This is a genomic window from Shewanella sp. NKUCC01_JLK (genome assembly GCF_019345615.1).
Classification (GTDB): domain Bacteria; phylum Pseudomonadota; class Gammaproteobacteria; order Enterobacterales; family Shewanellaceae; genus Shewanella; species Shewanella oncorhynchi.
This window is the reverse complement of record NZ_JAHKRD010000004.1, coordinates 230687-279804: the sequence shown is the minus strand read 5'-3', so window position 1 is coordinate 279804 and position 49118 is coordinate 230687. Positions and strand designations below refer to the sequence as shown.

The 49118-nt window shown below is 46.2% G+C and carries 32 protein-coding genes and 1 pseudogene (1 of these 33 cut by a window edge); 8 read left to right on the top strand and 25 right to left on the bottom strand.

All coding sequences use genetic code 11. From position 1 onward, the window contains the following. Positions 1-480: pseudogene (locus KO537_RS06680) on the bottom strand (IS4 family transposase); the annotation flags it as partial. A gap of 392 nt (positions 481-872) precedes the next feature. On the opposite strand from KO537_RS06680, the gene KO537_RS06675 reads away from it, so the two are divergent. Further along, entirely contained in the window at positions 873-2051 is a 1179-nt protein-coding gene (locus tag KO537_RS06675) for an AAA family ATPase (protein WP_219234090.1), read from the top strand. 11 nt (positions 2052-2062) lie between these two features. On the opposite strand, the gene KO537_RS06670 is transcribed toward KO537_RS06675, so the two are convergent. The 4 genes from KO537_RS06670 to KO537_RS06655 form a co-directional block, all read right to left on the bottom strand. Then, positions 2063-2416 (bottom strand): hypothetical protein, encoded by a 354-nt coding sequence (locus KO537_RS06670; protein WP_251071032.1) that lies wholly within the window; start codon positions 2414-2416, stop codon positions 2063-2065. A gap of 109 nt (positions 2417-2525) precedes the next feature. Next, positions 2526-2993 carry a DUF6386 family protein gene (locus tag KO537_RS06665; RefSeq protein WP_251071031.1) on the bottom strand — a complete coding sequence of 156 codons (468 nt, stop codon included), beginning with the start codon at positions 2991-2993 and terminating at the stop codon, positions 2526-2528. A gap of 121 nt (positions 2994-3114) precedes the next feature. Beyond that, positions 3115-4626, bottom strand: coding sequence for a hypothetical protein (locus KO537_RS06660; protein ID WP_113941018.1), 1512 nt, complete (start codon positions 4624-4626; stop codon positions 3115-3117). Positions 4627-5014: 388 nt separating this feature from the next. Beyond that, complete coding sequence (locus tag KO537_RS06655) at positions 5015-6370, bottom strand: MATE family efflux transporter (protein WP_028760699.1); 1356 nt, start codon at positions 6368-6370, stop codon at positions 5015-5017. Positions 6371-6770: 400 nt separating this feature from the next. Here KO537_RS06655 and KO537_RS06650 point away from each other — a divergent pair, with 400 nt between their 5' ends. Continuing rightward, a complete protein-coding gene (locus KO537_RS06650; RefSeq protein WP_028760700.1) occupies positions 6771-8312 on the top strand; it encodes an MFS transporter in 1542 nt (513 codons plus the stop codon). A 99-nt stretch (positions 8313-8411) separates the two neighbouring features. Here KO537_RS06650 and KO537_RS06645 read toward each other — a convergent pair whose 3' ends face one another. Beyond that, positions 8412-8936 carry a DUF3087 domain-containing protein gene (locus tag KO537_RS06645; protein WP_113941071.1) on the bottom strand — a complete coding sequence of 175 codons (525 nt, stop codon included), beginning with the start codon at positions 8934-8936 and terminating at the stop codon, positions 8412-8414. A 385-nt stretch (positions 8937-9321) separates the two neighbouring features. Between KO537_RS06645 and KO537_RS06640 the strand changes: the two genes are divergently transcribed. Then, the gene (locus tag KO537_RS06640; protein ID WP_168823321.1) at positions 9322-10083 is read left to right on the top strand and encodes a transporter substrate-binding domain-containing protein; all 762 of its coding nucleotides are present in this window, start codon (positions 9322-9324) and stop codon (positions 10081-10083) included. A 78-nt stretch (positions 10084-10161) separates the two neighbouring features. Here the strand turns inward: KO537_RS06640 and KO537_RS06635 are convergent, their stop codons facing one another. The 9 genes from KO537_RS06635 to malQ form a co-directional block, all read right to left on the bottom strand. Beyond that, positions 10162-11268, bottom strand: coding sequence for a GTP-binding protein (locus KO537_RS06635; RefSeq protein ID WP_173246005.1), 1107 nt, complete (start codon positions 11266-11268; stop codon positions 10162-10164). 255 nt (positions 11269-11523) lie between these two features. Next, positions 11524-12942, bottom strand: a complete 1419-nt coding sequence (locus tag KO537_RS06630) for a DEAD/DEAH box helicase (RefSeq protein WP_219234089.1) — start codon at positions 12940-12942, stop codon at positions 11524-11526. Positions 12943-13072: 130 nt separating this feature from the next. Then, the gene (locus tag KO537_RS06625; protein ID WP_219234088.1) at positions 13073-16120 is read right to left on the bottom strand and encodes an EAL domain-containing protein; all 3048 of its coding nucleotides are present in this window, start codon (positions 16118-16120) and stop codon (positions 13073-13075) included. A gap of 128 nt (positions 16121-16248) precedes the next feature. Continuing rightward, complete coding sequence (locus KO537_RS06620; protein ID WP_219234087.1) at positions 16249-17868, bottom strand: glycogen/starch synthase; 1620 nt, start codon at positions 17866-17868, stop codon at positions 16249-16251. Positions 17869-17971: 103 nt separating this feature from the next. Continuing rightward, positions 17972-19234 (bottom strand): glucose-1-phosphate adenylyltransferase, encoded by a 1263-nt coding sequence (gene glgC, locus KO537_RS06615; RefSeq protein ID WP_006085131.1) that lies wholly within the window; start codon positions 19232-19234, stop codon positions 17972-17974. Positions 19235-19417: 183 nt separating this feature from the next. Continuing rightward, positions 19418-21952, bottom strand: coding sequence for a glycogen/starch/alpha-glucan phosphorylase (locus tag KO537_RS06610; RefSeq protein ID WP_219234086.1), 2535 nt, complete (start codon positions 21950-21952; stop codon positions 19418-19420). Between the two features lie 17 nt (positions 21953-21969). Continuing rightward, positions 21970-24165: a glycogen debranching protein GlgX gene (glgX, locus tag KO537_RS06605; RefSeq protein ID WP_219234085.1), complete on the bottom strand. Its 2196-nt coding sequence runs from the start codon at positions 24163-24165 to the stop codon at positions 21970-21972. 1 nt (position 24166) lies between these two features. Beyond that, complete coding sequence (glgB, locus tag KO537_RS06600) at positions 24167-26401, bottom strand: 1,4-alpha-glucan branching protein GlgB (protein ID WP_219234084.1); 2235 nt, start codon at positions 26399-26401, stop codon at positions 24167-24169. Between the two features lie 128 nt (positions 26402-26529). Beyond that, on the bottom strand, positions 26530-28956 hold the full coding sequence (malQ, locus tag KO537_RS06595) for a 4-alpha-glucanotransferase (RefSeq protein WP_028760711.1): 2427 nt from the start codon (positions 28954-28956) through the stop codon (positions 26530-26532). A 566-nt stretch (positions 28957-29522) separates the two neighbouring features. On the opposite strand from malQ, the gene KO537_RS06590 reads away from it, so the two are divergent. Then, on the top strand, positions 29523-30152 hold the full coding sequence (locus KO537_RS06590; protein WP_219234083.1) for a peptidylprolyl isomerase: 630 nt from the start codon (positions 29523-29525) through the stop codon (positions 30150-30152). A gap of 87 nt (positions 30153-30239) precedes the next feature. On the opposite strand, the gene KO537_RS06585 is transcribed toward KO537_RS06590, so the two are convergent. The 6 genes from KO537_RS06585 to betI form a co-directional block, all read right to left on the bottom strand. After that, positions 30240-30716 carry a MarR family transcriptional regulator gene (locus KO537_RS06585; RefSeq protein WP_006080852.1) on the bottom strand — a complete coding sequence of 159 codons (477 nt, stop codon included), beginning with the start codon at positions 30714-30716 and terminating at the stop codon, positions 30240-30242. Positions 30717-30818: 102 nt separating this feature from the next. Continuing rightward, positions 30819-31523 carry a TorF family putative porin gene (locus KO537_RS06580; protein WP_219234082.1) on the bottom strand — a complete coding sequence of 235 codons (705 nt, stop codon included), beginning with the start codon at positions 31521-31523 and terminating at the stop codon, positions 30819-30821. A 14-nt stretch (positions 31524-31537) separates the two neighbouring features. After that, complete coding sequence (locus KO537_RS06575; RefSeq protein ID WP_113940625.1) at positions 31538-32755, bottom strand: BCCT family transporter; 1218 nt, start codon at positions 32753-32755, stop codon at positions 31538-31540. Positions 32756-33105: 350 nt separating this feature from the next. After that, positions 33106-34791, bottom strand: a complete 1686-nt coding sequence (gene betA / locus KO537_RS06570) for a choline dehydrogenase (RefSeq protein WP_219234081.1) — start codon at positions 34789-34791, stop codon at positions 33106-33108. A gap of 9 nt (positions 34792-34800) precedes the next feature. Next, the gene (gene betB / locus KO537_RS06565) at positions 34801-36264 is read right to left on the bottom strand and encodes a betaine-aldehyde dehydrogenase (protein ID WP_173497049.1); all 1464 of its coding nucleotides are present in this window, start codon (positions 36262-36264) and stop codon (positions 34801-34803) included. Next, complete coding sequence (gene betI, locus KO537_RS06560; RefSeq protein ID WP_173246034.1) at positions 36255-36860, bottom strand: transcriptional regulator BetI; 606 nt, start codon at positions 36858-36860, stop codon at positions 36255-36257. Before betI ends, betB begins: the two co-directional genes overlap by 10 nt. Positions 36861-37459: 599 nt before the next feature. On the opposite strand from betI, the gene yiaY reads away from it, so the two are divergent. From yiaY to KO537_RS06545, 3 genes are all read left to right on the top strand, one after another. Then, positions 37460-38608, top strand: a complete 1149-nt coding sequence (gene yiaY / locus KO537_RS06555; protein ID WP_028760717.1) for an L-threonine dehydrogenase — start codon at positions 37460-37462, stop codon at positions 38606-38608. 850 nt (positions 38609-39458) lie between these two features. Next, positions 39459-39824 carry a hypothetical protein gene (locus tag KO537_RS06550; RefSeq protein WP_028760718.1) on the top strand — a complete coding sequence of 122 codons (366 nt, stop codon included), beginning with the start codon at positions 39459-39461 and terminating at the stop codon, positions 39822-39824. Between the two features lie 288 nt (positions 39825-40112). Further along, positions 40113-40319, top strand: a complete 207-nt coding sequence (locus tag KO537_RS06545) for a hypothetical protein (RefSeq protein WP_028760719.1) — start codon at positions 40113-40115, stop codon at positions 40317-40319. 80 nt (positions 40320-40399) lie between these two features. Here KO537_RS06545 and KO537_RS06540 read toward each other — a convergent pair whose 3' ends face one another. From KO537_RS06540 to aceB, 3 genes are all read right to left on the bottom strand, one after another. After that, positions 40400-40768 (bottom strand): hotdog domain-containing protein, encoded by a 369-nt coding sequence (locus KO537_RS06540; RefSeq protein ID WP_006080843.1) that lies wholly within the window; start codon positions 40766-40768, stop codon positions 40400-40402. 536 nt (positions 40769-41304) lie between these two features. Continuing rightward, positions 41305-42630, bottom strand: a complete 1326-nt coding sequence (gene aceA, locus KO537_RS06535) for an isocitrate lyase (protein WP_028760720.1) — start codon at positions 42628-42630, stop codon at positions 41305-41307. Between the two features lie 140 nt (positions 42631-42770). Next, positions 42771-44420, bottom strand: a complete 1650-nt coding sequence (aceB, locus tag KO537_RS06530; RefSeq protein ID WP_219234080.1) for a malate synthase A — start codon at positions 44418-44420, stop codon at positions 42771-42773. Positions 44421-45280: 860 nt separating this feature from the next. Here aceB and KO537_RS06525 point away from each other — a divergent pair. Then, positions 45281-47725, top strand: coding sequence for a TonB-dependent receptor (locus KO537_RS06525; protein WP_219234079.1), 2445 nt, complete (start codon positions 45281-45283; stop codon positions 47723-47725). A gap of 92 nt (positions 47726-47817) precedes the next feature. Here KO537_RS06525 and KO537_RS06520 read toward each other — a convergent pair whose 3' ends face one another. After that, positions 47818-49118, bottom strand: partial view of a monovalent cation:proton antiporter-2 (CPA2) family protein gene (locus tag KO537_RS06520; protein ID WP_173497046.1) — the 3' portion only. 469 nt of this gene lie beyond the right edge of the window; the window shows 1301 of its 1770 coding nt (coding positions 470-1770); the start codon falls outside the window, past its right edge; it ends in the stop codon at positions 47818-47820.

The window sequence follows — 49118 nt, the reverse complement described above, 5'->3', positions numbered from 1 at the left end:
GACTATCAGCGGGGTGATGTTGTCAGGTAATACTTTTCTGAGTTCATTAAGAAACTGATTATGGGCGGTTTGAGTGCCTTGCAGCACTAACGGAAATGTTCGTTCGTAGAGTGTGATAGAGCGACCTTTGATAGCGATAGAGGCGCGTAGCGCAATAAGCTCACGACCTTCACGCATATCTGACCAATCCACCAATATTGTCGGCATCGTATGTGCTGTTAGCAACCACTTTGCATGCCACTGATAAACAGCGATTCTTTCATGGTGAAGATGCGGGTTGCCCAACAATCTATCCATGCGTTTTATTGAGTGCTTAGTATGAGTGCTGGTGCCATCAATGTGCCGCCCTAAATGCGTTAGGGTGAGGCAATCCGCGTTGATAAGTGCTCGGCAAGCAACCATGAGGGTATTGAGTCGCTTTTGATGGATTTCTGGACAATGTTGATAGAGAGATTGATGTAAGATAGTTAACACTTGCACCTTGAAGCCCTGTGATTGATGTTTGTTCGCACTTCCATCAGATCACACTTCAAGGTGTAAGTTCACTCCAATCTAATGATTTATATGTAAATCATCAGGGGATTCTTCAGTGCAGGGCCGCTCCATCCTGCTCTTTGATGAACGGCGCCATCTCTGATATTTATCTGTGTACGTTAGTGACGTTTAAATATAAACCCAACATTAAGATATTGATTTAAAATGTGATATTACTACATTCTAAGGCAATCGTTAGTGATAAGCAGGGGATCTTTATCAAGTCGCTTTAACCACGTGCGATAGCGCACATACTGAGGATACCTTGGTAGTATCCTCGACTCGGTTGATAGTATTCTCGACTATGTCCATGAGGCATTTATAGTAAAGGTGAGTAAATGAACGAGGTATTACTACAAATAAAGGCGCTCACCAATGGTGATCCTTTGTTGACGGCTGTCATTGTTGGAGTATTAACATTTACGTTAATTGGACTCGTAGGCTACATGCTAAAAGATGTCCCCGCAAAGCTGTTAAGTTGGCTCAGTAGTCTGCTGTTTGTGCGGCTCACTATAGACGATAGCCATCAGGCGCGCACAGAGGTATTCAATAAACTGTCCTTTTTGATCAGTAATACTACCATTCCGTTTTTTTCACGCTCTATCTCTGAGGCTGTGTACTATGACTATAGTGTGAGTTACGACGGGCGTGTCAGTGTTAAGTCTATCGGCTACGGTATGCACCTGTTTAAATACGCTGGTTGTTTCATGTTGGCTACCCGCTCTAAGGTCGATAGTACGATGGCATACGATACTATTACTGTAAGTGCACCATGGTGGGCAAAAGATAAACTATATAGTTTTTTAGAAGATACTCGTGGAGATATATCTACAGAGCCAAAAGTTAATATTTTCGAAGAAACCGAATGGTGTCGCTATGGCACATTGAAATCATCGGGCTTTAGTGAATTAGTGCTAGATGAAGGGTTTAAGCAGAAGTTGATGGGGGAAGTTGATAACTTCGCAAGTAGAGGGAAATCGGTTGTAAGTAAGCTAACCATACTGTTACATGGAAAAACGGGTACTGGTAAGACGGGTATAGCGAGAGCCTTAGCTGTTGAGTATCATCGCGATCTATACATATTGAATCTATCTACTGTAAATGATGCCACTATTCATAAGGCGATTAGAAAGGTACCGCCCGGAGCTATGTTGTTAATAGAGGACTGTGACTGTGTAAAGGCGACGGTATCACGTACTGCTGAAAGTAATGCAGATAACCCACCACTCACTTTAGGTGGCGTTCTAAACGCGTTAGACGGAATCATTCCTCTTGATGACTGCCTTGTAATAATGACCACAAATCATCCTGATAATCTTGACCCAGCGTTGATACGTAAAGGTCGTGTAGATGTCAGTATTGAAGTACCACTTATCAGTGCAAAACAAGTTAATGAAGACTACTTTGAGCGTTTTGGCGCAGTTCTTAATAGAACTGAGCCATTGTTAGGTTGTGAAGTCTATGAACTCCATCGCAGAGCGAACTTAAGATATGGTGTGTGTTGTAAGCCAGTGTAGATGCTCTGGATTCAACAAACCATGAGGTCATGATAGCCATGAATAACAATAAACTGATCGTCTTCAATTAGTGGTAACTGGCCGAGTTGCTGTAATCTGATTTTTAATTCAGCAAGCAGAAATACATTGTCATCCGCCAAACCGGCGGGAAAAACGGTTTTCGCAATTCTAATCGCGTTAATGGATTTATAGCGAATACGCCTTTGCACAAAAAGGCAATCAGTAGCCATGATCTCGGATAACACTTGATTTGAGGCTTCATAATCGAGAGGAAAGTCCTCTTCACCGACCAACTGTAGTTGCAAATACACAGGACGAGAAGCTAACAGCGTCATACATTCGCGCCATTTAGTATTATTCATCATAGAACTCATAATGTTAAATTGCTTTTTTACCCCTGATGATTAACAAGTTACCTTTGGTGTTTAACAGCCCGTATAAGGATTAAAAATGATAGCGAATAAAGTAAGCCGCTTAAAGTAATGGGCTAGACGTAAACTCGTTTAGTACATCTTCTGAGGTTGACTCATATTCAACCACCAGTTTATGGGGTGTAAGCCGATACACTCTCACCTCAATATTTCCTCGCACAGCATAAATTAAAGCGCCGCCATAGGTTGTTTCAGGCCCAAGATCTCCTGCTGGAACTTGCTCGGCGGCGCCAATATACAGGCACCCTGACAATACTGTTAAGTTTGCAGAGAGATAATTCGAATTGAGCCCAGCCTCACCTAGCTTACGGAAAATTTCAACCTCATAACAGCCATCGGCGCCAAGTCCTACGAATAGCACATGACCTTGATTGATTTCCAAAATTTCGTCACTCGGCACAGACCACCAATCAGCCGTATCTTCACAGCGATGAGTTAATGCCGCGGGATCAAATATCGCCATTGTGGCGGTATCTGTGTCAAACCGAGTTGTTGTATAGGGTTTACTCATCATCCTTGCCCACTAACAGAAATGATTCTGACTACCTGTTTTATCCTTGATAACTCCAAACCTAAAATAGAAAAATCGCCATAATTTTAGGCCGTTACTACCACTTACTTACAACAACACTTTACATAAAGGCTTTAGTGAACGCTTCTTTCGACTGGCGAATATAGTTACGGGCGCTTTTGGCGTGCTGCTCCCACACGGCGCGATCGCTAGGATCGGTAAAGGGGTTTTGCTCGGCGGCAATAGAGCGCTCAAATTTGTCGTAGAAGGTCAGCATGGCCGAAGTGATCTGATTAAAACGTTCCTTGAACTCTTGAAATTCATCAATCTTCTCAGTGGTTTTAATCATGTACTGCACTAACTCTGCATTGCTGTTCGAAGCCAATAGCGCCTCAGCTTTAGCACTGATATTGGCACTCGCCTCGGCAATCACCAGCGCGCGTGCCTGCTCGTCTTTACTCATCACTCGGCTGTAATTTTCAGGTGTGCGGGCAATACTGGCATGCTGTAAGTAACTGCGCAGATGTTTGTCGAGATCCTTACGGAAATTATCTAAGTTCTTCTGCATACTGACTAAATCATTGTCAAGTGCAGTGACTTGTTGCAGTTCTTTTTCGATTTCAGACATAAACCGTTCGGCCTGCTGATAAATTTTCAGGCCATTTTCTTCAGCAAACTTTTTATCACTACGGCTTAAGTCACTGTTGTCATAATTAGAGCGATCAAAAGTCGCAGCTAAGAATGACTTAAAGGGTTCGGCAAAGGCGGAATACGCACCGGCACTAACCACGTTTAAGGTGGCAGTTGCTAAGTCACCAAAGGGTTTCACCATAGAGCCTAAACGCGCCTGTTGGAGAGGCGATGCCACACGTTTAGCGTCAGTTAAAACCGACCTAAAGGTGTTATATCCCATAGGGTTAGACATTTTATTACGCTCAGACGTCGCCAACACAAAGGTGATACTTGAATAAATAGCATTCGAGTACTCGAGGTATTGTCTTTGGCTCTCGAGCTGGGCGGCATAATTTTTACCTAAAGTACGAAATGACTCAGACTGCACTTCGTAATTCTTATCAGCTTTCAGCTTATCTAAAATCCCGCCGATAATTTTCTGCTCATTTTTTTGCAGGGCCATATCAAGGCGAATTTTACCTAAGCTCAAATCGTCCAAACTGATAGGGCCATTAATGGCCTCAATATCAAGACGGATATATTGGCGACTCGGATCATCAATAGACACTCGGTGTGCTAAATATTCGTTAGCCCCAGGGGTGATATCGATTAAAGCAACATGCTGCCACTGGGCATCGAGCTTTAATACCGGAGAGGTCAATACATTGATTCGATATTGGGTTTGAGTATTCTGGGTTTTGACCCAAAACTCTAATAGACCCGCTTCAGAAATAGGGTACTTACTGACGATACTGCTATTGCCTTCGACGCAAAGCAGCGCACTTTCACCTGTGTGAGGTTCAGCGCCTTCAAATTGACAACCCATGATCCACGACCAAGGTTGAGATAAACGATTGCCTTCGAAGTCGCTGGCAAACACTAACTCATTCTCTTTGGCACTGGCATTAACTGTCGTTAACACGCCAAGCAACAGCATAGAAATGACTGCAGTGGTGCGCATAAGGGCCTCATAAAACATAAATTACTAAAATCAACGAGCGAGTCATTCGGCTCAATACCCAGTCATATCAACGATCAATCGACCTAAAAGCCTAAGCGAACTCAGTCTATTAATTGAGGACTATAGCCTCGACTTAAGAGCACGCCTGGATAAGTCATTTTTGATTGCAGATTAAACCAGCGAAATGTACCAGAGGCCATCATCCCACGCTAGCCCTAAGTCATGTTTAACGACGAAAGATATGTGGGCAATTACAATCGGGGCCATTAATCGCCCCAATTGTAAAATTTACGTAAAACTAAACACTTATGCCCAAGCTAAAGGTTACTTGTCTCGCTCCTTGTCTTGTCAATAAATCAGGCGAAACCAATACAGCCCAAAGCAAGGATTAATGCAAACGTGCCTCGACTCGCTTCATGGCGTAAAACATCCATATCGTCAAGATAGTGCTACAGGTCGCGAGCGACACCCACACACCAATCACACCGAACGCCCATGCAAAGCAGTAGATGATCGCAGCGATAAGAATAAGCTTAGCGCCCGTCAGCATAGAAGCTTGTTTCGAACAGTTAATCGCTTGGAAGAAACTCGCACCGACTAAGATTAAGCCTTCCATAGGCAAGCCCCAAAAATACCAGCGCATACCTTCAATCGCCACTGGTGTTAAATTCGGATTATCACCGGCAAACAAATACACTAACCATTCAGGGCGAGAATAAATCAGCGCTAAACCTAAGGCTGCGGTAAGTAACGTCATACCAAAGGCAATATTGCGCGCTTGTTTAACCCTGTCAAAGCGCCCAGCTCCCGCGTTAAAGCTATAAATGGGTTGAGTACCAAGCGCAATGCCCTCAAAAATCAGATAGAAAAACGCTTCTGTGTAACTCACCACACCATAGGCGGCCACATGTAATGGACCGCCAACCCACAAAAAAGCCGTATTATGCAGGGTTAACACTATCGACAAATAGAGATTCATCAAAAAGCTGGGGAAACCTACGCGGGCTATATTAAGGCAATTATCGAGCTTGAGCTTCATCTGCTCAAAAGTGATTTTAAGCTGAGTGCGCGGACTGAAAAAATGCTGTAAACACAAAAGCCCCGTTACCGCCTGCGACAACATAGTCGCAATCGCTGCACCTGCTAAACCAAAGGGGAAAACCACAATAAACAGCCAGTCTAAGAAAGTGTTTAATACACCACCCAAAATCAGCACCCAAGTCACCATGGATGGCCTGCCATCATTACGCAGCAGTGTGGTAAAGGTCATTGAAATTATGGGGAAATGACACAGTGCAAAATACCAGAATAAGTATTCGTTAGCGTTTTCGAGCATCTCCCCTTGCGCCCCGAGAGCAACCAAAATATCTCGCGAAAATATCCCACCAACAAGGGCAAAAAAGCATCCCGTTAATAAACATAACGTAAAGGCATTACCCAGTAGTTTACGTGCCTTGACTACATTACCTTGGCCAAGATTGATTGACACTAATGCCGCGCTACCCATACCTATCATGGCGCCAATAGCGTATAAAATCGCGCCTACAGGGTAAGCTAGCATCATCCCCGCCAGCCCTGTTTCACCTAAATAGTGGCCAACAAAGATGCCATCAATTGTCACATATACGCCCGTGACCAACATAGAGGCTATGGTGGGTATGGTATAGCGCCAAAAAAGCTTCGCAATCGGCTCCTCGAGCAAGCTCATATCCGCAGGAGCATGATTAGATGTTGTTGCTGTCATTAGCGTTTCTCACAAAAAGGGGGGCTAGAGTCGTATCTATCTAGAAAAATGATCGGGTGAACAAAAATGCGACAATGGATTGTACCTAAAAATAGCGAGAACTCAAAGCATGTTCATTGTGAATAATTAACAATAAAGATTAATCATCACAATGACTTAAGCAGAAACAGTCCAATTTCAGCCAAATGACAAACTCAGTACAGTTCAATAACAGATGTGGGTTAATTCATCATTTTCTGCTACTTTTTTGGTGTTTAAGGCCGAATTAGGTAAAGTATCCGTTCAAGCAAGCCCATTAACGTATTTAAGCAAGATGAAATCATTAACTTTATAAATTTAAGCTTTTGATAATTAATGGGTTAAACAGAAATAAATTCAATAACAATAATAAGGGAAGGACATGAGTCAGAATAGTCCAAATGCAGGCAACGATCTGCGAGAAGTCAAACAGCTCGGCATGTGGGCCTCCATTACTAGCTTAGGTTATGTGTTTTGGTTAGTTGGCGGTATGGAGTTAGTCGAGCGTATCGCCTACTACGGTGTTAAAGCCAGTGCAGGACTGTACGCTAAAGCGCCAGAGTCTGCGGGCGGCCTTGGGATCAGCCTGAGTGACTACGGCATTATTATTTCCCTCTGGGCGATCATGCAAACCTTTGTGCCCGTTTTCACCGGTGGCATGTCTGACCGAGTGGGCTACAAAGAAACCATCTTCGGCTCCACCATCATTAAAATCTTTGGCTATCTCGTCATGGCATTCTTCCCCAGCTTTTGGGGCTTCCTTGTCGGTGCATTACTCCTTGCCATAGGCACAGGGATATTTAAACCGGGCATTCAAGGCACCTTAGTGCTGTCCACTAATCGCAATAACACTTCAATGGCTTGGGGCATTTTTTACCAAGTTGTAAACATTGGCGGTTTCCTCGGGCCTTTAGTTGCCGTGCATATGCGCCAATTGTCGTGGGACAATGTATTTTTCGCCTGCGCCGCAATTATCTCACTCAACTTCTTATTCTTACTCACCTATACCGAGCCTGGTAAAGCCGAGCGACTGGAACGCAATAAGCAAATAAAATCGGGTGAAGTCGAACAAGAATCCCTGTGGCGTGATGCTTGGCGCGAGTTGAAAAAGCCGATTGTAATCTACTATATGCTCGTTTTTTCAGGATTTTGGTTCTTGTTCAATGCCTTATTCGATGTACTGCCTATCCATATTTCCGAATGGGTCGATACCAGCGTAATCGTCACCTCCCTCTTTGGCAGCGAAGGCACCAGTAACGGCATTCTGCAATTTTGGCTTGGCCTCAATAACGAAGGCACTAAGGTGATGCCCGAAGGCATGCTCAACCTTAATGCGGGCCTGATCATGACCTGCTGTTTTATCGTCGCGGCACTGACGGCTAAATACCGTATCACTACCGCCATGTTTATTGGTTGTTTGCTGAGTATTTTAGCTTTTGTGTTTATCGGTGCTTTCCATGCGGCATGGTTTATCGTATTCGCGATTGCCATGTTCTCCATTGGCGAAATGATGATTAGCCCGAAGAAAAACGAGTTTATGGGTAATATTGCTCCCGAAGGCAAAAAAGCCATGTACTTGGGATTTGTGATGTTGCCCCAAGGGATCGGCTGGGGATTAGAAGGCTACTTTGGCCCTAAACTCTACGAGATTTATGCATCAAAGGAATTGTTTTCGCGGGATTTATTGCTAGAGCGTGGCATGAACAGCACTGAGGTCAGCGCCATTCCCCAAGGTGAGGCCTTTACTACCTTGGTGAGTTACACAGGTGAAAACGCACACGATCTCACCCAATTGCTGTACCACAGCCATAACATTGGCATGGCGTGGTACATCATAGCCGCCATAGGGACTATCTCAGCGGTAGGAATTTACATCTATGGTAAGTGGTTACTCACACTACAAAGAGCCCAGCAAGCCGCATAAGTGAAACTCGCTGACCTCATTCTGGGCAAGGACGACAAAGACAAGATAAGGGCTAGATATGGCAATGTGAGGAGCGCTCCTCATCTTGCCTCATCAGTATCAGAAAGATCTTGTCAGCAACTCAGGCGTAAATTGTTCGGGCGAAAGCAATAGGCCTAAGCTCTCGATTTGCGCATTCAGACGATTAAGATCTTGAGTCAGTGCCGGTAAGGTCAGCGTATTGTCATCGAGTTCATACACTTGCCTTAAACTGGTGTAATAAAACAGCAGTATAATCAAAGCATTCACGTCATTTTGCGCCGCAGCGGCTTTAATCTTTATCAGCTTGCGATAAATACGATTATGGAGTTGCTTTAATTGCCACACATAATAAATTTCACTGAAAAAAGGTCGGTCTTTTAAGTTGTAAATCACAGCGCTACATAGACCCAGACTGAAAATTACGCCTAAGAGATTCAAGTGAAAATTACCTGTTGGCTCACCTGGCACTGGCGTCGCCCCAAACAGCGCAATGAGTCCAGTACCAAAAATCAGCGATAACACGACTAAGCTAACAACTAGAATCACAATGAATAAATTCATATTTTTACGATACAAGGTTTTATCTATTTCCTGCAGCTTCATAACATCCCGCTCAAATAAACCGCCCAGCATTGGCGTATAAATCAATGAATGGCAGAGCATACCGCAATCCCCTTTATTCGGCCTTAACTGATTTAAACGCATAAGGAAAATACATTTCTCCACCCCATCAGTGAATGATACAAACTGAAACCTTATAAGCGTAACTAAGCTGACTGAGGGATAGGATGACGTATCGATTGAAGATCAACGGCTTAATGCCCTTACGATTAATCTTCCATTTATTTCAAAACATTAAAATGTTAACGTGCAATCAAATCTGGGTAAAATTTGCTAACCTTAACCCTAGTGAATTGCATAACGATATCGCCGCTTTTACGAGAGACAGTGTTCTAACCTCCCGCATTCAAACCACACAAGGAATGCCATGATACTCAGCAAAGGCTTTGCACAAGTCGTCCTTTTGGCGCTCAGCAGCCTTTGCTTGACTGCACAGGCCAAAGACCTGCTCGCAGTGGGTTCGAGTTTCAGCCAAATTTTTGAACTACAAGCCAATGGAGAATATACAGGCTTAGGTGTCGATATTTTGAATCGCTTCGCCCAGCAGCAAAGTGTGAACATTCACTATCAAATTACCCCATGGCGCCGCGCTATCTCTATGGTTGAACGTGGCCAAGCGGATATTCTTATTGGTCCCTACGATACCCCAGAGCGTAATGCCAACTTGGTTTTTGCGGCGAAGGCATTTTACCGCGATGATATGGTGTTTTATGCTCGGGCAGACAATGAAATAGTGTGGAATGGCGACTATGCCAGTATCAAAACGCAACGGATTGGAAAAATGCAGGGCTGGAGTTATGGCACAAGGTTTACTGAACAAACTAAATCATTAAATATCAATGAATTTGTCGATATTAAAAGTGGCATAGAACGGCTTTCGCGGGGTGATTTAGATTTACTCGCCACCAATAGTCGCAATACAAATGCTGTGCTCGCCCAAATCAAAATCCCTAAAGCAATTACGCCAATCATGCCGATAATCGATGTGCGAGACGGCTTTATGGCTTTTCCGAAACAAGCTAAATTTGATCCGCTAAGAACTCGTTTTGACAGCTTCTTCGAGGAGATGATCCAAAATGGCACACTCACAACACTCGGCCAAAAATACCGCGTGACCTTGCCTTACTGATCCAACCTTACTGTTCCCACCAAACCCGCCCCTCTTATCTTTGCTCACACCTGTAATAAAGAGTGATGGGGAATTCTGTTAGCTAAGACAAGCAATCAACTGCTGCTCAATCTCGTCCCAATTGACGTCGTCCATCGTAATCATTTCTAGCCTGGAATCTAAGGTGTCATCGAGTTCAACTACAGTAAACTCATGGTCAATCCAGTTAAATCCCGCAATTCCATCAGTAGTGATCATCACAGCCTTTAATCTAAGCAACACTTGCCCAACGTTGGATGACAGAGCTTGCCGCTGAATAAAATCCATTAATTTATCAAAATCAAACTCTTGGCTCGGTTCAAATACCCAGCCGCAGCTAAAACAACCTTCACCTTGATTCTGCTTTCGCACTATACCGCGATCATCAAAATCAAGTGCGGCTTCGATTGCACCTTCGGCAAAGAGGCTCAACTCACTCAAGCGAGAACCACCAGCACGAAACAAGCTTGGGGCAGTCGTCGGTAGACTACCCAGCTTTAGGCCCGCGCTAGCATGCCCATTTATATTGAGTGACACGCGCCTTGGTTGGTTAAGATAGTCCAGTAAAGCGCTAGGTAAAGGCTGTTGATTAGAGTGGCTCACTACAGGAATATCAGTACGTTCAATATGGCTTAAATAAGTCTGCAATTCATAGAGTAACTTAGTATTTTCAGCATCATACAAGTCAGACTTAGTTGCGATGATCACATCGGCCACTTGCAACTGTTGGATAAAATTTGCATGTTCGCGATAGCGAGGATCGTGGATCTTACGCGCGTCCACCAAACATAGGGTGCTACGCAGTGAAATCACATTCTGATAATGGGGCGCACTCAATACTTTAATGATTTCATTAGGATGCCCAAGCCCAGTCGGTTCAATCAATAAGCGGTCAGGTTTCGCTTTCGCAATCAACTGATTGATGGCCACTTGTGTCGGTACGCCTGCTGCGCAGCACATACAGCCACCCGCAACCTCACGAATTTGTATGCCGTTATCGGAGGAATTAAGTAACCCAGCATCAATGCCGACCTCACCAAATTCATTGACCAGCACTGCCCAAATTTCATCCGCGGGTTTAGTCGCCAACAATTGCTTAATCAGAGAGGTTTTACCTACACCTAAAAAACCTGTAATGATATTGGTGGGAATCGCTTTGATAATCATAAGGAAACTCGCTCGAATAGAAAGCTTGGCGCTCGAGTGTAGAAGTATTGGCTTCGAAGCTCAACAAAAAGCGCATCGGTGAGGATGCGCTTTTAGAATAGCGACAGGCTATGCAGCAAAATATGCAACTGACTATTCAACAATCAAATCAACAAACTAGGTAACCGTTAGACGGCTAAGCTAATAGGCACTTTGCACTTATTAGCCTTGATTGTTGGGCTTAGCTTATTTTGACTTAACTTATTTTGACTTAGCTTATTTTGACTTATTGGTGCGAGAGCCAAAACCTGACTTATTGCTCACCAAATTCGACTTAGGTTTAGTCGCATTAAACGGCTTACCTGAGCCAGAAGCTGGCTTAGCACGGCTAGAGGATTTATCGGCACCTGCTTTGCTGTCCTGTACTTTACCTTTAGCGTACTTACCCTGACGAGACTGACCAATAGTACGATCCTGCGGCGCCTTATGGCTCCACTTTCCAATAGGCTTAATCGGTGCTGCGGGCGCATCACGGTAACGGGCAGGCAAAGGCGTGCCTTCTTCATAACCCGGTTGTACCGACACGGGCAGTTTCTGCTCAATCAAGGCTTCAATTTCAGCGAGCATTTCATCGTCAGAAGGTGAAACAAACGAAATCGCGCGACCCGTTAATCCCGCACGGCCAGTACGACCAATACGATGGATATAGTCTTCGGCGAGGAAAGGTAATTCAAGGTTGATCACCATAGGCAAGGCATGAATGTCTAAACCACGAGCGGCCACATCGGTCGCCACCAGCACCCGCAATTTACCGGCTTTAAACTCTTCCAACACCCGATTACGGGCGCCTTGTGTTTTATCGCCGTGGAATACACCTGCAGCTATGCCATCCAGCTTTAATTCTTGCAATAAATGCTCGGCGCTTTCTTTCGTGCTGGCAAACACCAGCACTTGCCGCCAATTGTTGCGGCCAACCAATTCAGACAACAGCTCGGCTTTGCGACGTTTATCAACGCGATAGACTTCCTGCACAACTGTGGATGCGGTAGTCGTGTCAGCAACATTGACCCACTGAGGTTCATTCAGCATTTTCTCGGCGAGTTGTTTGACGGCATCGCTATAGGTCGCTGAAAACAACATGGTTTGATGCTGCGGCGCAATTAAGCGTTTCACTTTTTCAATGTCGCGCACAAAACCCATGTCTAACATACGGTCGGCTTCGTCGATCACTAATGTGGTAACGCTCGACAAATCTAACTGGAATTGGCCAATAATGTCGAATAAACGACCAGGAGTTGCCACCAAAATATCAACGCCCTGCTCTACCCCTTTACGCTGGGGATTCATGTTGGCGCCACCGTAAACCGCTAAGGTTTTCAGTGGCAGGAACTGGCTGTATTTCTGGATATTTTCGCAGACTTGGATCGCGAGTTCGCGGGTGGGAGTCATCACCAACGCACGTAAAATCGGTTTATCATTGCTGTCGCTTGTTAAAGACTCAGCCGCCAGCTTTTCAAGTACAGGCAGAGCAAAGGAAGCCGTCTTACCTGTACCCGTTTGGGCGCAGGCCATAATGTCTTTGCCTTCAAAGGCAAGCGGGATCACTTTCTCTTGCACTTGAGTGAGTTGCTGATAGCCACACTCAGTTATCGCATTCAAAATAGGAGAAGATAAACCGAGTGTTTCAAATTTCATAGGGACTCTTTAGCTAAGTAGTAAAACTTTGATGCGAGGTGATACTCAAATGCCCCAACGCGGGGCCGCGGAGTCTAGCAAAATCCGCGGCGTTTTTATAGGCAATTATCATGTCTCAGTTAATATCCCCTCAGACACGGGAGACTAACGGCGGATCCTGCAGGTATTTTTGGGTAAATTCAGCGGCAGGCACAGGTCTTGAGAATAAGTAACCTTGGCCATAGTCACAACCTGCTGCCAACAACACTTGGCGCTGCGCCTCGGTTTCGACACCTTCGGCAATCACCTTCATCCCCAACTTGTGGGCCATCACGATTATCGCCTCACAGAGAATTTGATCGTTTGAATCGGTATCAATATGACGGGTAAAAGATTGATCAATTTTAAGATAATCGATATCAAACTTTTTCAGATAGGCGAGTGACGAGTAACCAGTACCAAAATCGTCCAACGACACTTGCACGCCCGCATCACGGTAGGCCAGTAGTTTTTCGGTCACGCCCATACTGGCGTCTAATAACAAGCCCTCGGTAATTTCAACGCACACGCCCGCGCCTGTGATATTGAGATCTTGCAACAACTTCAGCCAATCATTGAGCAGCGTGCCTTCATCGCGAAATTGGATTGGGGATTTGTTAACGCTGATTTGGATTTCAACCCCTAACTCGTGGCGCCACGCCGCACTTTGACGCGCGGCTTGCTCAAACACCCAATTACCGATTTCAACTATCAAACCCGTGTCTTCCGCCACCGGAATAAACTCGGCGGGTGACACAGCGCCACGCTCGGCATGGTGCCAGCGGATTAAGGCTTCGGCCTTAGTCACTTCCCCCGTCGCTAAAGCAACAATCGGCTGATAATGCAGTTCAAATTCTTTATTCACGACCGCTTGACGCAAATCTTGGATCAAGCGCATGCGGTATTTGGCGTATTCCTGCATCGATGGGGTGAAATAGTTGAAACGATTGCGGCCTTGATCTTTCGCCGCATACATAGCCTGATCCGCATGCTTAAGTAAGCCTTCAATACTGGTCGAATCATCGGGATACAAAGTTATTCCAATACTGGCGCTGATGTAAGCCGTTTCCTCACCCAGCACATAGGGCTCGGCAATTCGCCGCAGAATATTCTCGGCAACGCGCTCAATGCCCTTATGATCTTCCATCGAACTTAACACTACAGTAAATTCATCGCCGCCAAGACGCGCCACGACGTCGGCATCACGCACACAGGATTTCAAACGACTCGCGGTTTCTATCAGCAGTAAATCGCCCATGGCATGGCCTAAGGTGTCATTCACTTCTTTAAAGAAATCTAAGTCCAAGAACAATAAAGCAAAGTGGTTGCGATTGCGGTCGGCATTTTTCACTTCGCTGCTTAAATACTCCAACAACATGCGCCGATTGGGCAACCCCGTCAGCGTATCGTAGTTGGCTTGTTTCCAAATCAGATGCTCATTTTGCTTCTTATCGGTAATGTCTGAGAACAGGGCAACACGTCGATAGGGATGGCCTTCTTTGTCATTAATGGTATTGATGGTTAACCAGATGACATATTCTTCGCCATTTTTGCGCCGCTGCCACATTTCCCCCTGCCATTGGCCTTTCTCGCGGATATCATTATTCATTTTGGTGTAAAAATCGCGGCCATTGAGGTCACAATAAAGCAGCCGAATATGTTGGTCCCGCACTTCAAATTCGCGATAACCCGTCATCACACTAAAGGCGGCATTGACGGTAATAATCACGCCCTTTTCATCGAGGACACTCATGGCTTCAGAGCTGTTATCGTAAACCAGTGCCGACAACTTTAAGGATTCTTCGATAAGTTTTGCGTCGGTAATATCGGTATAGGTTCCACACATACGCAGAGCATTGTTGTTTGCATCTCTGCTCACGACTTTACCTGTATCAAGGATCCACCGCACCTTACGGTTTACGGTATTTAAGCGGTACTCCATCTTATGTTGCGCCGTTTCGCCACGAATATGGGCCTCAATCGAATGCAGCACTTTAGGCCTGTCTTCGGCGACTATCGCATCCATCCATTGGCGACTATTAGCGTTGAGCATATCAACATCGCAGCCAAGAATATCGGCGCTGCGGGCGTTACGTTCGATACGATCATTACGAATATCCCAATCCCACACCCCAAGATCGCTACTACTCAACACCAGTTCGAGTTGTTCACGGCTAGCGAGCACCTCTTGGTCAGCAATGGCCTGTGAGGTGATATCTAAATATCCAGCAATAACAAGCAACACGGCATTATTACCACCGCGCTTACAGGCGACTGTCATATGGGTGTAAACCACGCTGCCGTCTTTAACGATAAAACGTTTATCCATCTCGTAATTATCGATATCCCCCCGCAGCATAAGCTCAAATTTCAGGGCATCCGCTTCTAAATCATCGGGATGGGTAATTTGTGCCCACGTCATCCGTAGCAATTCAGCTTCTGAATACTTGAGCATTTGACATAACCGTGGATTCACCTTTATCCACTTTTGATCTATCCCCGTTATTGCAATACCAATATTGCCCGCGTTGAATTGGCTCCTAAAAAGAAAATCATCCTGCAGACGAATTTGTTCATCACGCTCTAATTCAAAACGTCGCGATAACAAGCGGCTCAATAGCCAAGTCGCAATCGGGAAAATGGTCAATACTGGGAGGGTCACTTTGGCGAGTAATGGCATTGCTATGCCATCGGGTAGAAATAAGAACCACAACAACATCACGATATGAACGGTATAGGCAAAGAGAAAAATTTCTCCACCTGAAATATTGGCTAACAGAGACTTACGATATTGACGCCAGATCACCCCGATTAAACCGGATGACACTATCACGCCGACGCCAATCCATATACCAGCGCCACCGATACTGATGCGATACAGCGCCGTCATCACGACAGCCACTAAGGTCGGTAAACCACCGAAAAATAGACCAGAAATACAGAGAATAACTGAACGGGTATCAAAGAAAACGCCAGGCAAATATACCCAAGGCGTACTCATAATAGTGATACCAATACCACCGATGAGCATCCCAATAATGATGCGCCACAGTAAAAAATACTGCCGCTGATGCTTTTTAGGAATCACGTCGTACAAAAAGACCAACGCCAGCAATAAAGCCGCATTTTGTACTAACGGAAAGAGAATACCTTTATCCATAACTCAGAGAGCGACTCCAAAAATGAGGGGGCTTGATACCATTTTAACATTCCCCCACAAGTGTAGCAGAATCACTTAGAAATCATGCGTTAATTCCCTTTGCCGCATCACACTTTGGACTTACCACATTACATTTTGCAATAGAGTTGTTGACGATATTGCTCTGCAATAGAATGCCAGTCAAAACGCTGTGCCATGGCCGCAGCACGCACTTGTGGCCATGTTTTCCCCTCGAAACAAGCAATGGCTTGCGTCAACCTTTGCAGAAACGCTTCGGCCTGCTCATTTAAGCTATTGCCGTTAAAAGCAAAACCATTAACGCCATCCTCAACGGTATCCTTTAAACCGCCTACACTATGCACTAAACATGGCTGTCCCGCGCGCATGGCCAACATTTGACTGATGCCACAGGGCTCAAAGGAACTTGGCATCAAAAATAGATCGCCATGCTGATACAGCGCTTCGGATAACGCCTCGTTGTATCCTTGCAAAAATAATAGGTTATCGTATTTAGCCCCTAACGCTTGGAAAGACTTAGCAATCGATGCATCGCCACTGCCGAGTAAAATCAGCAGTGCCGTCGGTTTTGTCTGCTTCAATGCTTTAAGTAAGGTCTCAAGCACAGATAAACCCGAGGGCAATTGATGGCGCAGCAGTAAGACTTTTTGATCGGTCAAGCGGCCCACCGAAGTCAATAACAGACTCGGTACTTGCTCCGCCATTGCTTGACGCCAATGGGCTTGGGTGCGGGCAAAGGCAATCATGTCCACGCCACTCACTTGCGTTTGATGCCCCTGCCATTGAACTAACGCAGTTTCAACCGCACTCAGCAATTGCTTGAACTGCGCCACTTGAATACGCGCCTTTGGCTTAGGGTTTACATCGGTTGCGGCTGAGTACACACAGCCATTTAAAATCCCCACCACTTTGCCGTCATTGGCCTTGGCCTGTAAGTCTTGTTCTAGCCCTTCGCCACCAAAGAATCCCGCTTCGGGTTTGGAGGGCTGCAACACTTCTTTGGCGTAACTGGGTGAGACTAAATGCACTTTGTCGCTCAGCACTATGCCCATGCGCATAGGGTTAACACAGTAGGGATAACGGGGATCGGTGATCAGCTGTTTTTGCCCCTGCGTCAAAGTGGCAAACAGCTCGGGAAACCAAGCCGCAAAGGAGGATGAATCTTGGCTTAAGGGACGTATCCCCTGCAGTGCAAGATTGTGGATAGAGAACACACACTCAATTTCTTTGAGAACACTGAACTCAGGCACGAATGCTCTTAACATGGCTAAGCAGCCCGCATGCCAGTCATGTAAATGCAGCACAGTCGGCATAGGCACTCGGCCAGTAACTAATGCTGTCGCGACGCTCGCGCAAAGGAAAGCAAACTTAGTCGCATCGTCGGCGAAAGGACGATCGGCACTGCCTTGGCTATAAATCTGCCCAGGTACGGATTGCCATAATGCATGTTCGAGCAAATAAATAATCGCCTCTGGCACATGGGGATGGGGCATGGAAAACAAATGCACCCGCTCCAATCGACCACCAAAGGCCACAGTTAACTCACCCAGATCTTGGGGTTGATTCGCTACCGCAGTCAAAAAGCCATAGCTTGGCATGATCACATCGGCGCACAAATCAACACCCGCCAAAGCGGCGGGTAAATCACGGATGACATCCGCCATACCGCCAACCTTGGCGCCCGCAAGGGCACCGTTTTCAGCCGCGACCATCAAAATGCGTTGTTTCAATTAATTGGATACTCCCGCTACTTCAACTGTGCAGCTTTTATTAAGCTGCCTATACCTAAGTCATTTTTACTTTAATGATCAATTTACTTTAATGATCAAAGCACTATTCATAGCCTACAGGCAAACCTAGCATGTCACGGGTCACTAAAGTCACGCCTTTTTCGGACACCCTAAAGCCTTTAGCTCTGTCGTGATCATGGTTATAACCTATCACCATGCCTTCGGGAATAATGCAGCCACGGTCAAGTATCGCATTCTTGATTTTGCAATGGCGCAGCACGACTACATCGGGTAGCACTACTGAATCTTCAACTAACGAATAAGAACAAACGCGTACTTCGTTAAACAATACGCTACGGCGCACTGTCGCCCCCGAAATAATACAACCGCCCGAAACAATCGAGTCCAGCGCCATACCGCGTCTGTCATCGTCATCAAACACAAATTTAGCGGGTGGTAATTGTTCTTGGAAAGTCCAAATTGGCCATTTCGCATCGTACAAATTCAGTGCTGGCGTAGGCGATAACAGTTCCATATTCGCTTGCCAGAAAGAGTCTAGCGTACCCACATCGCGCCAATAGGCTTGCTCGTTCGGGAAAGCGCTCTTAAAGGGATAGGCGAACACATTATGTTTTTCGATGATCGCAGGAATAATATCCTTACCAAAATCGCGATCTGAGCTTTCGTTTAAGGCATCTTTCTTGAGCTGGTCAAACAAAAACTCTGTGTTAAACACATAGTTGCCCATAGATGCTAAACACATTTCAGGATTACCCGGAGAATGCTTAGGTTGCAGCGGCTTTTCTTCAAAGCCTAAAATGCGCATCTCTTCATCGACTTCCATCACCCCAAACGAACCCGCAGCTTCGGCAATCGGCACTTCAAGGCAAGAAACTGTCATATCTGCACCCGACTCGGCATGGGCGGCTAATAACCCAGCATAATCCATGCGATACACGTGATCGCCAGACAATACCATCACGTATTTAGGCAGCTCGTGGCGAATGATATCGATATTTTGAAATACCGCATCGGCCGTGCCTTGGTACCAGTTTTCCGAATAGCGTTGTGAAGCGGGTAAAATCTCCACCGACTCGCCCAGCTCCTTCTTAAAATGGCCCCAACCCCGCATCACATGGCGGATCAAAGAATGCGACTTGTACTGAGTCACAACCCCGACTCGACGAATACCCGAGTTGATACAATTTGAGAGCGGGAAATCGATAATACGAAACTTACCACCGAAATACAGTGCAGGTTTAGCACGCCAATCCGTGAGTTCATGCAAGCGAGACCCGCGCCCACCAGCTAAAATCAACGCATAGGTTTCACGAGTTAAATTACTGATATAACGAACATTAGACATAGGCTCTTACTCCGAAATCGGCAAAATGATTGCCCATAAATGGCTTATCGATACGGCAGATACTGCCGTACTCCCCTGAGTATTTCTCACTTGCACCCCCCATTCCTTCCATTGATTACTTTAATCCTTTCAAACACTTATACTCAACCGCTATAACAAGACTTATAACCCAGAGCCCAGCCCTTACAGTTTCCAAATTTCATCGCGATAACCCGCGATCGTCACATCACTCGAAAAACGTCCACTGGCGGCGGTATTGCGAATACTCATCTGCGTCCACACCTGCGGATCTTTATAGGCCCGCGCCACGGCTTCTTGCACGACTCGGTAACTGTCAAAGTCGGCGGCCGTCATCCATTGATCGTCGCTGCTTTCGATGGCGGCAATAATGGGATCGAAAATCCCCGGCTCAAGCAGATTGAAGTGACCACTTTTGAGTAACTTCATCACCTCAGATAACGCCGGTGAATCGTCAATAATGCTGCGCGGATGATAATGGTTACGTACCTGCGAGACCTGCTCCGCATTGAGTCCAAACAGGAAGAAGTTCTCAGAGCCCACTTCCTCTAACATCTCGATATTGGCGCCATCCATAGTGCCGATTGTCAGGGCGCCGTTCATCATGAACTTCATATTGCCCGTGCCCGATGCCTCTTTGCCCGCGGTTGAAATTTGCTCGGACAAATCAGTCCCCGGGCAGATTTTTTCCATGGCGCTGACGTTGTAGTTTGGTAAGAAAGCAAAGCGTAGGTAAGGCGTCACCAAAGGATCGGAATTGACCATATGAGCAACATTGCTGGCGAGCTTGATGATCAACTTAGCCATAAAGTAACCGGGCGCCGCTTTACCGCCGATCAATACACAACGTGGCACCATGTTTTCGGTGTGGCCTTGCTGGATCTGGTGATAGAGATGGATCACATGCAAGATATTGAGTAACTGACGTTTATATTCGTGAATACGCTTCACTTGCACGTCAAACAGCATAGCCGGATCGAACTCAACCCCACATTCCTTAACAATCATCTTAGCCAGCAAAGCCTTGTTGGCTTGCTTCACATCACGCCATTTTTGGATAAACGCATTGTCCTGTGTGAGAGCATTGAGCGCCGTTAACTGGCTTAAGTCTGTCACCCATTCATGACCTAAATGGGCGGTCAGTAACTTAGCTAAGGCAGGGTTACAATGGGCAAGCCAACGTCTTGGCGTCACACCATTAGTGCGGTTATTAAACTTATGCGGCCACAACTCATAGAAATCCTTAAACAACCCAGATTTGAGTAGTTGCGTATGTAAACCCGCGACACCGTTGACCGAGAAACTCGCCACAATCGCCAAATACGCCATACGCACATGGGGATGTGGACCATCTTGAATAATTGACATACTCGCCAATTTCTCACTATTTCCTGGCCAATGGTGGGCGACTATATCTAAGTAACGGGCGTTGATTTCATAAATAATTTCTAAGATGCGTGGCAACATTTGCGCCATCATACGCACGGGCCAACGCTCTAGTGCTTCAGGCAACAGGGTATGGTTAGTGTAAGCCATGGTCTGGCTGGTAATCGCCCACGCACTGTCCCATTCCAAACCGTATTCGTCGATCAATAATCGCATCAACTCAGGCACGGCAATGCTAGGGTGAGTGTCATTCAACTGCATGACATTTTTAGCGGCAAACTGCGTAAAATCATGACCATGACGACTCACCCAACGTTTGAGTAAATCCTGCAAGCTAGCGGAGGATAAAAAGTATTGCTGACGTAATCGCAGCTCTTTGCCGTTCTCGCTCGCATCATTAGGATAGAGCACCATAGTGATCTGCTCGGCCAAGTTTTTACGGGCCACGGCTTCCGTGTAGTCGCCTTGGTTAAACTCAGCTAAATCAAAATCATCGGTCGCTTCAGCCTTCCACAATCTCAAGGTATTTACTCGGCCATTGCGATAACCAGGAACTGGCATGTCATAGGCGACGGCGAGCACATCTTGGGTTTCAACCCAAATAATGTGCCGACGGCCTTGTTTATCGACATAGGATTCGGTATGACCAAAAAATGGCACAATCACGTTGTGGGTAGGGACACGCACTTCCCACGGATTGCCTTCGCGCAACCAACGGTCAGGTCGTTCAACTTGGTAACCGTCGACTATCTTCTGGGCGAACATGCCATATTCGTAACGTATGCCATAGCCTGTCACGGATAAGTCCATGCTGGCGCAGCTATCGAGGAAACATGCGGCTAATCGACCTAGGCCGCCGTTGCCTAAACCGGCATCATGTTCGGCCTCTTCTAACTCTTCTAACGATACCGCATAGTTGCTCAAGGCATCACGGCTATCTTGTTGCAAATCTAAACTCAGTAGTGCATTACCTAGCGCCCGGCCCATCAAAAATTCGAGGGATAAATACGCCACTTGCTTGCGCTTAAAATGGCTGTCATCCACTCGAGTCTGACGCCAATTATCTAGCATCTGTTCTTTCACGCTGTAAGCTAACGCTTGAAATAATTCGCAGCTCACGCCTTCGCCACGGCTGAGTCCATAACGTAAATGGCGCTCAAAGGAAGCGGGCAAAGCATCGCAGGGTTCACAGGGCTCAGCGGCTTTGGACTTAGTCTGACGCTTAGCGGGCGCCTTCTTGCTCGCGGCTTTTGACTGAGCTAGTGTTACTGGTTTTTCGCTGGTATTGGGGCTCAGCTCGCTTTTGTCACTCATAGTTAATTCCTTCATTCCTATAAAATCAAATCAGCATGAAAAAGCATGAGACTACGATCTTGCAGTAAGTATCGCGTCGCAGAGATCTGAACATCCAGCGGCTCAGTTTGGGTATGAATAAGGCATTGCCACGGACTCAAGTGCTCGAAAGTCGGCAGGGTAAAAGCGAGAGGATTGTCGTCGGCATTAACCATCAACAGCAAAGCTTGCTGCTTGCCTTGATCTTCTAAATCACCTGAAAGCACCACAGACAAACTGCGGCACATAGATTCGGTCCACAAGCTCTTGGTCATTTGTTCACCTTGGCGACTAAACCAATCTAATCGAGTACCAATATCGGCTAAGGATTCAGCCAATAACTGTTCGTGAATGAAGCGCTTAGCACATAACAGCGGGAAACGTTTCCGCAGGGCTATAAGCTGTTGAGTAAAGACCAACAGCTCAGTGTCCATGCTCTTTGCCGACCAATCAAACCAGTTCAGTTCATTGTCTTGGCAATAGGCATTATTGTTGCCTTGCTGAGTGCGGCCTGTCTCATCACCGCTCAACAACATAGGCACACCTTGAGATAAAAATAGCGTAGTCAATAAGTTACGTTGTTGACGACTGCGAAGTGCCAGAATTGAGCTATCTTCGGTTTCCCCTTCAATCCCATAATGATGGCTGAAGTTTTCTTGGTGACCATCGCGGTTATCCTCCCCATTTGCCAAGTTATGGCGCTGGGTATAACTCACTAAGTCTTTAAGGGTAAAACCGTCGTGACTGGTTAAAAAATTAAGACTGGTCGCAGGTGGACGGCCACTGTGTTCAAAAAAATCCCCCGAGCCATGAAACCGCCGAGCAAATTCGGGCAACATGCTGTGATCGCCGCGCCAAAAGCGGCGCATAGTGTCTCTATATCTGTCGTTCCATTCGCTAAAAGCCACGGGGAAATTGCCCAATTGATAACCACCAGGGCCGATATCCCAAGGCTCAGCAATTAATTTCACTCGGCACAAAACAGGGTCTTGCAACAGCGCATCGAAGAAACCTGAGCCGGGATCAAAACCATAGGCCTCGCGACCTAAGCAAGCCGCCAAGTCGAAGCGAAACCCATCGACGCCCATGATTTCTACCCAATAACGCAGCGAATCTAGCACTAGCTGTAACATGCGTGGATGATTGATATTTAAGGTGTTTCCGCAACCCGTATCATTAATATAAAAACGCTTATCGTTCGGATGCAGGCGGTAATAACTGAGATTATCTATGCCACGAAAACTAAAGGTCGGCCCAAGTCGACTCCCCTCGGCGCTGTGGTTATAGACCACATCGAGGATCACTTCGATACCTGCGCCGTGAAGTGCATCCACCATGGCCCGAAACTCACCAATATCGTCGGATGACAGATAACTCGGCTCAGGGGCAAAAAAGCCGATACTGTTGTAACCCCAATAGTTAGTGAGCTTTTTCTCGAGCAAAAATGGCTCAGTGAAAAAGGCCTGTACGGGAAGTAACTCGACACACGTCACCCCAAGTTCGGCCAAATAATCGATAGCAGGCTGAGTCGCTAAGCCCGCAAAGGTGGCACGTTTATGGGGTTCAATCTCAGGATGCACCGCCGTAAAGCCTTTAACGTGCATCTCATAAATGATGCTGCTCTCTAGGGGTTTGGGCTGAAACCTCGTCGCAAGGGGCTGAATCGACTGCTTGGCAGCTATCTCGATTAATGGACGAATGTCCACGACCTTGCATTTTGGCACATAGGCAGTGTTATCTAACTTACTGAAAGATAAGTCTTCATCCATGTGGTTCAGCTCGTAACCATAGTTAGACTCATGGTCGCGATATTCACCGACGAGCTGGCGCGCATAGGGGTCGAGCAATAATTTATTGGGGTTAAATCTGTGACCAAGTTGAGGCTCATAGGAGCCATAAACGCGATAACCGTAGAGTTGCCCCGCCTTAAGCCCTTGCACAAACACATGCCAGATTTGCTGGGTTTGTTCAGTTAACGCAATACGCGCGACCTCTTGCTCGCCATTGTCATCAAATAAACATAACTCGACCGCTGTGGCGTTAGCTGAAAATAACGCAAAGTTGACACCATCGCCCTCAACATTAGCACCGAGCGGAAAAGGCTCACCTACCCCTAACGCCCATTTTTCGCTTTGAAATGGGTAGTTTTTAGCGTCAGGATTGAGCTTAATATCATCAGCCGTGGGATTTTGCATGCTAGTTCGCCTCAGCCAATCCGGTTAACACAGGCCCTATGACTAGACAGCCCAAGGGTGGCACAGTGATCAGCGCGCTCTGCGCCATCCCCTGCCACGGCAGCGACTCAGCAACCACAGTGCCCGCATTACCTTGGTTACTGCCACCATAAATCTGGCTATCGCTATTCAGGTATTCGCGGTAATCCCCCGCCAAAGGCAAACCAATACGGAACCCAGTGTGTAATTGGGGCGTCATGTTGATGACAAACACTAACGGCGCATCACCCGCTAACCCGTAACGCACAAAGGTAAAGATGCTGTCGCGGCTATTCTCACAATCTAGCCAACTAAATCCTGCGCCCTCGTAATCTTGAACCGATAAGGCGGGCATTTTTTGATATAAGTGATTGAGATCTTTAAGCCAACGCTGGACGCCTTGGTGCGGCTCGTAAGCCAATAAGTGCCAATCTAAACTCTGGTTATGGTTCCACTCATTTCGCTGACCAAACTCGCAGCCCATAAAGAGTAATTTCTTACCTGGATGCCCCCACATAAAACCGTAATAGGCACGCAGAGTTGCAAATTTCTGCCAATCATCACCGGGAATTTTATGCAGCAACGAGCCCTTGCCATGGACCACTTCATCGTGACTCACGGACAACATAAATTGCTCGGTATAGGCGTACATTAAACTGAAGGTCAATTGATGATGGTGGAACTGGCGGTAAAGCGGGTCACGGCCTAAGTAGCTTAAGCTGTCGTTCATCCAGCCCATATTCCACTTAAAACCAAAGCCGAGACCTTGCTGATCCGTCGGCTTAGTCACCCCAGCAAAGGCGGTGGACTCTTCGGCAATCATGCAAATGCCGGGGAAAGCTTGGTACAAGCGTTGATTCAAAATTTGTAAGAAACTGATGGCCTCGAGATTCTCCCGTCCACCATAAGCATTAGGCAGCCATTGGCCCGGCTCGCGGCTGTAATCGAGATACAACATAGAAGACACGGCATCAAGACGCAGGCCATCGAAGTGAAACTCCCGCAGCCAGTAACAGGCATTACTCAACAAGAAACTGCGCACTTCACCGCGATCATAATTATAAATTAGGGTATCCCAATCGGGATGTGTACCCTTGCGAGGATCTTCATGCTCATACAAACAAGTGCCATCGAAACGCACTAAGCCGTGGGGATCCTTAGGAAAATGCGCCGACACCCAATCGAGGATGATACCAATTCCCGCCTGATGGCAGGCATCCACAAAGGCCTTTAACCCATTGGCATCGCCAAATCTGTGGGTCGGCGCATAGAGACCCACAGGCTGATATCCCCACGAACCATCAAAGGGAAACTCGCTGATCGGCATCAGTTCGATGTGGGTAAAGCCTTGCTCCTTCACATAGGGAATAAGCTGTTCAATCAAGTCTTGATAATCAAGATATTGCTCGCCTTGCTCTCCCTTACGACGCCACGAACCTAAGTGCACTTCGTAGGCCGACATGGGCGCTTTATGCCAAGCAGTCGCCGCTCGCTTACTCATCCAAGCGGTATCATTCCAGCTATGGTGAGCTTTTTGGGGCACGATAGAAGCATTGTGGGGCGCGCATTCCATTTGGGTTGCCATAGGATCGGATTTAGTATGGCGCTCACCATTTTGATAAACCAAATCAAACTTATAGTGTGCACCTTCAGCCACATTGGGTAAAAATAGCTCCCATAAACCATTGGCAATATGTTGGCGCATCACATGGCGAGTATCGTCCCAATGGTTAAAATCTCCCACCACTGAAACCCGCTTAGCATTGGGTGCCCACACACACAAATGCACACCTTCGACGCCTTGGGTTTGACGCCAGTTGGCCCCCAAAAATTCATAGGCGCGCTCGGCGCTGCCTTCACCAAACAGGTAAATATCGTCACTATTGAGCAGGGAATCAAACTGATAAGGGTCGACTATATCTAACTGACACAGGGGATATTCCACCCGTAGCAAGTAGAGAAACGGCTTGACGCGTCGTCCCAGAGTGCCGGCGAACAGTCCCTGCTCGTTGACTTTGTCCAGACTCGCTACTTTGCGGCCATCTTTAATGCTGATCACATCTACACTGAGGGCATTGCGTAAAAAACAACGAACAATTAATGCCTTACCCTCGTTGTCACTGTGCATACCCAAGAGCGAAAAAACATCAGTGTATTGACCATTAAGTAGGGCGACGTCGGCACCATCGTAGAAATAGGCATTGGCTTGAGTCATCATTTTTCTTCCGTTTATCAGTCAATTAAACTTGCAAATTGGCACTCTTTACCCACATCCCCCCTAATAATCTCATCTTTAGGGATGGCATAATGTGGTGCGACTTAGGCAGCCTTTCGCTGGTGCTAGATTTAGCTCGGTAGCTGTCTCGCCACAGCGATATTTTGTAATCGCTGCAGTATCTCTGGCGAAGTCGACACTTGCGTTAAATTCAGCGGCAGGCGACGCTGCCAATTTGGATATTCGAGCCAAGTACCGGGAATGTTCACCGCATGGCGATCGGCTAATAAATCGCACAGTTGCACGCTGTATAGCGCACTATTGCCGCGAGCTCCTAAGGTCATCCAAGCCGTGAGTAAGGTTTGAATATCGAGTTCGGCTATCGTCACATCGGCTAACAGACCTTGAGCGACTAACAGTGAAATGAGTTGCTGCTTTTCATGTTCACGCCCCGCGAGCGCCTCGCCTAGCTGCTCGTCAGTTTCAAACAGGGATAACTGTCGACGCAGGTGTAAATCGCTGCCACACCACCAAGCCACTAAAGTCGGCACATCGTGGTTCGCCAGCATCATTAAGCTTTGGGACTTATATTGATCCGGTGATTTAAAGCCTTGATGGTCTTTGCAGAAATAGAACAACTCGTTGGAATAAATGCCAGAAGTGTAGAGACGATGAATAATGTCAGGTGGCACCAGTCCTAAATCTTCGCCAATCACCACACAGCGAGCACGTTGGCTCTCAAGGCAAACGATGGCAAGCAAGGTTTCGACGGGATAATACACATAGGCACCGTGACCGAGTTGCTTATCCAGCGGCCACCACCAGAGTCGCAGTAAGCCCATCACATGATCGATACGCAAGGCACCACAGCTTTCCATATTGGCTCGGATCAAGGCGATAAAATGGCTGAAATTATGTTGTTTTAACTTCACCGGATCGAGTGGCGTTAAACCCCAATTTTGTCCTTGGGGTGCAAAGGGATCGGGCGGTGCACCTATGCTGGCATTCAAACAAAACTGCTCGGCATTGGCCTGCACTTCACTGCCGTGCAGCGCTGCACCAACGGCCAAATCACGGATCAATCCCAACCCCATCCCCACCTCTTTAGCTTTTAGCTGACAGAGGTGTAACTGCTTTTCAGCAACAAATTGCAGGTAAAGATAGAAACCTTCCTCTTGCACAAACGCTTTAGGACTACGTAAATATTCCGCTTGAGCAAACTCTTGTAGCCCACTGCCCTGCTCACGTACAAACTCATGGAATCTTTGCGCTCTGGGCGTGTCGTTCGCCAGATGCGTATCACAAAAAACGCGATATAACTGCTCAAAGGCACGGTATTTCAGCTCACTGACTTTTGGATAATCGAGCCAATTATCACGATTCAGTAAGGCGATAGCCTCTACCCAAGTAGCGCTTAAAAATTCAGTGGCAAGAGCTTGGTATTCAGGAACGCTTTGTAATTGAATATAAAGAGGATTAAGTCTGCGGCGATCGCACGGACTATAGGGACTCGGATGCTCTGGCGCCGCGATATCGAGGGCATGCAAGGGATTGAGTTGAATAAAATCCGCGCCCTGCGCCGCCACCAGTCCGATCAGTTGTTCTAAATCACCAAAGTCGCCAATGCCCCATTGGCTCTCACTGCGCAAACTGTAGAGTTGAACGCTGATCCCCCAAGGTTTATGGCGTTTACCTTGGGCGACAGCCGTGAGTACGCCTTGGTAGGCGGCCCGCGGCGCCACCATTAAGGTGCCAGAGAACAAAGTGCTGATATCAGCTTCTGCCGTCACACTGCTCTCTAGCGCCAAGCTTGCCGCTTGTGCACTTGTCGATAGGGCATGTTTTAAGCTTAAGGCTATGCGATGAAAGCCCAAACCTAACATAGATAAATCACTCGCATTTTTGTCGGCTGCATGCGCAAATGAGTCTTGGTTTTTTGTAAATGCAGGGTTGTTAGTGAACTCTTGGCTGCTCAGGAAATAGGACGCTAAATTCACCGCTTCAGTCTCGGCGGGCATTAAGTTGTCAGGGGAAGCTTGGGTCTTGGCCTCAGCTAAATCGAGGCGTGCGAATCCCAGTTGCGTAAGATCAAGGCGATAGTGTAGATAAAGCGTTTGTTCAATGCGGTAATCGCCAATGGACTTAAGCGCCGAGAAAGGCACATCGAATACGATGGACTCACCCTGTTCACATTCAATCGCCACACTCAGATCTGAGGTGTAGGTTTCCGGTAAACAAAGGCTTATCCAAGGTTCATCCACAAAACACCAATGGAATTCAGGTAGCACCTGAGTCCAAGGACGGGCATCCAGTAGATCAATTTGCGACGCGATCAGTGCTTCGGTCAATACCGCATCGACACAGGTCAGCCCAGCATCACTCGATAACGCTTCTGTAGCAGGAGTATCAATGGCAGTCCCTGCCACGCTGTTTTTTTCCTGTAACATACAGGTCAAGATACCTTGCCTGTCTACCTCGGAAATATGGATATTTTGGCCAAAACAATCAGTAAATTCTGCTCCAACTCCCCGCAAATACAGCAACTTTTCCAGCCCCATATTTTGTCGCCCCCGCGACCGCTCATCCATAGCTTTAGATATACAGTAACCATGCCAACGAAAAGTAACAAGAAGATGACATAAATATTTCAGAGAAATAACAAAAAACATTTTCAAAAAATCAGTAACTTACTAGAAGCACTCAGTTAAGTTGGCGCTCAGTAGCTATCAGGATATAAAGAGTGGAATGCACTAAATTGGGGCATGCGTTCAGCAAGAGGGCAAGCATGGCTCCTAAAGCATGCAATAAGTGAAGAGCAAAGGGATAGAAATAACATGACAAGCGTAAGTCATTTTTATGTCATTGCGTTCAGACTAATACTAACAAATACGTCAGGTGGCATATTAACCACAGATATCAGTGCAACACTTTGTATCAATTGCATTTTATAACTTGAACAGCCTATCTCTCCTCTGTCAACATCTCGTCTCGCTACAGCATAGAAACATAATAACAACATTAAATTCATGGAACCTGATATGCCCTCGCATATACGCCAGTGGCTCAAGCCCATGGAATGCTAAAGCAAAAACACCCCAATGATGATTGAGAATAAGGATATGAAATGAAGAAGTTATCAGGATTACTATTTGTCGGCTGCATTGCCTTGACGGGTTGTGAAGGAAGTACAGATGGTGATTTAACGCCGACGCCACCGACGCCCGATCCCACGCCGCCAGCCTTAGCTGCGGATGTGTGTTATTTAATGAAAACGACGAAAGGCGATATCACACTTGCCATTGACTTAACTAACATGCCAATCACAGGTAAAAACTTTAAGCAGTATGTTGATAAGTCTTTCTATAACGGCACCTTATTCCATAGAACCATCAATAACTTTATGATCCAAGGCGGCGGTTTTACCACTGGTCTCAAAAGCAAACCGACCAGTGCCTCAATCAAGAATGAAGCCGCAGTCGGTATTAGCAACAAACGTGGCACTATTGCGATGGCAAGAGCAAATGCACCTGATACCGCTGCCTCTCAGTTCTTTATCAATGTATTAGATAATCCACATCTAGACGCGTCAGCGAGTAGTTATGGTTATGCAGTATTTGGCAAAGTGGTTGACGGTATAGAGGTGGTAGATCAAATCAGCATAGTCCCAACAAAAAATATCGAAGGCTTCCAAGACACACCAGTACAAGAGATCCTCATCAATTCAATAACAGAAACAAGCTGCCCTGCTGCCTGATCTAACGCTTAATCGGCTAAAAGCAAAAAAGCACTGAGAATTCAGTGCTTTTTTATCTTATAACTTTAGTCATTGAAAAAACGAAACTTACTCATCCCCTTGGATCTTCCCCACCAAGAGCATAGGCGCCGCATCAATTTTATCGGCGTCCATCATAGTCGCGATACGCTCAACGGCTGAGAGCAATTGACTCTGCTCCCATTCTTCAAGATTCTGATAACGCTTAATAAAATGATCCTGTAGCGGTTTAGGTGAGTCCTGTAACAGCGCTCGGCCCGCATCACTAAGGTATAAATGCACCTTACGTTTATCAGTCTCACTGCGCAGACGGATCACTAAACCACGTCCCTCGAGTCGATCGATAATAGTCGTCACAGTTGCAGGGCTGAGCGTAATTTCTTCCGCCACGGTTTTAGCCAATGGCGCATCCAATTGGGCGATTTTCTGCATCACCATCAATTGCGGCCCAGTTAAACCTGAGTGTTTGTTCAGCTGGCGAGAATGAATGTCGATAGCGCGTATCACTCGGCGCAGCGAAATGAGCAGTTGTTCGTACTTTTCCATCGTTCTTTTCATTCTCCCCATTCTAAGCAACGAGTGCACCTTACCAGAAAGCGCGACTGAACTCACCAAGAGGAGGCACTTTTATGGTAAAAGTCCCTTAGATTACAACATGAATTGACGCGATACCGACAACACAAGACGCTCGTCGCTGGTATCTAAGTTCATGCTAGTATCTTCAGCGGCAAGACTGAAATCAAAGCCACTCCAGCTGGTCAGATAGGCGATACGGAAATGATTAAAAGATTTGCCACCATCCCATGACCATTTATCTTCATCGAGTGATGTCGAGCGATCGACACTAAAGCGAATATCATGTCCTTCAGCGACACTGACAGTATGGCCAAGCAACATAGTGTAATGCTCACCACCCAAACCAAAGTAATCCCATGTATAGGTCAACTTAGCCTCAGAGTGACCCAGTGAACTATCATATCCTAACTTGCTATACAGCTCAGGATAGTTGTACTCATCGGAAAACGACTCGCCGTGGTAAGTGTAATAAGCCAGTCCGACATCAAAACTCAGTTGCTCATTGAGCTGATAAAACTTACCCGCATAGGCATCGAGTTCCAACCAAGTGCTGTCGTTCCCCCCAAAGTCGACGTTCGACGTAAACCCACCCACATACCATCCCGAATCAAAACCGTAATCCAGACTGCCTTGCAGTGCTGGGCCGCTGTCAGTTTGGCTGACACCATTAAAGGTGTAATCCGAAGTGGCCGTCACAGTGGCCGATAATCCGGCATTCGCCACAGTCGACATCAATAACAATCCGCCGGCGACAAGATAAAAACATTTTGATTTCATTATTAATTTTTCCATTAGTTGGCTAGCTCAATTTTAGTAAAGTCAATTTTGTTCTCTTTTGGCGAGCGCTCAATGGCACGAACAGTTTGCAATTGCGTCATCATGATGTAACCAAAACAGCTAAAGATCAGGCCCAGTGCGATTGCACCAACCCATTGAATTTGAAGAAAGTCTAATTGAAACAGTAATGTCAGACTGCAGAGCAAGACTAAGTTAAAGCTGACATATTTAAGCTTGCCTAACCGCTCAATGGTCAAATTAAGATTATCGGTATAGAGGCGCACCAGTGAGTCGAGTGAATTGATTACAAAGGTAATTCCCACAATCACCATCGCCAGATTATAGAAGCCCGAGGTATCTAAGCCATTGGCGCTGTAGTAATAAAGTACAGTGAACCAAATCGCGATGGGGATAGACGGAAACACCATCATGGCCAACAGCACTTGATAGGTTTTCATGCCACCGACAAAGCGCGAGGTAAATTGGCCTATCATAATGCTCCATGCAAACCACCAGAACAGATAAAACTCATGGTAGTCATTGATGGGTAACACAAAATGTTGAATATTGCCGAAGTAGTCACCCAGCATGGCAAAGGTCGTAAAGAACTCGCCCACACTCGAGTCAGCCGATAAAAATGCACTGGCCCACATGATGGCAATCAAGCCTAAAAACAACCAAGTGCTCGCCAGACTCAAGATACGCACATAACGTATGCTAGTGCTGGAATACACAGCCGCGGCGATCACCATAAATACGATTAAATAGAAGCTACCGACTATGGTTTCGCCATCACCTAATTCGGGTAAATACCAAGGTAAATTACTCAATAGCAAATAGGCGGTAAAGGCGCAGGTGCCAATAATTACGATATTATTGATGAACTTAACCCAAGGAATATCGAAGAATCTCACCCTAGGCTCGATGACACAAAAATAAAAACAGGTTAAAAAGTAGAAGCTCCAAATCAAAAAGGCCCAGAAGCCAAACTCAATCGCCAGCGGATTACTAAAGCCGTATTCAGGACTCGCCGCCACATTGGCGTAACCCGCAAACTCGGTGAGCGGAAACATGATCAAGCCGACATCAAGTCCTGAGGTAAACAGAATCGCGATAAAGGTAAAAGTACGCACAGGCGTCACGCCGATACAGCGAATATTGCCCCAGCGATAAATCACAAACGCAATCGCGGTAAAAGTGAACAGTATCCCTGCGGATAATAACCAAGTCATAATGAGCACTCAGTCCCAGTCGATACTGGGTGTAAGTCGGCATCTGGATATAAACCCATAAAATGTAACTCCATGTTTTTATTTAATAATAAAAACTGATCCATTTTTAAAGGCAACGTTCTGCCCTCAAGCCTTAAATATCGCTACTTAAAAACACTCCGCGATAGTTAAACCCTGATAGATGATCAGTCGTGAAAGCGGTCATTTGCACACTCACTGCGGGCTGACCGACCCTTTAGATAAAATGAATCATGACCCTTTTGAGTCATCAATTAATGAGTCACTTCAAAATTGAAGCCGCCAGTCCGTCGATTCGACGGACTGAGCAGGCGTGTTGTTAACTTATGGCTTTAACTTGTCGCAGTACTTCTTTGTGTGGTTTGCCAAGCGTCGGCAACCACAACGGCACAGTCTGCTGGCGCTAACATCTCAGCCTCTAAAATCAGATCCGCGGCGCGCTCAGCCAACATTATGGTCGGCGCGTTCAAATTGCCGTTCGGGATAATCGGGAAAATAGAAGAATCCACCACCCGTAAATTCTGCAAGCCATGCACGCGGGTTTCGGGATCCACCACCGCCATCGCATCCGTGCCCATCTTGCACGAGCAAGAAGGATGATAAGCACTCTCAACCGATTGACGCACAAAGGCATCGATTTGCGCATCGGTTTGCACTTGTGTGCCGGGTTGAATTTCCTCACCACGATACTCATCGAATGGCGTTTGATTGATGATCTCACGAGTCAAGCGCACGCAGGCCCTAAAGCCTTCAATATCATCGGGATGCTGTAGGTAATTGAACTGAATTCTGGGCGGCGCTTTAGGATCTGCCGACACTAAAGTCACGGCACCACGACTCTTAGGCTTGTTATGGCCCACATGTACCTGAAACCCATGACCCGCAAAGGCTTCTTTGCCATCGTAACGCATAGCCGCAGGTAAAAAGTGGTACTGTAAATCTGGCCATTCCAGACCCGCTTTTGAGCGAATAAAACCACAGGACTCGAAGTGATTCGTGGCCCCTAAACCGGATCTATCTAAAATCCACCGAGCACCGATTAAGAACTTGCTGAAAGGATCTAACTTGCCATTGAGTGAAATCGGTTTAAGGCATTTGAATTGGAAATAAAACTCTAAATGATCCTGTAAATTCTGACCAACACCGGGCAACTCATGTTGTAACTCGACCCCTGCATCGGCCAATACTTGGGGCTCGCCAATGCCTGATAATTGCAGTAAATGCGGCGAACCTATTGAGCCAGCAGCTAAAATCACGTCTTTGTTACAACGAATATCTTCAACTTTACCTTTGTGTTCAATGCGAACGCCAACAGCCGTTTGTCCTTCCAATAACACTTTATGCACTAAAGCGTGGGTCACAACCGTGAGGTTACGTCTAGCCATCGCTGGGCGTAAATAGGCATTGGCGGTTGACCAGCGTACGCCTTTTTTGACCGTCATATGCATGGGACCAAAACCTTCTTGCTGCGCCGCATTATAATCGGCGGTCGATAAATACCCCGCCGCGATGCCCGCATCCACAAAGGCTTGGTATAGCGGATTCTGCATCTGATTGCCGTTATTCACCCCTAACGGCCCTGACTCACCGCGATACTCATCGCCACCAAAGGCCCAGGTTTCCGCCTTTTTAAAGTACGGCAAACAATGGCTGTAATCCCAGTTGGTCGCCCCTTGCGCCTGCCACTCATCAAAGTCCCTAGCATGACCACGAACGTATACCATGCCATTGATCGACGATGAACCGCCAAGCACCTTGCCCCGAGGACAATGCATCTTGCGATTATCTAAATATGGCTCAGACTCAGTTTCAAACTGCCAAGCATATTTAGGGCTGTTCATCGGAATTGATAACGCCGTCGGCATTTGAATAAAGATGCTCTTATCGCTGCCTCCGGTTTCTAATAACAGCACTTCGTTTTTAGGATCCTTTGACAAGCGATTGGCGAGCACACAACCCGCTGATCCTGCACCAACTATGATGTAGTTATAATATTTTTGCTCTAATGACTGAGTCAAAATGCCTCCTTAAAATGGGCTTTCTAAGGGCTGCAGACCCACATAAACGGCTTTAATTTGGGTGTAATGCTTGAGTGTCTCGCTACCGTTTTCACGGCCAATACCCGACAACTTATACCCACCTACAGGCATTTCGGCTGGCGAGGCGCCATAAGCATTGATCCAGCAAATACCCGCCTGTAACTGATGAATGACCCGATGAGCACGGCTGATATCTTGGGTAAACACCCCAGCGGCCAAGCCCATAGCGGTATTGTTTGCCCGAGCAATCACTTCGGCTTCCTCTTTAAAGGTGAGTACCGACATCACAGGGCCAAAGATTTCCTCTTTACAGATGCGCATCTCGTCGGTGCAATGGGTGAAAATCGTCGGGGCAACAAAGTAACCATTGGGAGCATTTTCAGGTGTTAATGCTGTGCCACCGGTGAGCAGAGTTGCGCCGTCATCGATACCTTGCTGAATATAATCGAGTACTTTTTGCTGGTGATCTTTGGAGATCAAGGCGCCAAAGTTAGTCTCTGGCGCCATAGGATCGCCCACCACAATATTGGTTTGAGTACGCATAAGCAGTTTTTCGATAAAGCGTGGATAAACTGACTCATGGATAAACACCCGCGTCCCATTAGTACAGACTTCACCTTGGGTATAGAAGTTACCGAGCATGGCACCTGAAACGGCATTATCGATATCGGCATCGTCAAATACGATAAGCGGTGATTTACCACCGAGTTCCATAGTGACGTCTTTTAATGAACTTGCCGCCGCGGCCATGACTTTTTTACCGGTACCGACTTCGCCCGTGAAGGACACTTTGGCAATATCTGGATGCCCCGTTAACCAAGCGCCAACCTTGCCGTCACCCATCACGACGTTAAATACGCCATCGGGCAAACCCGCCTCACTTAAGAGTTGCGCCAATTTCAGTGCGCCAAGCGGCGTTTCTTCCGAAGGTTTAAAAATCATCACATTGCCGCTAGCTAAGGCAGGTGCGGCCTTCCAACAGGCGATTTGCAATGGATAATTCCACGCGCCAATGCCTGCACAAATGCCTAAAGGCTCACGGCGGGTGTAATAAAAATCCCCACCGACTTGCTGCTGCGCGCCTTCAAGCCCAGGGGCAATATGGGCGAAAAACTCGATAGCATCTGCGCCTGTGACCACATCAACCACTGAGGCTTCTTGCCAAGGTTTACCTGTATCGAACACTTCGATTGCCGCGAGTTCATCATTACGAGCCCGCAATAATGCGACCGCGTTTAACAGAATACGGCTGCGTTCAGTGGCACTCATGGCAGACCAAATAGCAAAGCCTTTTTTGGCGCTTTCGATGGCCGCTTGCTGAATTTTTTCATCGGCCACTTGCACTCGGTACGCCAATTGCCCAGTGGCAGGATTGACGACGTCGAAGGTTTCGCCGCTGTCGTTAGCGAGCAACTGACCCGCAATAAAGTTGTACTGTACTTCTACTGACATGTATTGACTCCATGCTGCTTTATCACATTGTGGATAAAGGTTTTGCATAATTTTTCGGCCTGAACAAAATCCTGCTCAGGGGTTTCACTTAAGGCGCTGCGTAACCAAAATCCATCGATCATCGCCGCCGTTTGCTTAGCAGCCATCAGGGCAAACTCTTTGGGCAACACGTGCCGAAAGGAAAAATGTAAGTTGCTGTATAAGCGGCGACTATTGATATTCTGCAAACGGGCTAACTGGGGATCGTGGACGGCCTGTGCCCAAAAACTCAGCCAAGTGTGAGTGACATTTCGTGAGCGCTGTAACTCGGTAAAATTCGCTTCAACTATCATCATTAAGCGCTCTGTTGGCGCCAACACTTGTCCTTGGATTCGATTGAGCAACGCTTGCTTTAACTGCTCGAGCAAGTGGCGCAGCGTCGCTTGGATCAAGCCCTGCTTACCACTGAAATAATGACTGATGATCCCCGACGACATCCCCGCCAACTGACTAATGCTGTTGATGGTCGTGTGCTGCAATCCATGCAAGGCAACCGATGCTAATGTCGCATCGATAAGCTGCTGTCTGCGTATCAATTTCATTGCGGCTTTAGGCATAAATACTCAAGGAATAACCACTCTCTCAATACTCTGAACGACGTTAATTGAACGTTCAATTAACAATCATGATAATGATTAGTGATGTAACTATCAACCTAAAATACCACAGTGACAAAGCTCACAAGTTAGTTATGTAAAAAAGAATTAACCTGTAAAAACAAGATAAAACTATAGATTCCTTTGACTTACGGCCCTACCACAACCACAGCAGTACGCATAAATCAATATTAGATATCAAACTAATTAATTGGAGTTAATGCTACAAATGAGAGTATTCATGAGGTTTAACCTCTGTTAGATTTAACAATTGAGCCGTCAAATGCTGGATAAAAAGTGGGATAAAAAGTAAACGAAAAATGCACAGAAATGATGCATCACCAGGGGCGCTAACAACGCTAAAAAACCATATCGTACGCCAACACTAATACCCGTCATAAAAGTCCGAAATTTAGTTACCCAGTTCCAACTTTAGTGGGAAATTACCCTCAGATAAGCGCCGAACTCGATCAAGCTCACACTTTCACTACCTCCAAATTGGTAGCTTGATCACCAGAAAAGAACACAACTTAATCTTTACAAGCAAATAGGTGGATTTTATGGCTGCTAAATTTTTTATTCCTTCTGTCAACGTATTAGGCCAAGGCGCAGTGGATGATGCTATCGGTGACATCAAAACCTTAGGCTTTAAACACGCACTCATAGTGACAGATAAACCCTTAGTCAAGATTGGCTTAGTGGGTGAAGTGGCCGAAAAACTCGGTCAAAATGGTATTACCTCCACCATCTATGATGGTGTACAACCTAACCCAACCGTGACGAACGTCGAAGCGGGTTTAGCCCTGTTAAAAGCCAACAAGTGTGACTTTGTAATTTCACTCGGCGGCGGCTCACCCCATGATTGTGCCAAGGGTATCGCCCTTGTTGCAACCAACGGTGGCAGCATCAAAGATTATGAAGGGTTAGATCAATCCGCGAAACCACAGTTGCCGTTAGTGGCCATTAATACGACGGCAGGTACTGCCAGTGAAATGACGCGCTTCTGTATCATTACCGACGAAGCCCGCCACATTAAAATGGCGATTGTCGATAAACACACCACGCCTTTGCTGTCGGTCAACGACCCTGAGTTAATGCTGAAAAAGCCTGCGAGCCTAACTGCCGCAACAGGTATGGATGCACTGACTCACGCGGTTGAAGCCTATGTGTCTATTGCAGCGAACCCGATCACCGACGCCTGTGCGATCAAGGCTATGGAATTGATTCAAGCTAACTTAGTCAACGCAGTTGAAAACGGTCAAGACATCAACGCCCGTGAACAAATGGCCTACGCCCAGTTCTTAGCAGGTATGGCGTTTAACAATGCCAGCTTAGGTTATGTGCATGCGATGGCGCACCAATTAGGCGGTTTCTACGATCTGCCCCACGGCGTGTGTAACGCTCTGCTGCTGCCACATGTGCAGGAATACAACGCCCAGGTCGTCCCTGCTCGCTTAAAAGACATTGCCAAGGCTATGGGTGTCGATGTGTCTGCGATGACAGATGAGCAAGGTGCTAGTGCGGCGATAGCGGCAATCAAAAAACTGTCTGTTGCGGTTAAGATCCCAGAAAACCTGACCTTGTTAGGCGTGAAAGCGGAAGATATTCCAACACTTGCGGATAACGCGTTAAAAGATGCCTGTGGATTCACCAATCCAAAACAAGCGACCCATGCGGAGATCTGTCAGATCTTCACTAATGCGCTGTAATTGTGCGCTGTAATCGCCATACCTTACCAATCGCAAGTTAGCACACAACAATCGTGCGCTAACTTGCTGGATAACGACTTATTGTCCTGCTAGTGCGTAAACACGACTTCATCCTCCAATGAATTCGTTTTAGGCTCCAATAGTGCACAGATTATTGCTGCACTATTGGGGCCTTTTTTACACCTGTATCAACAAGATGGTGAGGTAAGTTACTATCTTAAAAATTGAGTAACAAAAACCAACATAAAACTCAGTGTCTATGCACCTTTGCACTGACAAAACACTCACAAATCTGCATATTCAAGAAGAAAGGATCTGAACCTCAAATATTCATAGCAAAATGATATAAAAAACGTGATCTCTGTGGGTTACAGACTGTTACAGATCCGATAAGATGGCCCCAGTTCGCTTTTTCCCTGCAAAAGATGAAGCCAGCTGAGAGGCCCGTTCTAACGAATGGGCCTCTGTCCATTCTACCTTCTGCGTTTCCTCTGCGACAACTTATGCTGCCACTTACTCATATAGCTCCCATCAAAGTTTAATTAACCTATTTACTCCGCTGTTCGCTCTTTTTATCAATAAGACTTACTGACGACCAAGTTGTTGCTTTATTAATCAGTAATTCAGCAAAAGCGAAACTTCACCCAAAACTGAGATCTAGCACAAAGTTATTGGCATAAAACTCATGCTAAATAGAGACATGACAGATTAAGTAAATGGTTAATTTTCATGCAGTAACTATCCTTCTCCGTCAAAAAACATCAAGGCTATATAGACTTAATTAATGATTGACCGAATTCAAAAACGATGCCTATGATGGCAACAATATCCTCGAACAGGTAGGTACGCTATGACTGCAATCACCCATGTATATAACTACACAGTTAGATGTCCACATTACAAAGATCCTGAACATCCCGTTACTTGGTTAAATCATATTGAAATGAACCAGTCCTGTGAGATCGCGTTAAATCGCATCACTAAATGGCACGAGCTTTCTGGGGAAAAAACCTTCGAAACGAATAAGTTTGTGGTTCGTAAAGCCGAAAATGAAGATGCTTACTTCTCAATGCAGAGTGACAGACTCAAAAATGACGGCCATGCCTTAGTCACCTTTAAAATCTTTTTAGACGATTGCTGTGACGATGCGGCGCCAGAAGAAATTATGCAGCACCTGATTGAAGACTATCAACAACGCTTAGCCAAACTCGAATAATCTTTGCAGTATTATTTAGCGACCTTAGACGCCAGTGCGCAAAACGCCACTGGCGTTTTTATTTGTCGAGTTCGATAACTCAACCCGCGACGTCATTTAATGCTCTTAGTTTCACTCACTCGGTTGATACTCGCCCAGAAGCATTGCAACAGCGGCTCAGCAGATAATGTCACCATAGCGTGATTCAGCTCAAGATCTGTTATATTGTCCCGAATGTCATTTAGCACAGTAAAAATGGCAAGGCCCAGTAAATTGAGTTACGAACTTAAATTGAGGATTGGCATCACAATGAATAAAGCGACGCTCATTATTATTCCTTTATTACTCGCTACATCCGCCTGTGCGGATTTAAAGGACGCAGGCCGTGCCATCGGCACAACGACTAAAGAAGTCACCACTGAGATAGGCCACGCGACTCGAGACACGACAAAAGCCATAGGTCATGCTTCACGGGATGCGGTCAAATCGGTAAAAGAGGATTTAACCAAAGACTAATGACAGTGACGCCTAGGCGTCACTGCTCATTTTAAACATCTTATACATTTAAGCATCACGCATTTTAAGCGCCACGCCCCTTAAGCCGCATTCGCCCGAATACCATGGGGCACAGGCAATCCTTGGGCATTCACATGCACAAACACCATCTTATCTATACTCACCACTGGCGCCTGCGTCATCTTATTACGTACTTGGCAGCTTACGGTAATAGAACTGTGGCCGAGACTCACGAGCTCCAGACCAAACTCAATCACATCCCCTTGATGCGCTGGCGTCATAAAGTTGATTTCAGAAATCAGCTTAGTCACATGGCTCGTGCTCTTCATCTGACAGGCAGCAAAGATGGCGGCCTCCTCGTCTATCCAACTGAGCAACTGACCGCCAAACAGTGTATTTGCTGGATTTAAATGTTCAGGTTTAACTAAACGGCGACTGTAATATTTCATGGCGATGACCTCAATGTGAATGCCAATAATCAGCTTTAATACGCTATAACTTTCCACATTATTCAGAGCATTTTTCAGGCCACTATTGATCGCCATTAAATAACAATGAGATAGCAATAAGCTGCTGTAAAATAATCCGATTATTGCACCAAGTCGTATCAGAGTTGCACCATATTAATCAGCGTAATAGTGAACCAATAAGCAAAAAAATAGCGACTCATAGAGTCGCCAAGCTAAGGCAAGCAAAAACTTACTGGGTAGGAAGTTAAGCCACAAAATTTGACTTAAAAACCCGCACAGCACATGTAGGCGAACTGCACGGGGGACAACAGCTGCAGAGCAGCTAAACACAGGCTTACGGGTAACACTCTTTCATACTCGACTCGAGATTTAGGCTGCAAGGTCGGTAACTCATCACAGTCCGCCCTTGCCCTCTATTTCGAGTTTTTAACCACGCCTCACCACATATATCAATGTAAGGCGTGCTGAGGAGTGATCCACAATCACAATGGATCATCCTAAGCGCTGCTTACTGCTTAAAACTGCTCTTCTTCGGTGGAACCTGTCAGTGCAGTCACTGAAGAATGGCCACCTTGAATAACCGTAGTCACTTGGTCGAAATAACCTGTGCCCACTTCCTGTTGATGCGCCACAAAGGTGTAACCTTTCTTCGCTGCAGCAAACTCAACTTCTTGAACTTTCTCGACATAATGCTTCATACCTTCGCCGCGCGCATAGTCGTAAGCGAGGTCGAACATGTTGTACCACATGTTGTGGATGCCGGCTAAAGTGATGAACTGGTACTTGTAGCCCATGTCTGACAATGCTTGTTGGAAGCGCGCGATAGTGGCGTCGTCCAGATTTTTCTTCCAGTTGAACGAAGGCGAACAGTTGTAAGCAAGCAGCTGATCTGGGTACTGAGCATGAATCGCTTCAGCAAAAACACGCGCTTCTTCAAGATCCGGTTTAGCGGTTTCACACCAAATCAAATCTGCATAAGGGGCATAAGCAAGACCACGAGAGATCGCTTGGTCAAGACCCGCTTTCACACGGTAGAAACCTTCATTGGTGCGCTCGCCAGTCACGAAATCACGATCGTATGGGTCGCAATCTGAAGTTAACAAATCGGCCGCGTTAGCATCGGTACGGGCGATAACTAGTGTATCGACACCGCTCACGTCCGCCGCTAAACGTGCAGCAACCAGCTTTTGTACCGCTTCTTGGGTTGGCACTAATACTTTGCCGCCCATGTGACCACATTTCTTCACTGAAGCTAACTGATCTTCAAAATGAACACCGGCAGCGCCCGCGTCGATCATCGACTTCATCAGTTCGAAGGCATTTAATACGCCGCCAAAGCCCGCTTCTGCGTCAGCAATAATTGGCAGAAAGTAATCAACAAACTTTTCATCTTCTGGATTAACGCCATTGCCCCACTGAATTTGGTCGGCGCGACGGAATGAGTTATTGATGCGTGACACCACAGCTGGCACTGAGTTGGCTGGGTATAAAGATTGATCTGGGTACATAGTGCCGGCTAAGTTAGCATCGGCTGCCACTTGCCAACCTGAAAGGTAAATCGCTTCAATACCCGCTTTCGCCTGTTGTACCGCTTGACCACCCGTTAACGCACCCAGTGAATTCACATAGCCTTTTTTAGCGCCACCGTTAACCAATTCCCATAACTTAGCTGCACCGCGCTTAGCGATAGTATTCTCTGGCACGATTGAACCGCGAAGTGCAACCACTTCTTCTGCGGTATAAGGACGACGCACGTGTTTCCAACGTGGGTTTTCAGCCCAATCTCGCTTGATTGCATCAATCTGTTCTTGACGTGAAGTCTGAGTCGTTGCCTTAGTCATAGTGTCGCTCCTTTATCTTTGATGTTGTAGCTATCATGAAACTGCCCCCCAGTTTCACTCTGCTAAATTGTTTGGTTGACGGTAGCCCCGCCACAGCTAAATCTGGTTTACCTAAAACGGTTCAAGCAAATGAGTTCATTCTAAGCTGTCAGCATTTCGTAACCGGGTAAGGTTAAGAAATCGACCAGCTCGTCGGAGGTGGTAATGTCTTCAAGCAACACCGCTGCTTGGGTGAATTTGCCATGGGTGAATCTGTCGCTACCCACTTCTTTTTTCACGTTCGACAGCTCTTCAACCAACATGTCTTTAAAGAGTTGTTTGGTAACGAGTTTGCCGTTGGACAGCGACTTACCGTGTTGGATCCATTGCCAAATTGAGGCCCTAGAGATCTCAGCCGTCGCCGCATCTTCCATTAAGCCGTAAATGGGCACACAACCGTTACCGCTGATCCACGCCTCTAAATACTGCAGGGCGATACGAATGTTCAGACGCATCCCTTGTTCAGTGCGCTCACCATCGCAGGTTTTAAGTAACTCACTAGCCAGAATTGGCGCGTCTACATCACGGGTAATATGTAATTGATTACAGTGATCTTGGCCTATGTATTCGTTGAAAATCCCCATAGCGGTGTCGGCAAGGCCAGGGTGCGCTACCCAAGTGCCATCGTGGCCGTTACGCGCCTCAAGCTCTTTATCTCGACGAACTCGCTGCAATACGGCTTCGTTCTGAGCAGGATCTTTAGCAGGAATAAAGGCTGCCATGCCGCCCATCGCTAAAGCTCCGCGTTTGTGGCAAGTCTTAATCAAGAGTCTTGAATAAGCGCTTAAGAAAGGCGTATCCATAGTGACGGCTTGGCGATCCGGTAAGACTCGGTCGCTATGACGTTTTAATGTTTTGATATAGCTGAAGATGTAATCCCAACGACCACAGTTCAGTGCGACGATATTGGAACGTAGTTCATAGAGAATTTCGTCCATTTCGAACACGGCAGGCAAAGTCTCAATCAAGCAAGTACATTTAATCGTGCCCGCTTGCAGACAGAATCTGTCCTCAACAAAAGCAAACACTTTTGCCCACCAGCGCGCTTCAATATGACTTTCTAACTTAGGAATATAAAAATATGGACCACTGCCTTTGGCCAAAAGTTGGCGATAGTTGTGGTAGAAATACAGTGCGAAATCAAACAGTGAGCCAGGAATCGCTTTGCCATTAAACTGTACGTGTTTTTCTTTAAGGTGCAGACCACGAACGCGGCAGATAAGTACTGCCGGATTTGGTCCTAATTTATAGTGCTTACCCGTGTCCGGTGCTGTGTACTCAATATCACCACGCACGGCATCACGTAGATTGATTTGACCTTCGACGACTTTTTCCCAGCTTGGTGCTAAAGAATCTTCGAAATCGGCCATAAACACTTTGGCATTGGCGTTGAGTGCGTTAATCACCATCTTACGTTCAACGGGACCTGTGATTTCTACGCGGCGATCGAGTAAGTCATCGGGAATACCGCGAATCTGCCATGCACCATCACGGATAGCGCGGGTTTCAGGCAGAAAGTCAGGTAATGATCCTTTATCAATACGTGCTTGTTTATCTTTACGTTTAGCGAGTAAGGCAGGTACTTCGTCGGCAAACTCACGACAAAGGGATTCGAGTAAGACGACAGCCCCTTCGGTAAATATGACTTCTTGGCCTGGAATGTCACGACCCACAATATTAAGCGTGGCGTTTGCTGTAGCTTTACCCAGTGTCGAATTCAATTGCTGTTCACTCAAAGTGTGTTCCGTCATCTTGATGCCCTCCCAAGAGGCTCCACTATCACAGGCTTAACGCTGACATATAAAGCAGTAGCATCCCCAATCACCACTGCTTATAAACTCACCAAAAAACCATCAAATGTTTGTTTAGAACTAAAACTTACCGACAAACGTTTGTATTTGCAACAGTCCAAGATTGACAAAAACATGCATTAACCTAAGTAGAAACCATGCTAAAATTGGTCTGACCAAACAAAAAAATAAACAACAAGCAACTGATAAATATGCAATTAAACATTTTAATCACATATGACAATTGCAGTTAAATGAAACTTGTCAGACAACTTTACCAATCAATACGCAAAGTAATTAATTACGTAATTAAATAACTAATAGTAAATTAATTATTACATCATTTTTACTCTATTAGACCTAAGTAGAAAATGCTCAATGTTTTGAACTAACCTAGAGGTAAGTCAGATAAATTCATATAAATCATAATGATAAAGACTGTTGCTATTGCCACAAATTAAAACAACCGTTTCATTTTGACGTTTACGTAAACGAAATAAGTGTCGTGTGCGATTCAAACTAAGTACCTGGTTGCGTTTCCCGATCAACAAGGTGGGATGTGATGGTTAACTCAAAAAATAAATCACTTTTTTATAAAAAAAATGAAACAAATTTGACATTACAGCGGGATGGAACTTAGACGCGACTTTTTATGAAGCTTTTCTCCTGCGAGAACCCATACCTTACTTCCTCAAATACATGCCTTTTCGTAACACTTATTCGCAGCACTGCACATTTCAACCACGACATCTGAAACATATGTTGCCAACTTAAATGCAAATCATTACTATTCGCGACCTATTTATTTGGGGGAACCATTAATGAAATCATTTCGTTTGTCACTAACTGCACTCGCCTGCCTTTCCGTTTTATCGCAAACTGCATCCGCCGAAGCTAACTCGGTATCAGCAAATACTGAAGCCAACGTTGAGCGCATCACGGTTTATGGCAGACAAAACTCAGTGGTGAAAAATTCAGGGCTAGCGACTAAATCCGACATGTCTCTCATGGAAACACCCGCTGCAGTTGTAATTGTTGACCAAGAACTGATCGAAACCCAAGGTACAGATAATCTGCAAGACTTGATCCGTAACATCAGTGGTGTGACTCAAGCGGGTAATAACTATGGCATCGGTGACAACATAGTCATCCGTGGTTTAGGCGCAAATTACACCTATGACGGTATGTATGGCGGTGCTGGCCTTGGTAACACTTTCAACCCCACGCGCTCTTTAACCAACGTTGAATCCGTAGAAGTATTAAAAGGCCCAGCGACTGGACTCTATGGCATGGGGAGTGCTGGCGGCGTCATCAATTTAATTGAGAAAAAACCGCAATTCGAGTCAAAAAACAAATTTACCGCCGAAGTTGGGCAATGGGATACCTACTCCCTTGCTCTGGATAGCACGGGCGGCCTGAGCGATGATGTCGCCTACCGTTTAGTGGCCAAATCCGGCCGCAGTGATGGCTATCGCGATATAGGTACAGACAGAGACGAAATCTATGGAGCCTTAAAATGGGTGTTAAGTGATAGCCAAGATGTAATGCTTTCAGGTGCTTACATAAAAGATGCTATCGCCGTTGACTCTATTGGCCACCCGATTCGGATTTACAATGCTGATTCAGTCGGCGGTAAGAGCGCGGGAGAGGTCACTTGGCAGGATTTAATCAACGATCCAAGTGGTAAGGGTCTACAACTGACCGATGCACAGCGTCAGCAGTTAGCGGCCTCGTTGTCGGGCGCTGATGGCTTAAGGCCCTATTCGTTTGGTGATGCAGGGCTGATTTCACCCATGGCGAAGGACAATGAAGGCGAAGAGTTAAGATTTAAACTAACCCATAATATTTACTTCAACGATAGTCTGTTTCTTAATCAGCAATTACAGTATCGCGACTACACTTCAGGCTTCGCCCGCCAAACAGGTGCTTATAACTACGTCTACTGGAAACAAGGCAAAAACCCGATCAACGCTGATCCCCGCGCGCCTTTAGTTGAAAACGGCGAACTTTATCCTTTTGCTGCAAGACGTCAGGAATACCGTAAAGTGGATGCCGACGAGACTTCGTGGCAGTACTTTGCCGATTTACGTTATGACTTCCAAATTGGCAATATAGACAATGAATTATTGGTCAATGCCAACTATGAAGACCGTAATATTCGCTTCCAGCAATATTCTATCTACGATGCGGATCAAATCTTTAAAAACAAAGATGGCAAAATCATTTACCAAGGATCTCTGCCTTATATATACGACATCCGCAATCCTAATTGGGGCACAGGTAAATTCGAGGACTATGACCCACTCAAAACCGCTAACTATGACAAAAAAGTCAGCGCTTGGGGCGTAGGCTTACAACATGTCAGTTATCTGCCATACGGCTTTACCACACGTATTGGTGTTGCCTTTAATGAAATTAAACAAGCCTATGAGCACTTTGGTGTTGATCCACGCTATAGCACTAGCCAATCCCAAGCGACACCAGAAGCTGATACCACAGATAACGGTATGACCTATAACCTAGGGTTAACCTACATGCCGATTGAGGATTTATCATTTTTCATCAACCATTCTAAAGGGCGAACCGCTTACAGTGTACTTGATGCAGTAAAAGATAATGCTACCGACCGAGATGATTCAGAATCAATTAGCAATGATCTAGGTATGCGCTTTAAAGCATTTGAGGATCAATTGCTTGGCTCACTGGTATTCTTTAAAAGCTCGCGTACTAATGTCGCCTATAACAACCCTGATTATACCAATGGCATATTAACCCCTAATATTCCCGTGTATTTTTACGATGGCAGCGAAGATACTCAGGGGGTCGAACTCGATCTCAATGCCCACCTGAATGATCAATGGCGCGTTAACCTTAATGGCATGTACCAAGATGCAAGGGATAAGCAAAACCCGAATGACGTCGCAAATTACGACAGCCGTCAAAAAGGTGTGCCTTATGTCACTGCCAGTGCTTGGGTTACCTATGGCGCGGATTGGTTTAGATTATCAAGCCCAATCGAGCTGAGCCTTGGTGCAAAATTTGTCGATGATCGCAGTACGCACTCAAGCTCATTTGGTATTCCAGACGGTTACGTGCCTAGTTATACAGTCGTTGACTCGGCGGTGAGCTACAACGCGGATTCTTGGAAAATCCAGTTAAACATCAATAACCTTTTCAATAAAGACTATTACAGTAAAGCCATGTTCCTCGGTGGTATGCCGGGTGAAGAACGCAACGTCAAACTGCAATACAGCTATAGCTTTTAATACCTAAACATCAGCGTTAAATTTGATGTTGTAAACCAATAAAAAAGAGAGCATTTATGCTCTCTTTTTATATCCAAATCAGAGTGACAACATTAGCTCACATTCTCCCTATCGCCACGCATGAGGGATTCCAACTCTGCCTTACCCTTATTCGATAGATTGATTAACGTCGCTAAATCATTTTGATGAGCCGCACTCGCAATCACCAGTTTCTTATCATGTTCAGCAAAAATTTTTACCCGCTCGTTGGCTTGTACCTGCGATAAACCTAGACCTTGGAGAATCTTCTCACTGGCCGATAGCGCCGAACCAAAGGTCTCACGAAACACATCCGTCACCCCAAGGCTCATCAAACGATAAGCATGGTTACGGTCCCTCGCCCGCGCGACAATGTTGATATGGGGAAAATGCGTTTTCACTTGCAGAGCAATTTCAATGGAATCCTCAACACTGTCCACGGCAAGCAATAGTAATCTAGACCGAGCAATCCCCGCTGACATCAACATGTCTAAGCGTCTGGCATCACCAAAATAGACCTCACCGCCATATTTGCGAATCACATCCACATGGCTCGCATCCTTATCCAATGCGACAAAAGGGATACCTGATGAGGCCAAAATACGCCCCGTGATCTGGCCTACTCGACCAAATCCAGCAATCACCACTTCAGATTCGGTGACATTAATCGTATCTGGCAGACGAGTATCCACCACTTTGGCTTTAGTCGCACGAAACAGGGTAAACAATATCGGCGTCACCGCCATAGACAAACCAATAGCAAGCACAAGGACTTGCGCAATTTTATCGCCGACAATGCCAGATAACTGCGCCTGGGATAACAGCACAAAGGCAAATTCACCGCCTTCTGCAAGGATCAATCCCAATGCAATACTCGGTCGCCATTTGTGGTGCCGAATGCGCCCCAGCACCATAAGCACAAAGGTTTTAATCAGCAACATAGCCATTAAAATGCCCAGAATAAGCAACGGATCAGATATCAATAATTTCAAATCCATACTCATACCGACAGCCATGAAAAACAGCCCAAGCAATAAGCCTTTAAAAGGTTCTATATCAGTTTCGAGCTGGTGCCGATAACTTGAGTTAGCGAGCATAATACCCGCCAAAAATGCCCCCATACCCGCGGAAAGTCCCAACCACTCCATTAACTCCGCGCTACCCATGACCAACAATAATGCAAAAGCGGTGAGCACTTCACGCACCCCACTGCTTGCCACTAGTTTAAGGAATTTAGGCAGTAAATATTTACCCACTAACACAAAACCAACGAGCGCAAGACACGTCCAGTACCAAGGCACGGCATGATGTTCAATCTGAGCAGAATTGGGCGCCAAATATGCTGTCAGCAGCAACATAGGGATAACCGCAAGGT

Excerpts from the sequence above, each read along its gene's own strand:
- glgC (WP_006085131.1), bottom strand. The coding sequence starts at position 19,234 with ATGTCTAATGTTCGTTATATCAGTAATTTAACTCGTGAAACCTATGCG.
- KO537_RS06610 (WP_219234086.1), bottom strand. The coding sequence starts at position 21,952 with ATGAGTGACAAAAGCGAGCTGAGCCCCAATACCAGCGAAAAACCAGTA.
- KO537_RS06590 (WP_219234083.1), top strand. The coding sequence starts at position 29,523 with ATGAAGAAGTTATCAGGATTACTATTTGTCGGCTGCATTGCCTTGACG.
- glgX (WP_219234085.1), bottom strand. The coding sequence starts at position 24,165 with ATGCAAAATCCCACGGCTGATGATATTAAGCTCAATCCTGACGCTAAA.
- KO537_RS06575 (WP_113940625.1), bottom strand. The coding sequence starts at position 32,755 with ATGACTTGGTTATTATCCGCAGGGATACTGTTCACTTTTACCGCGATT.
- betB (WP_173497049.1), bottom strand. The coding sequence starts at position 36,264 with ATGTCAGTAGAAGTACAGTACAACTTTATTGCGGGTCAGTTGCTCGCT.
- KO537_RS06675 (WP_219234090.1), top strand. The coding sequence starts at position 873 with ATGAACGAGGTATTACTACAAATAAAGGCGCTCACCAATGGTGATCCT.
- KO537_RS06580 (WP_219234082.1), bottom strand. The coding sequence starts at position 31,523 with ATGAAATCAAAATGTTTTTATCTTGTCGCCGGCGGATTGTTATTGATG.
- KO537_RS06635 (WP_173246005.1), bottom strand. The coding sequence starts at position 11,268 with ATGATTATCAAAGCGATTCCCACCAATATCATTACAGGTTTTTTAGGT.
- aceB (WP_219234080.1), bottom strand. The coding sequence starts at position 44,420 with ATGACGGAACACACTTTGAGTGAACAGCAATTGAATTCGACACTGGGT.
- KO537_RS06625 (WP_219234088.1), bottom strand. The coding sequence starts at position 16,120 with ATGGATAAAGGTATTCTCTTTCCGTTAGTACAAAATGCGGCTTTATTG.
- KO537_RS06655 (WP_028760699.1), bottom strand. The coding sequence starts at position 6,370 with ATGACAGCAACAACATCTAATCATGCTCCTGCGGATATGAGCTTGCTC.
- KO537_RS06670 (WP_251071032.1), bottom strand. The coding sequence starts at position 2,416 with ATGATGAATAATACTAAATGGCGCGAATGTATGACGCTGTTAGCTTCT.
- KO537_RS06650 (WP_028760700.1), top strand. The coding sequence starts at position 6,771 with ATGAGTCAGAATAGTCCAAATGCAGGCAACGATCTGCGAGAAGTCAAA.
- aceA (WP_028760720.1), bottom strand. The coding sequence starts at position 42,630 with ATGACTAAGGCAACGACTCAGACTTCACGTCAAGAACAGATTGATGCA.
- KO537_RS06525 (WP_219234079.1), top strand. The coding sequence starts at position 45,281 with ATGAAATCATTTCGTTTGTCACTAACTGCACTCGCCTGCCTTTCCGTT.
- betI (WP_173246034.1), bottom strand. The coding sequence starts at position 36,860 with ATGCCTAAAGCCGCAATGAAATTGATACGCAGACAGCAGCTTATCGAT.
- KO537_RS06550 (WP_028760718.1), top strand. The coding sequence starts at position 39,459 with ATGACTGCAATCACCCATGTATATAACTACACAGTTAGATGTCCACAT.
- KO537_RS06665 (WP_251071031.1), bottom strand. The coding sequence starts at position 2,993 with ATGAGTAAACCCTATACAACAACTCGGTTTGACACAGATACCGCCACA.
- KO537_RS06630 (WP_219234089.1), bottom strand. The coding sequence starts at position 12,942 with ATGAAATTTGAAACACTCGGTTTATCTTCTCCTATTTTGAATGCGATA.
- yiaY (WP_028760717.1), top strand. The coding sequence starts at position 37,460 with ATGGCTGCTAAATTTTTTATTCCTTCTGTCAACGTATTAGGCCAAGGC.
- KO537_RS06540 (WP_006080843.1), bottom strand. The coding sequence starts at position 40,768 with ATGAAATATTACAGTCGCCGTTTAGTTAAACCTGAACATTTAAATCCA.
- KO537_RS06640 (WP_168823321.1), top strand. The coding sequence starts at position 9,322 with ATGATACTCAGCAAAGGCTTTGCACAAGTCGTCCTTTTGGCGCTCAGC.
- KO537_RS06545 (WP_028760719.1), top strand. The coding sequence starts at position 40,113 with ATGAATAAAGCGACGCTCATTATTATTCCTTTATTACTCGCTACATCC.
- KO537_RS06645 (WP_113941071.1), bottom strand. The coding sequence starts at position 8,936 with ATGAAGCTGCAGGAAATAGATAAAACCTTGTATCGTAAAAATATGAAT.
- KO537_RS06585 (WP_006080852.1), bottom strand. The coding sequence starts at position 30,716 with ATGGAAAAGTACGAACAACTGCTCATTTCGCTGCGCCGAGTGATACGC.
- malQ (WP_028760711.1), bottom strand. The coding sequence starts at position 28,956 with ATGGGGCTGGAAAAGTTGCTGTATTTGCGGGGAGTTGGAGCAGAATTT.
- glgB (WP_219234084.1), bottom strand. The coding sequence starts at position 26,401 with ATGATGACTCAAGCCAATGCCTATTTCTACGATGGTGCCGACGTCGCC.
- KO537_RS06660 (WP_113941018.1), bottom strand. The coding sequence starts at position 4,626 with ATGCGCACCACTGCAGTCATTTCTATGCTGTTGCTTGGCGTGTTAACG.